The organism is Arenibacter nanhaiticus (assembly GCF_900141935.1).
GTDB lineage: Bacteria > Bacteroidota > Bacteroidia > Flavobacteriales > Flavobacteriaceae > Arenibacter > Arenibacter nanhaiticus.
On record NZ_FQYX01000008.1, the window covers coordinates 57,672 to 115,342 of the forward strand.

At 39.1% G+C, this 57,671-nt stretch carries 42 protein-coding genes and 2 tRNA genes (2 of these 44 cut by a window edge); 31 read left to right on the forward strand and 13 right to left on the reverse strand.

Going from position 1 to position 57,671, the window contains the following annotated elements; genetic code table 11:
- Window positions 1–591, forward strand: partial view of an NAD(P)/FAD-dependent oxidoreductase gene (locus tag BUA16_RS06910; protein WP_072764022.1) — the 3' portion only. 465 nt of this gene lie to the left of the window's left edge; 591 of the gene's 1,056 nt are visible here — the last part of the coding sequence; its start codon lies off the left edge, out of view; the stop codon is at window positions 589–591.
- Here BUA16_RS06910 and BUA16_RS06915 read toward each other — a convergent pair.
- Window positions 581–970, reverse strand: coding sequence for a DUF983 domain-containing protein (locus tag BUA16_RS06915; RefSeq protein WP_072764023.1), 390 nt, complete (start codon window positions 968–970; stop codon window positions 581–583). The genes BUA16_RS06910 and BUA16_RS06915 overlap by 11 nt on opposite strands.
- A 63-nt stretch (window positions 971–1,033) precedes the next feature.
- On the opposite strand from BUA16_RS06915, the gene BUA16_RS06920 reads away from it, so the two are divergent.
- The 3 genes from BUA16_RS06920 to BUA16_RS06930 all read left to right on the forward strand — a co-directional run bounded on the left by BUA16_RS06920 (window position 1,034) and on the right by BUA16_RS06930 (window position 4,339).
- Window positions 1,034–2,947: an ABC-F family ATP-binding cassette domain-containing protein gene (locus tag BUA16_RS06920; RefSeq protein WP_072764088.1), complete on the forward strand. Its 1,914-nt coding sequence runs from the start codon at window positions 1,034–1,036 to the stop codon at window positions 2,945–2,947.
- Between the two features lie 297 nt (window positions 2,948–3,244).
- On the forward strand, window positions 3,245–4,150 hold the full coding sequence (locus BUA16_RS06925) for a leucine-rich repeat domain-containing protein (RefSeq protein ID WP_084668445.1): 906 nt from the start codon (window positions 3,245–3,247) through the stop codon (window positions 4,148–4,150).
- A 6-nt stretch (window positions 4,151–4,156) separates the two neighbouring features.
- The gene (locus tag BUA16_RS06930; protein ID WP_072764025.1) at window positions 4,157–4,339 is read left to right on the forward strand and encodes a CPXCG motif-containing cysteine-rich protein; all 183 of its coding nucleotides are present in this window, start codon (window positions 4,157–4,159) and stop codon (window positions 4,337–4,339) included.
- Window positions 4,340–4,620: 281 nt separating this feature from the next.
- On the opposite strand, the gene BUA16_RS06935 is transcribed toward BUA16_RS06930, so the two are convergent.
- A complete protein-coding gene (locus tag BUA16_RS06935; protein ID WP_072764026.1) occupies window positions 4,621–7,341 on the reverse strand; it encodes a M16 family metallopeptidase in 2,721 nt (906 codons plus the stop codon).
- Window positions 7,342–7,598: 257 nt separating this feature from the next.
- On the opposite strand from BUA16_RS06935, the gene BUA16_RS06940 reads away from it, so the two are divergent.
- The 4 genes from BUA16_RS06940 to BUA16_RS06955 all read left to right on the forward strand — a co-directional run bounded on the left by BUA16_RS06940 (window position 7,599) and on the right by BUA16_RS06955 (window position 11,511).
- Window positions 7,599–8,528, forward strand: a complete 930-nt coding sequence (locus BUA16_RS06940; RefSeq protein WP_245795529.1) for a formylglycine-generating enzyme family protein — start codon at window positions 7,599–7,601, stop codon at window positions 8,526–8,528.
- Between the two features lie 119 nt (window positions 8,529–8,647).
- Window positions 8,648–9,199 (forward strand): YceI family protein, encoded by a 552-nt coding sequence (locus BUA16_RS06945; RefSeq protein WP_072764028.1) that lies wholly within the window; start codon window positions 8,648–8,650, stop codon window positions 9,197–9,199.
- Window positions 9,200–9,330: 131 nt separating this feature from the next.
- Window positions 9,331–10,317: an FAD:protein FMN transferase gene (locus BUA16_RS06950; RefSeq protein WP_072764029.1), complete on the forward strand. Its 987-nt coding sequence runs from the start codon at window positions 9,331–9,333 to the stop codon at window positions 10,315–10,317.
- 9 nt (window positions 10,318–10,326) lie between these two features.
- Entirely contained in the window at window positions 10,327–11,511 is a 1,185-nt protein-coding gene (locus tag BUA16_RS06955; protein WP_072764030.1) for a M20 metallopeptidase family protein, read from the forward strand.
- A 146-nt stretch (window positions 11,512–11,657) separates the two neighbouring features.
- Here the strand turns inward: BUA16_RS06955 and BUA16_RS06960 are convergent, their stop codons facing one another.
- Window positions 11,658–12,128 carry a hypothetical protein gene (locus BUA16_RS06960; protein ID WP_072764031.1) on the reverse strand — a complete coding sequence of 157 codons (471 nt, stop codon included), beginning with the start codon at window positions 12,126–12,128 and terminating at the stop codon, window positions 11,658–11,660.
- Window positions 12,129–12,677: 549 nt separating this feature from the next.
- Here BUA16_RS06960 and BUA16_RS06970 point away from each other — a divergent pair.
- The 8 genes from BUA16_RS06970 to istB all read left to right on the forward strand — a co-directional run bounded on the left by BUA16_RS06970 (window position 12,678) and on the right by istB (window position 21,998).
- Window positions 12,678–15,980 carry an amidohydrolase family protein gene (locus BUA16_RS06970; RefSeq protein WP_072764033.1) on the forward strand — a complete coding sequence of 1,101 codons (3,303 nt, stop codon included), beginning with the start codon at window positions 12,678–12,680 and terminating at the stop codon, window positions 15,978–15,980.
- Window positions 15,981–16,309: 329 nt separating this feature from the next.
- Window positions 16,310–17,563, forward strand: coding sequence for a mechanosensitive ion channel family protein (locus tag BUA16_RS06975; RefSeq protein ID WP_072764034.1), 1,254 nt, complete (start codon window positions 16,310–16,312; stop codon window positions 17,561–17,563).
- Between the two features lie 58 nt (window positions 17,564–17,621).
- Window positions 17,622–17,694, forward strand: a tRNA-Met gene (locus BUA16_RS06980).
- Between the two features lie 613 nt (window positions 17,695–18,307).
- On the forward strand, window positions 18,308–19,885 hold the full coding sequence (locus BUA16_RS19150; protein WP_072764036.1) for a DUF1186 domain-containing protein: 1,578 nt from the start codon (window positions 18,308–18,310) through the stop codon (window positions 19,883–19,885).
- Window positions 19,886–20,260: 375 nt separating this feature from the next.
- Window positions 20,261–20,575 carry a sigma factor-like helix-turn-helix DNA-binding protein gene (locus BUA16_RS06995; RefSeq protein WP_178338852.1) on the forward strand — a complete coding sequence of 105 codons (315 nt, stop codon included), beginning with the start codon at window positions 20,261–20,263 and terminating at the stop codon, window positions 20,573–20,575.
- Window positions 20,559–20,903 (forward strand): Mu transposase domain-containing protein, encoded by a 345-nt coding sequence (locus BUA16_RS07000; protein ID WP_072764038.1) that lies wholly within the window; start codon window positions 20,559–20,561, stop codon window positions 20,901–20,903. The genes BUA16_RS06995 and BUA16_RS07000 overlap by 17 nt, the downstream gene beginning before the upstream one ends.
- Before the next feature lie 66 nt (window positions 20,904–20,969).
- Entirely contained in the window at window positions 20,970–21,272 is a 303-nt protein-coding gene (locus BUA16_RS07005) for a hypothetical protein (RefSeq protein WP_072764039.1), read from the forward strand.
- A 33-nt stretch (window positions 21,273–21,305) separates the two neighbouring features.
- Window positions 21,306–21,998 carry an IS21-like element helper ATPase IstB gene (istB, locus tag BUA16_RS07010; protein ID WP_317045388.1) on the forward strand — a complete coding sequence of 231 codons (693 nt, stop codon included), beginning with the start codon at window positions 21,306–21,308 and terminating at the stop codon, window positions 21,996–21,998.
- 85 nt (window positions 21,999–22,083) lie between these two features.
- Here istB and BUA16_RS19060 read toward each other — a convergent pair whose 3' ends face one another.
- Window positions 22,084–22,203: a transposase gene (locus tag BUA16_RS19060; RefSeq protein ID WP_262482955.1), complete on the reverse strand. Its 120-nt coding sequence runs from the start codon at window positions 22,201–22,203 to the stop codon at window positions 22,084–22,086.
- 399 nt (window positions 22,204–22,602) lie between these two features.
- Between BUA16_RS19060 and BUA16_RS07020 the strand changes: the two genes are divergently transcribed.
- From BUA16_RS07020 to BUA16_RS07070, 10 genes are all read left to right on the forward strand, one after another.
- Complete coding sequence (locus BUA16_RS07020) at window positions 22,603–23,211, forward strand: RNA polymerase sigma-70 factor (RefSeq protein ID WP_072764041.1); 609 nt, start codon at window positions 22,603–22,605, stop codon at window positions 23,209–23,211.
- A 348-nt stretch (window positions 23,212–23,559) separates the two neighbouring features.
- Window positions 23,560–24,708, forward strand: coding sequence for a FecR family protein (locus tag BUA16_RS07025; protein ID WP_072764042.1), 1,149 nt, complete (start codon window positions 23,560–23,562; stop codon window positions 24,706–24,708).
- Between the two features lie 152 nt (window positions 24,709–24,860).
- Entirely contained in the window at window positions 24,861–28,343 is a 3,483-nt protein-coding gene (locus BUA16_RS07030; protein WP_072764043.1) for a TonB-dependent receptor, read from the forward strand.
- Between the two features lie 19 nt (window positions 28,344–28,362).
- Window positions 28,363–30,180 (forward strand): RagB/SusD family nutrient uptake outer membrane protein, encoded by a 1,818-nt coding sequence (locus tag BUA16_RS07035; RefSeq protein ID WP_072764044.1) that lies wholly within the window; start codon window positions 28,363–28,365, stop codon window positions 30,178–30,180.
- 11 nt (window positions 30,181–30,191) lie between these two features.
- Window positions 30,192–31,835, forward strand: coding sequence for a LamG domain-containing protein (locus BUA16_RS07040; RefSeq protein WP_178338853.1), 1,644 nt, complete (start codon window positions 30,192–30,194; stop codon window positions 31,833–31,835).
- 217 nt (window positions 31,836–32,052) lie between these two features.
- On the forward strand, window positions 32,053–33,726 hold the full coding sequence (locus BUA16_RS07045; protein ID WP_072764046.1) for an alkaline phosphatase family protein: 1,674 nt from the start codon (window positions 32,053–32,055) through the stop codon (window positions 33,724–33,726).
- A 75-nt stretch (window positions 33,727–33,801) separates the two neighbouring features.
- Window positions 33,802–36,288, forward strand: coding sequence for an outer membrane protein assembly factor BamB family protein (locus BUA16_RS07050; RefSeq protein WP_072764047.1), 2,487 nt, complete (start codon window positions 33,802–33,804; stop codon window positions 36,286–36,288).
- The gene (locus BUA16_RS07055; RefSeq protein ID WP_072764048.1) at window positions 36,288–37,232 is read left to right on the forward strand and encodes an alkaline phosphatase family protein; all 945 of its coding nucleotides are present in this window, start codon (window positions 36,288–36,290) and stop codon (window positions 37,230–37,232) included. The genes BUA16_RS07050 and BUA16_RS07055 overlap by 1 nt, the downstream gene beginning before the upstream one ends.
- Window positions 37,233–37,388: 156 nt before the next feature.
- The gene (locus tag BUA16_RS07060; protein ID WP_178338854.1) at window positions 37,389–38,285 is read left to right on the forward strand and encodes an endonuclease/exonuclease/phosphatase family protein; all 897 of its coding nucleotides are present in this window, start codon (window positions 37,389–37,391) and stop codon (window positions 38,283–38,285) included.
- Between the two features lie 584 nt (window positions 38,286–38,869).
- The gene (locus tag BUA16_RS07070; RefSeq protein ID WP_072764051.1) at window positions 38,870–40,213 is read left to right on the forward strand and encodes a tyrosine-type recombinase/integrase; all 1,344 of its coding nucleotides are present in this window, start codon (window positions 38,870–38,872) and stop codon (window positions 40,211–40,213) included.
- Between the two features lie 136 nt (window positions 40,214–40,349).
- Here the strand turns inward: BUA16_RS07070 and BUA16_RS07075 are convergent, their stop codons facing one another.
- The 8 genes from BUA16_RS07075 to hsdR form a co-directional block, all read right to left on the reverse strand.
- Window positions 40,350–40,808: a hypothetical protein gene (locus BUA16_RS07075; protein WP_072764052.1), complete on the reverse strand. Its 459-nt coding sequence runs from the start codon at window positions 40,806–40,808 to the stop codon at window positions 40,350–40,352.
- Complete coding sequence (locus BUA16_RS07080; RefSeq protein WP_178338855.1) at window positions 40,809–41,321, reverse strand: helix-turn-helix transcriptional regulator; 513 nt, start codon at window positions 41,319–41,321, stop codon at window positions 40,809–40,811.
- Window positions 41,322–41,331: 10 nt separating this feature from the next.
- On the reverse strand, window positions 41,332–41,895 hold the full coding sequence (locus tag BUA16_RS07085) for a hypothetical protein (protein WP_072764054.1): 564 nt from the start codon (window positions 41,893–41,895) through the stop codon (window positions 41,332–41,334).
- A gap of 127 nt (window positions 41,896–42,022) precedes the next feature.
- On the reverse strand, window positions 42,023–43,030 hold the full coding sequence (locus BUA16_RS07090) for a hypothetical protein (RefSeq protein WP_072764055.1): 1,008 nt from the start codon (window positions 43,028–43,030) through the stop codon (window positions 42,023–42,025).
- Window positions 43,027–44,973, reverse strand: a complete 1,947-nt coding sequence (locus BUA16_RS07095) for an AAA family ATPase (protein ID WP_072764056.1) — start codon at window positions 44,971–44,973, stop codon at window positions 43,027–43,029. Before BUA16_RS07095 ends, BUA16_RS07090 begins: the two co-directional genes overlap by 4 nt.
- Window positions 44,974–45,038: 65 nt before the next feature.
- Window positions 45,039–46,364: a restriction endonuclease subunit S gene (locus BUA16_RS07100; protein ID WP_072764057.1), complete on the reverse strand. Its 1,326-nt coding sequence runs from the start codon at window positions 46,362–46,364 to the stop codon at window positions 45,039–45,041.
- Complete coding sequence (locus BUA16_RS07105; RefSeq protein ID WP_072764058.1) at window positions 46,364–47,824, reverse strand: class I SAM-dependent DNA methyltransferase; 1,461 nt, start codon at window positions 47,822–47,824, stop codon at window positions 46,364–46,366. Before BUA16_RS07105 ends, BUA16_RS07100 begins: the two co-directional genes overlap by 1 nt.
- 21 nt (window positions 47,825–47,845) lie before the next feature.
- A complete protein-coding gene (gene hsdR / locus BUA16_RS07110; RefSeq protein WP_072764059.1) occupies window positions 47,846–51,061 on the reverse strand; it encodes a type I restriction-modification system endonuclease in 3,216 nt (1,071 codons plus the stop codon).
- A gap of 661 nt (window positions 51,062–51,722) precedes the next feature.
- On the opposite strand from hsdR, the gene mobC reads away from it, so the two are divergent.
- The 4 genes from mobC to BUA16_RS07130 all read left to right on the forward strand — a co-directional run bounded on the left by mobC (window position 51,723) and on the right by BUA16_RS07130 (window position 56,757).
- Entirely contained in the window at window positions 51,723–52,109 is a 387-nt protein-coding gene (gene mobC / locus BUA16_RS07115; RefSeq protein ID WP_072764060.1) for a plasmid mobilization relaxosome protein MobC, read from the forward strand.
- On the forward strand, window positions 52,109–54,394 hold the full coding sequence (locus BUA16_RS07120) for a relaxase/mobilization nuclease domain-containing protein (protein ID WP_072764061.1): 2,286 nt from the start codon (window positions 52,109–52,111) through the stop codon (window positions 54,392–54,394). Before mobC ends, BUA16_RS07120 begins: the two co-directional genes overlap by 1 nt.
- A gap of 186 nt (window positions 54,395–54,580) precedes the next feature.
- The gene (locus tag BUA16_RS07125) at window positions 54,581–55,552 is read left to right on the forward strand and encodes a nucleoid-associated protein (RefSeq protein ID WP_072764062.1); all 972 of its coding nucleotides are present in this window, start codon (window positions 54,581–54,583) and stop codon (window positions 55,550–55,552) included.
- Window positions 55,553–55,554: 2 nt separating this feature from the next.
- The gene (locus tag BUA16_RS07130; RefSeq protein WP_072764063.1) at window positions 55,555–56,757 is read left to right on the forward strand and encodes a hypothetical protein; all 1,203 of its coding nucleotides are present in this window, start codon (window positions 55,555–55,557) and stop codon (window positions 56,755–56,757) included.
- Between the two features lie 85 nt (window positions 56,758–56,842).
- On the opposite strand, the gene BUA16_RS07135 is transcribed toward BUA16_RS07130, so the two are convergent.
- Window positions 56,843–56,915: transfer RNA gene (locus BUA16_RS07135), tRNA-Met, on the reverse strand.
- A 185-nt stretch (window positions 56,916–57,100) separates the two neighbouring features.
- Here BUA16_RS07135 and BUA16_RS07140 point away from each other — a divergent pair.
- Window positions 57,101–57,671, forward strand: partial view of a Na+/H+ antiporter NhaC family protein gene (locus BUA16_RS07140; RefSeq protein ID WP_072764064.1) — the start only. 911 nt of this gene lie beyond the right edge of the window; the window shows 571 of its 1,482 coding nt (coding positions 1–571); it begins with the start codon at window positions 57,101–57,103; its stop codon lies off the right edge, out of view.

Here is a 57,671-nt window from a genome sequence, read left to right on the forward strand (position 1 = left end):
TCCAATAGGTTCTTACAAGAAACCTTTTCTTTTGATGCCCTCGAAATACAGGACGACAGTGTAACCTACAACGGTAAAAAGGCCAAATATTTGGTGTTTGCAACCGGATTCGGGCTTCATCACAATCCGTATTTTAACTATTTGCCCCTCAATGGTACCAAAGGAGAGTTGTTAACGATAAAGGCTCCTAAATTGAAGGAGGAAAATGTTATTAAATCTTCGGTTTTTGTCATCCCTATGGGAGATGATCTGTATAGAGTGGGCGCTACTTACAAGTGGAAGGACAAAACCAATACCCCAACAGAAGCATCTAGACGAGAGCTGATAGAAAAGTTAAATACCTTTTTAAAATGCGACTACGAAGTAGTAGGCCAGGAAGCTGGAATACGGCCTACCGTTGGCGATAGGCGCCCGTTAGTGGGCAGCCATCCGGTTCATAGAAATTTGTTCGTTCTTAACGGCCTGGGGACTCGTGGTATAATGATTGGTCCTACAGCGGCTAAAAAACTATATGGTTATATAGAAAATAATACCCCTTTAGATGCTGAAATAGATATTGCCCGGTTTACAAAAAAGCACTTTAAGAAGTAGTTTTAGTAGCTTTTGGATCGTAACTTATAAAGAAATTGATCCAAATGTTACGGGAGACACGTATAATAATAGGCATGAACACGAAAAGGGTGCCCAATATCGCGTAAAAAGATTGCAATAGCGTGGTGTCAAAAAATACAAAGGAAATAATAAAGGCAGCAACGGAAAAGGCAACACCTACCCCATAACTAACATACATGGCCCCAAAAAAGAACGAAGGTTCTATTTTGTATTTTGTTTGGCATTGGGTACAACGCTCGTGCATTTTAAATATATTAAGCATGTTATAAGGGTTTTTATCCTTATACATGCTTTCTTCGTGGCACTTAGGACAAGTTCCTGTTAAAATGCTGTAGAGTTTGCTTCCTTTTTTTAACATTTGCAAAAGTTTTTTCAAAAATACGTTATTGAAAAGCTATTTAATAATACAATATTACAAATTATGCTGAATATCCATAACCTCTCTGTTTCTTTTGGTGGAGAATACTTGTTTGAAGAAATCTCTTTCCGATTGCTGAGCGGTGATAGAGTTGGACTTATTGGAAAAAATGGGGCAGGGAAGTCTACCCTATTAAAAATATTGTCCAAAGATATGCCTATCGACTCTGGAACAATAGCCTCTGATAAGGATATTAAAATGGGCTTCTTACGCCAGGATGTCGATTTTGAATTGGGAAGAACTGTTTTGGAAGAGGCCTACCAGGCTTTCGAAGAATTAAAAAGCCTAGAGTTGCGTCTAGATGATATCAACCATCAATTGGCAGAACGAACCGATTATGAAAGTGAAGCCTATAATCAGCTAATTATTGATCTTAACGATGTAACCCATCACTACGAAATACTCGGCGGTTACAATTACCAGGGAGAAACCGAGAAAGTGCTGTTGGGACTTGGGTTTAGACGAGAGGATTTTGATAAAAAAACAGAAACCTTTTCGGGAGGATGGCGAATGAGGATAGAGTTGGCAAAGCTGTTGTTACAAAGCAACGATGTGCTGCTTTTAGATGAGCCTACCAACCACTTGGATATTGAGTCAATCGTATGGTTAGAAAACTATCTTAAAGGCTATACAGGAGGGGTAATGATCGTTTCCCACGATAAAATGTTCCTGGACAACGTTACCAACCGTACCATTGAGATTTCTTTGGGTAGAATCTACGATTACAATAAACCCTATTCCCAATATCTGGTGCTTAGAAACGAAATTAAACAGCAACAATTAAGTGCCCAGAAAAATCAGGCCAAGGAAATACAACAGGCAGAGCGACTGATCGAAAAATTTAGGGCCAAGTCTACGAAGGCCTCAATGGCGCAGTCCCTTATAAAGAAGCTCGATAAGATAGAACGTATCGAAGTCGATGAGGACGATAACAGTGTGATGAATTTGAGATTTCAAGTTTCGGTAACTCCAGGAAAGGTGGTGACCGAAATAGAAAATTTATCTAAAAGCTATGGAGACAAACATGTTCTTCAAGGAATAGATCTTCTTATTGAAAGAGATTCTAAGACCGCCTTTGTCGGGCAGAACGGACAAGGAAAATCAACCTTGGCCAAAATAATGGTCGGAGAACTAGAGCACCAAGGACATTTAAAATTAGGGCATAACGTGCAAATAGGATATTTTGCCCAGAATCAGGCAGAATATTTGGATGGTAACAAAACTATATTGGATACCATGATCGATGCCGCCAATGAAAAGAATAGGAGCAAGGTAAGAGATATCCTGGGATCATTCTTATTTAGGGGCGATGATGTAGAGAAATACGTAAAAGTACTTTCGGGAGGGGAAAGAAACCGTTTGGCCCTGGCCAAAATGTTGTTGCAGCCCTTTAACGTATTGGTAATGGATGAACCTACCAACCACCTCGATATCAAATCGAAGAATGTACTGAAACAAGCCCTGCAGAATTTTGAAGGGACCCTGATATTGGTGTCTCACGATAGGGATTTTTTACAAGGCTTAACCAATAAGGTATACGAGTTTAAAGACGGTAAGATAAAAGAGTATTTAGGGGATGTTAATTTTTACTTGGAGCAACGAAAGGTCGAAGACTTTAGGGCTATAGAAAAAAAGCAGACGATCACCATTAAAAAGGAAAAGCCCCAAGAGAAACAATTAAGTTTTGAAGAGCAGAAGAAACTTAAAGCTCTTAAGAATAAGCTGAGTAATATTGAAAGTGACATAGCAAAGCTAGAAAAACAGATCGCAGATTTAGACGATGACCTGCTGAAGGATTATGACGCTACGATGGCGAAACCTGATTTTTTCGAGAATTACGAGAAGAAAAAAAGAAATTTAGAAGCCCTAATGGCCGAGTGGGAAGAGTTGACCATGGAGCTAGAAGAGGTTTCTTAGGTTAAATTCGCCAATTAGTGTTTTGTGGTTTTACCACAGGTTTTAAGGGTTTCACCACAATTATCATAGGGCAAAGGGTTGGTTGTCGAGTATTTTTGCTGTTTATCTATGAATAAACGAGGTTTGTGGTGTAAATACTTCTTGTCTAGTGCCTTATTAAGTAAGTGCCATAAAAAGCAAAGAAATGAAATGAGCATGGCCGGAAACTGGTTGCAAATATGAATTCAGTTATGTGAATGATATGCTTGTACTGAGCGCAGCCGAAGTATGACCTTTAAAACCAATAAATATCAACATATGAAATCAGTTTGCCACAAACTCGCCCCCAAGTTTATAATGACTCTTCTTATATGTTTATTGGCATGTCACAGCTTTGTAGAGGCGCAAGTATCTAAAAAGGAAAAAAACGCCTTAATAGCCCTTTTTGAGAACACCAAAGGCGAAAGCTGGGTCCATGGCTGGGACTTAAATACGGATGTCGCATCTTGGCACGGGGTTCGTGTTCAAAACAACAAAGTAGTGGGGGTAGACCTTTTTAGAAATAACCTTAGTGGTAGCTTGCCGCAGCAGATAGGAGATCTAAAACATTTGGAAGAGCTTAATTTGGCCTTTAATAATTTAAAGGGCGAATTGCCAAAAAGCATAGGGAAACTAAGAAAACTACAGCTCTTAAAAATAGAGATGAACCAAATAAATGGACCTATCCCTACGGAAATAGGTCATATGGGGTCTTTGGAGAAATTTATCGCATTCAATAATTTTTTTTCAGGCGAAATTCCAGAAAGTATAGGGAGCCTTTCTAATTTACAAGAGCTTAATTTATCTAGTAACGATCTCGTCGGTCAAATACCAAATGGCATCGGAGCATTGGTAAAATTAGAACGTTTGGGGCTTTTTCAAAATAGGTTAAACGGGGCTATCCCTAAACAGTTGGGAAATTTAGGGCAACTAAAGGAACTGGTACTTGCAAACAATGATCTTGGGGGTGCCATACCAAGGGAATTTGGACAGTTGGCAAATTTAGAAGTCCTTCAAATTCAGAATAACAATATTTTTTCATTCGATAATATCCTACACTTAAATACTACCAAGCTGTTGGTCTTGGATTATGATAGAGAGAAAGCCGATAGCCGGTTTAAGGAATTTGAGATCGATAAGACAAGAATGGCCGATACTAAATTTGAAGATGAAAATATAGACTAAAAAACAATGTACGAACACTATTTTCAATGTCCGTATTGCTGGGAAGAGATTTCCTTTTTGTTAGATCCTTCTATCGCCAAACAATCGTATGTAGAAGACTGTGAAGTGTGTTGCAATCCTATCGCTGTCAACCTCAGTTTTGATCAAGGAGAGCTTATGTATTTTTCAGCTGTAAATTTGGAACGGTAAAAAAAATTGATTTGGCCCTATAAAAATCGACTACCACAAACGAGATAGGCGGTCTTTATAGGGCTAAATCAATAAAAATTCGGGATGTAGTAATGAATATGTTTATTTTCTAAATATCCCTAAGTATTGGCCTACTAATTTGGGCGTTCCCTCCTTCGTCGGGCGGGCCCTTGGCTATATCCCTTGCTTTGCTGCGGGGATGCCGCCGCGGTCCCTAACGCATCATTGTGTTCCATTAAGGCAACCTTCCATTTGAAGGTGAATCGAGCGTGCCAAGGTTTCTATGGCGCTTGAAAGTCCCCTGCATTGATCACTGTCCAATTTTCAAAAGCTTGTATGTATTTTTGAATCACCTTATTAACATCGGAAACGGTTAATTCGCTAATTTTCCTTTCCAATAATTTTTGAAATTCTATTCCTCGGTTATAAAAGATGTTATTATTAATGATACTGGCCAGTTCTCCGTCTTTAGCCCTAGATACATTTTCTTCCTGTATCCATCCATTAACGGCATTTTTAAGCTCTTCCTCGGTGATGCCTTCATTTATAAAGCGATCAATTTCTTCTTTAAAGCCAAGTTGCACCTTGTCGTAATTGGCAGGGGCATATATAGCGTATAAATACATGGCAGAATTTTCATCCTCCATATTAGAATCGGTTTGGAGCCCTGCGCCGGCCCCATAACTAACACCATCTTTTTGACGTAATCGCTCGGCTATTCTCGAGTTTAGGAATCCGCCTCCTAATATGGTCGCGGCAATGTTTAGCGCTGGATAATCTTGGTGAACATCGCTTATTTTTATACGTAAACGACCAAGGGTCATGGCATTCTTTTTGTCCGGGGTGATTATATTTTCATTAATGGCTATAGTGGGGAAATGGGGGTCTTTTAAGCGTTCGTAAGGGTGTTTCCCTTTAAAACCGCTAAATTCCTTTTCCATAAAATTCTTTACTTCTTGGGCCTGCATAGTGCCAATACCGACCATAATGGCCCTTCCTAAACCATAAAATTCTGAATAAAATTTTTGTATTGCCGCTATGGTTGTTTCTTTGATGGCGGCTTTTTCTTCTTCTACGGTCATGCTGTATAGGGGGTGGCCCTTTGCAAATCGGTTTTCTATTTGTGACATGCGTTTGGAGGCCAAGAATTGCGGTTCGCTGCTATTCATTTCTAAATAGGCCAACTGTTCTGTTTTTAATTTTTCCAATTCCTTGGGCTCAAAGGCCGGACTTTTTAACATTTCTGCCATTAGGGCCATGGAGGCCATTAGGTTTTCCTCGGTAGATACTACATTTACGTAGGTGTTTCCATTGTTGGCCCTAAAGCTTATAGATGATTTTAGCTTGCTGAGTTGATCCTCAATTTCCTGCCTTGTTTTGTTTTTAGTGCCCTTGTTGAGCATACTGGCCGTTAAAGACGGCAACACCCCCTTGTTAGAAAGGGAAACGGCATTGCCGTTGCGAATACTAAAATTTACCCTGACCGTATTTCCTCGGTTGCTTTTTTCAATGATCCCGTATTCAATACCATTGGGTAAGGTTCCAAGGGCTAGCCTTTTTTGTATCGCATCATAGGCAACGTCAAACGACTCCCCAGTGCCCATATCTTCTCGGCCTTGGTAATTGGAGACAAGAGAATCTAGGTTTTCGGTATGGGCAATGCTAACCCGCTCCGGATGTTTGCTAGGAATAAATCTTCCGATGGTCCTATTGGTAGGAATAAAATATTTTTGAGCAACCTCATTGATCATTTCCAAACTCATATTTTCTATCCTGTCCCTATGGATGAAATTAAGTCGCCAATCGCCGGCTCCAATAAATTCGCTCATATAGGTGCCTAGGTAAGCCGAATTTCGGCTAATTTGATCGATGCGTTTTAGCAGGTTGGCCTTGGCTCTGTCCAATTCTTGTTGGGTGATGGGGATAGCCCTTATGCCATCTAAAGTGCTTTTTAGGATTTTTTCGGCCTCATTGGCATTTTTATCCGAAGGAATATCTACATTGATATAAAGAAAGCCTGGTTCCTTGGTAAAAGGAGAGAAGGCCCAAACAGAAGATGCTTTTTGGGTTTCGACCAATGCTTTGTACAAACGGCCCGAGGGTTCGTCCGAAAGGATGTTCTCTATTATAGAAATGGCGGCATAATCTTCATGGGAACCAGCCGGAGTATGATACAAGGCCGAGGCAATTTGTAAGTCCCCGACCCTGCTAATATGAACGGTTTTTTCCCCGTCCTGTGGAGGTTCTTCCGTGTAGGAATCCCTTAAAGGGATTGAGGGGCTTTCAATTTTTCCAAATTTTTCCTCAATCAAGGAGAGGGTTTTGCGCTCATCGAATTTCCCCGTAACCATTAGGACCGCATTATCTGGTCGATAAAATTTCTTATAAAATGCTTTTAGGTTTTCAATGGGTACCCGCTCTATATCCGAACGGTTGCCTATGGTAGAATTTCCATAGTTGTGCCATACGAAAGCAGTATTGATCACTTTCTCCATAAGTACCCGGGTAGGGTTGTTTTCGCCGCTCTCGAATTCATTTCTCACGACACTGAATTCGGAGTCAAGATCTTTTTTTGCGATAAAGGAATTCACCATTCTATCGGCCTCTAAGTCCAGTGCCCATTCCAGATTGTCATCCGTTGCGTTAAAGGATTCAAAGTAATTGGTTCTGTCGTACCAAGTAGTGCCATTGGGGCGAGCTCCACGAGCGCTTAATTCTTTGGGGATGTCAGGATGCTTCGGCGTGCCCTTAAAAACCATATGCTCTAAAAGATGGGCCATGCCTTTTTCCCCATACCCCTCATGACGAGAACCGACCAAATAGGTGATGTTTACGGTAATTGTCTGGGAAGAATTGTCGGGAAATAATAACACCTTCAGTCCATTATCCATCCTATACTCGGTTATGCCTTCTACAGAAGCTATTTTTTTTAGTTGTCCATAACCAACAAGACAATTAAAAAATATCCCTATTAGAAAAATTGCTAAGAAATTGGTTTTCATCGTGGTGCAGTTTTATGGTTTATTCAATATTACAAAAAATATGAACAATTTTTAAGGAATATATCTCACTAACTTTTAAATAATTAAAGTAAAATGTAGCTTATTCTTATTTTTTTTCAAATAATAGTAATAATTTTATTGATTGACGTTAATTGATCAAACCTATGCTTAAAATCAACCCCAGCTTACGAAATTCTTCTTTGTTTTTTGTTCCAGTTATTTTTATGTCCCTACAATCCTGTAAAACACAAAAAACTGTGGTTCAGAATAGTCCGAATATACTAGCAGCCAAGGAAGAGTTTACAGAAAATATTCCAGCCACGGATATTTCCTTTGATATGGTATTGATCCCCGAAGGAAGTTTTATGATGGGGAGCCCAGCATCCGAGCCCAATAGGAAGGCTGATGAAGGTCCAGTAAAGGAAGTGACCCTTGATGCCTTTTGGATGGGGAAATATGAACTAACCTGGGATGTTTTTGAGCTCTTTTATAAACAAAATAGAGAGTTGTTTCAGGAAATGGATAAGGGCAAACTGGCAGATTTGGATGCTATCACCAGACCCAGTCCTCCTTATGAGGACCCCTCTTATGGAATGGGGAAGGCAGGGTATCCGGCCGTTAGTATGTCTGCTTACTCGGCCTTGGTGTTCTGTAAGTGGTTAAGTTCTGTAACGGGCACTTTTTACCGTTTGCCAACAGAGGCAGAATGGGAATATGCGGCCAAAGCAGGGACTAATACCGCTTATTCCTTTGGGGACGATATTTCCAAAATAGACGATTATGCGGTTTATTATAAAAATGCCAATAATCAATATGCCAAGGTAGGTACCAAATTGCCGAACCCTTGGGGCTTGTATGATATGCATGGCAATGTCGCCGAATGGACCTTGGACGAATACAAGGAAAATGCCTATGCTATGACAAAAGCAAATAATCCGTGGGTACAACCTACCGTAATTCACCCGAGAGTAATCAGAGGAGGGTCATGGGACGATGATGCTGAGGTATTGCGTTCTTCAAGAAGAGTAGCATCGAGCTTGAAATTACAGAAGCGAGATCCGCAAATTCCTAAAAGCTTTTGGTGGAATACCGATTCTAATTTTATCGGATTTAGATTGGTTAGTCCAAAAGTACAGCCTAGCCCAGAAGAACAAAAGAAATTTTGGCAGACGGTATTGGATGAATAAAAATGATTCCTAAACGGCCTAGGATGGGATTTTGGCCTAAGAACCATTGAAAATTTAAAATAAACAACCACGGAACTACTCTCCTAAAGGGAATGTAGACTTCCTTAAACAATAAATTCATGAAAAACATATTGTTGTTGCTTCTTTTGTTAACAGTGGTTTTTATGAGCCAAGCACAAGAAACGTATTCCTTATCCCCAAAAAGTGTGATCACCATTAATGGTAGCTCGACAGTAAGCGATTGGATGGTGGAGGCCAATGCCATGAAGGGTGCAATTCAAAACAAAGAAAATCTTATCAAGGATCTTAGCTTAGAGGTAACAGTAGAAAAGATCCATAGCGAACGTGGGGCGTCTATGGATAAAAAGCTCCATAGCGCCCTAAAAATGGAAGAACATCCCCAGGTGACGTTTAAATTAAAGGCGCTAACAGAAAAGGGTGCCTCAGCTTCCAAGGGTACGATAAAAGGCTTGCTTACCATTGCAGGGGTGACCAAGGATGTTGTCCTTAGCTGTGAAATCCGCAAAGTAGACAAGGAGTATTTTATAAAAGGGAATAAAGAAATAAATTTATTGGACTATAATATAGAGCCGCCAACAGCCATGTTCGGCCAAATAGTGGTTGGTGAAAAGGTAAGCGTAAATTTCGATTTGAGGTATGCTAAGGATTAATTTTATTGTGTAAAATAACGATCTAGTAGCTCCAATTTAATAGGTAGTATAAAAGAGCGATTATTGAGGCTATTCTGGATTATTAGGAATTAAAAAAACAAAACCCATTGAAATAGGAGGGTGTGAAAAAAATGAATTACGTCATTTTGTGTTTTCTTCTTTGGTTTGGGGTAGCAAATTCGCAATCGAGATTTGAATATTCCCACCAACAGATGGGTACGCAAATTAGATTGGTTTTCTATGCCGAAATTCAACAGAACCCCGATTCCATAGCACAATTGGTTTTTAAAAGGATCGATGAACTGAACGGTGTTTTGAGTAATTATTTGCCCGACAGCGACCTGACAAGACTGAGTAAAACGTCAAAAACAAATGTGTCCGTTCATGACGACTTGTTCAAGATATTACAGCTATCCGTACATTATAGTCAAAAGACCCATGGCGCATTCGATATCACTCTAGGGCCTTTAATAGCGCTTTGGAAGGAGACCAAAAAAACAAAAGTGTTGCCGACAACAGAACAGATACAACTGGCCTTGGAGAAAACTGGCTATCACAATATTCAATTTCCATCACTAAATGTGGTAAGCATTCAAGGAGACGCCAAGCAATTAGATTTGGGCGGGATCGGAAAAGGGTATGCTGCCGATGAAGCGATCAAACTTTTACAAGAAAACGGAATCTCATCGGCAATGGTAGACATGGGAGGCGATATTAGGGTCAGTGATCCACCGGTCGATAAAGATTATTGGATAGTAGGTTTTGGCTATTATAACAAGGAAGGAAAGGAAATAATACAAAAGATCAAATTAAAGAACAGGGCAATAGCCACTTCTGGCGATTTGTATCAATATGTATGGATAGATGGAAAACGCTACTCCCATATCATAGATCCAAAAACCGGAATGGCGTTGAGTAATAATATACAAGTTACCACCATAGCTCCCAATGGAAGCATGGCCGACGCCTATGCCTCGGCTTTCAGTGTAGGAGGACAAGATAAGGCTGGTTTTATAGAAAATCGGAATACAGCAGTGGAGTTTTTTATGGTTTCCGATGTTCCGGGGAATTATCAACAGCTGAATTCTGTTGGTTTTGAGGACTTTTTACTTAATTAGTAATGGAAAATGGGATTAAAGGAGAACATAAAACAATTGGCAAAGGAGTATGCGAACGACTATGTAGCGGTGAGGCGGTATTTGCATAGCCGTCCCGAGCTTTCCTTTAAGGAGTATAAAACAGGGGCTTTTGTGAAAACACAATTGTTGGCAATAGGAATAGATGCTATTGAAACCGTTGCGGGAACCGGACTATTGGCAAGTATAGAAGGGAAAAAGAATGGGAAAACAATACTCCTAAGGGCCGATATGGATGCCCTTCCTATTCATGAAAAAAATAAGGTGTCCTATGCTTCCCAAAATGAAGGGGTGATGCATGCCTGTGGCCATGATGTCCATATGACTTCCTTGCTGCTAACGGCAAGAATCTTATTTGAATTGCGAACAGAATTTTCAGGAACTATAAAATTATTGTTTCAGCCCGGGGAAGAATTGATGCCCGGAGGAGCGACCTTGGTCATGAAAGAACCTGCCTATAAGGCCTTGGGAGAGGTCGCTCATGTAGGGCAGCACGTTATGCCTAGTTTGCCAGTTGGAACGGTAGGTTTTAGGGGGGGGCAGTTTATGGCAAGCATGGACGAAATATACCTTACCGTAAAAGGCAAGGGCGGCCATGCAGCGGTACCCGAAGAATGTATAGATCCTATTCTTATAGCTTCGCATATTATCGTGGCGGCCCAACAGCTGGTCAGTAGAATGGCTTCGCCCAAAACAGCAAGTGTATTGTCTTTTGGGAAAATTATTGGAGATGGTGCCAATAACGTTATCCCCGATGAGGTAACTATTGAAGGTACTTTTAGAACCTTTGACGAAAACTGGCGGACAGAGGCCATTGAGAAATTAACCAAATTGGTAACGGCAATTGCCGATGGAATGGGAGGGGAGTGTATCGTAGCTATTCCCAAAGGATATCCTCATCTGCGGAACGATATGGCCTTAACCGAAACAATGAAAAACAGTGCCAAAGGGTACTTGGGAGCATCTCAGGTGGTGGATCTAGCACCATGGATGGCCGCAGAAGATTTTGCCTTTTACACACAAAAAAGTCAAGGCTGCTTTTATTTGTTGGGGGTTGGGAATGAAAACAAAGGGATTACTTCCGGATTGCACACGCCTACTTTTGATATAGACGAAGCAGCCTTGGAAATAGGAGGGGGATTAATGGCCTGGTTGGCCGTTGAAGCGCTCTTATAAAACCATTCTATCCGATTTAAAATACTGTTGTATAAAAAAAAAGAGGCATCCATTTGTGGATACCTCTTTGATAAGTGTTGTTGGGAATCTTCAGCCCTTGGGTAGGTCAATGCCCGTACTCAGTGTCAAATTCCCGAAACCATGATTTAGAATTGGTATCTAATACCCAAAGCAATATCTAAATCCAGATCATCTGAATAACTATTATTAAAACCAAGTTCTGGTCTCATATCCAAGGACAATATAAGGGGGAAATCAAAATTGTATTCAATTCCAATATCACCTGCAATAAGTGCAAACGTACCATCCCCGTTCGGAGAATCGTAAGAACCTAGTCCGGCACCAGCACCAACAAACCAGTTAAAGCCACCTTCAATATTCATCACCCACTGGTACAACCCTACAAGTTTAAAGGCATCTACATTGTTAGAATCCCTCCAACCTAGATCAAATTCCAATCTGTTATTTTCGGAAAGCAACCTTTGGTATGAGATTTCCCCTCCAAAACCGTCATTATCCCCAATTCTAAGTCCCAAGGCATTGTTGGAAATAGCTTGGGCATTAGCGCCGATAGCAGTTAAAGTGAACACAGTAAATAAAACTAATAATTTTTTCATGGTTCTTAAATTTTATGATTAATGCTGGTAAAGGTACTGTATAATCGATAGGTTTTAAAAAATTAGGATTATTTTATAATATCAATAAAAATAGGGGGTAGGCCCTGTATTTATGGTTTAGCGTCAATAAGATTCTATCTAAAAAAACGTGTAACGAAGTTATTCATACTGACAGGTTCATATATCTATTAGTTTTTGATATACCCCTTTGGGCGTTCCCTCCTTCCTCGGGCGGGCCCTTGGCTATATCCCTTGCGCTGCTGCGGGGATGCCGCCGCGGTCCCTAACGCGGGATTATATAAAAATGTATGTGCTAAACCTTGGTGATCGTCCATTTTGTTGTTACAAGTCCATAGGTTGTAAAGTACAAAACCCTGAACCATAACTAAGGTGTCCATGGCTGTTATGGTAAATTAAACAAAACAAGTAATTGTGGAATTTTAGCGGGCCAAACCAAAACATTGTAGGGCAAAACTCAATAAGAAAAACGCATATTATGTTTCTATTAAGTACATTTGGAAATTCTATAATTAACGACTCATTAGAACAATGAAAAACAGTATCCTTTTTGCACTGATCTTACTTAATTGTCTAACCTCCTATTCCCAAGATAAAGAGGAAGCCAAGAAAGAAAGTTGGGAGGTATCCACTCCAGCGCTTCCTTACAAAAATGTTTCCATCACTTCGGACGAGGGTTCTTGGATGAGCCTCGATGTAAGTCCAGATGGCACTCAAATAGTATTTGATATGCTTGGTGACATCTATACGATTCCTATCACTGGTGGTGACGCCACACTGATCAGAGGAGGACATGCCTTTGAGGTACAACCTAGATTTAGTCCAGATGGCAAAAGCATTAGTTTTACCAGCGATGCCGGTGGGGGAGACAATATATGGGTCATGAATACCGATGGTACCGATGCAAAGCAGATAACCAATGAAGATTTTAGATTGGTAAACAATGCGGTATGGTCCGTTGATGGGAACTATATTTTCTGTCGTAAACATTTTACGGCAACACGTTCCCTGGGAGCAGGTGAAATTTGGATGTACCATAAATCTGGTGGAAAGGGAATTCAGCTTACCAAAAAGAAAAACGATCAGCAAGATGCTGGCGAACCTTGGGCATCACCCGACGGCAAGTACGTATACTTCAGCGAAGACGTGTACCCAGGAGGTTTTTTTCAATATAACAAGGACCCTAACAGCCAAATCTATGTCATTAATAGATATAATCTAGAAAATGGCAAAATTGAAAGGGTTACCGGTGGTCCTGGAGGTGCTATACGTCCGGTGATTTCACATGACGGAAAGCTAATGGCTTTTGTTAAAAGAGTAAGAGAAAAAACGGTACTTTACCTACACGATCTCGACTCAGGAAAGGAATGGCCTTTATACGATCAACTTAGTAAAGACCAGCAGGAAGCATGGGCCATCTTTGGGCCGTTCACGGGATTCAATTTCACCCCAGATGATCAACACATTATTATCTGGGCGCAGGGGAAAATCAAAAAAATCGATATTGATTCCTTGGAGATTGAGGAGATTCCTTTTTCCGCTTCGGCAGAACACAAAATTGTAAATGCCCTAAAATTTAAAAACGACCCTTCCCCGGAAACCTTTAATCCAAAGGCCATACGCCACGCGGTAACCTCTCCGGATGGTAAGACCTTGATTTTTAACGCGGCTGGGTATTTATGGAAAAAGACACTTCCAAAGGGTGAGCCAGTACGCCTTAGCTCGGGCACGGATCTTGAATTTGAACCCTCATTCTCTAAAGACGGAAAATACCTGGTTTATGTGACATGGAACGATGAAAATATGGGGGCTATACAGAGGTTGAATCTAAGCTCATCCAAAAACAAACCTGAGCAATTAACTACTGAGAAAGCCATATACAGAGAGCCTTCATTTTCACCAAAGGACATTAATCGCATTGTGTACCGAGAAGAGGAAGGAAACGGAAACCAGGGGTATGTAAACACCAAAGAACCCGGTATTTATATGTTAGATGTCGTTAAGACCAAAAAATCTGGTATCAAGGCCACCAAGAAATTGATTATAAAAGAAGGTCAATTTCCCACTTTTAACAAGGATGCAGATAGAATATATTACCAAACTGGGGGGTATCTTTTTGGAGATTTGACCAAAACCCTGAAAACGGTAAACCTCGATGGGAAAGAACCAAGAGAATTGGTAAAATCTAAATACGCACAAAGAATTATTCCAAGTCCAGACGATAACTGGGTGGCCTTTACCAATTTATACAAAGTTTATATTGCGGCCCTTCCCATGACAGGGAATACCATTGAATTGGACGGAAACGCGACTAATGTTCCTGTGGCCCAAGTAGCACGTGATGCCGGAATTAATTTGCATTGGTCTGACGATAGCACCCAATTGAATTGGACCCTAGGTGATGCATACTTTAGTGCCGACATAAACCAAAGATTTCTCTTTTTGGAAGGTGCTCCAGAGTCCATACCCCACTTAGATACCCTAGGCATTAAGATAGGTCTAACGCTACCTACGGATAAACCAAAAGGGATTATAGCTTTTACGGGAGCAAGAATCATTACCATGGATGATGATAAGGTCATAGAAAATGGGACCCTGCTGATCAAGGACAACAAAATTATGGACCTTGGTGCCAAGAATGTCGTTAGCATCCCTAACGATGCTAAGGTCATTGATGTACGTGGCAAAACAATTATGCCCGGATTAATAGATGTACACGCACACCTTGGACATTTCAGATTCGGGATAAGTCCACAAAAACATTGGCAATATTATACCAATTTGGCCTATGGTGTTACCACGACTCATGATCCTTCGGCAAACACTGAAATGGTGTTTTCACAATCTGAAATGGTTCGAGCCGGAAATATGGTGGGCCCAAGGATCTTTTCTACAGGGATTATACTGTATGGAGCAGAGGGAGATTTTAAGGCCACTATCAATAATTTGGACGATGCACGTTCGGCCATTCACAGAACAAAGGCTTTTGGAGCATTTTCTGTAAAGAGTTACAACCAGCCAAGAAGGGATCAAAGGCAGCAAATTATAAAAGCAGCCCACGAAAAGGAGATAGCGGTGGTTCCGGAGGGAGGCTCCACATTCTTTCACAATTTGTCCATGATTTTGGACGGACATACCGGAATAGAACACAATATACCCGTGGCCACTGTGCATAAAGATGTTGCCCAATTATGGGCTGCCAGCCAAACCGGATACACCCCTACCTTGATCGTTAATTATGGCGGATTGAACGGGGAAAACTACTGGTACCAGACTACCGATGTATGGGAAGATGAAAAACTTTTAAAGTATACCCCTAGAAGCATCATTGATGCTCGTTCTAGGCATCGAACCATGGCACCGATAAAAGAATATGAAAACGGCCATATCCTAGTTTCAAAAAGTGTCAAGAAATTGGCAGATGCTGGGGTTAAGGTAAACTTGGGCGCTCACGGACAAATACAGGGCCTTGGAGCACATTGGGAACTTTGGATGCTGGCTCAAGGAGGAATGACCAATATGGAAGCTTTAAAAGCCGCTACCATAAATGGAGCCAATTACTTGGGAATGGACGATTATTTGGGCTCGCTAGAGAAAGGAAAGCTGGCAGATTTGATCGTTTTGGAAAAAAATCCTCTCGAAAAGATTGAAAATTCCAATTCCGTAATCTACACTATGATTAACGGTAGGCTATACGATACGCAAACCATGAACGAGGTGGGGAATTATGAGAAAGTAAGAGGTGCCTTTTATTGGGAAATGAACGACTATGCTCCTGCTTTTGACTGGCATGGCGAAACCCGTACAGGCTGCTCTTGTGAATCGGGTCATTAAGAAAAGAACTGTAATACTGTTCGCCTTACAAAGAAAAAGCTTCAAGGAAACTTGAGGCTTTTTTTATAGTCCTAAGCTAGAGAGATTATTATAAGAACCGGATTTTAAATTCATACATTCCTAAGAACTTATGGGCCAGGTTTTCGAGGTTTTTCAATAAGGAAAAAGTGAGCTTTATGAGAGCTTCAGGGAGTATTGGAATCAGTTTTTGGTTGAAATAAAAACTAAAATAAGATGTTGAGTTTATATTCCAATCTTTTGCTGTCCTAACGTTGCTTTTTCATTTTCGAAACGATAATTTTGTTTCTAATTACCTTAACCCTTTTACAATGACTGAGCAAAAAAATCAATTTTTTATTGATTATCTAACTAGTATGGGAGTTTCCCAAAGCCTCGCCGAATATCTGAATCTTTTCGGGCTCTTTATACTTACCGTTCTGCTGGCCTTTTTATTGGACCTCCTAATTTGGAAAGTTCTGAGAATAATAACTGTCAGAATAGCTCGAAAATCGAAGACAAATTTTGATAATTTCCTAGTTACTAACCGAGTACCAAGGTATTTTGCTCATATTATTCCATTGTTATTGGTTTGGGAGGCACTACCTTTTATCTTCCTTAATTTTTCTTATTTAGGAAGTATAGGTTCAAAACTTACCCTAGTCATTGGGGTCATATTAACACTTCAAATCATCAGTAGTCTCTTACGAAGTGTCAATGATTACCTAAAGACCTTGGAGCGGTTTAAAGACAAGCCCATTAACAGTTATATTCAGGTATTCATGATATTTGCTTGGATAGCAGGTATCCTAACGGTCTTCGCTATAGTAACAGGGACCAGCATTTGGAAGTTTTTTACCGCTCTTGGTGCTGCTTCAGCTGTTATTCTATTGATTTTTAAAGATTCTATCCTGGGTTTGGTAGCCAGTATACAGGTGAGTATTAATGATATGTTACGCATTGGGGACTGGATTACCTTTGATAAATATGGGGCAGATGGAAATGTTACGGAAATAAATCTAGCCACTGTTAAGGTTCAAAATTTTGACAAGACCATTACCACCATTCCTACGTATGCCTTAATCTCGGATTCCTTTAAAAACTGGAGAGGCATGGAACAATCTGCCGGTAGACGTATTAAACGTTCCCTTATCATAAAACAAAATAGCATTAAATTTTTAAATTCTGAAGAGGTAGAATCTCTAAAGAGAGTTCAGATCATTCAACGATATATTACCGATAGAAACGATAAGATAAATAGTTATAATACGGAAAATAATAGGGATAAGTCTTTGGTCATCAATGGTCGTAATCTTACCAATATAGGTGTTTTTAGAAAATATGTAGAAACTTATTTGGAAAACCATTCGGCCATCAATAAAAAAATGACTCTTATGGTAAGACAATTGAGTCCGACCCCTCAGGGAATCCCCATAGAGATCTATGCTTTTAGCAGTGATAAACGCTGGGAAAACTACGAATATATTATTGCAGATATTTTTGACCATCTCTTGGCTGCCGTTCCTTATTTTGATCTCGAGGTCTATGAACTTCCCAGCACTTTTTCGATACAAAAAGAAAAATAATTTTTTTTGCCTTTAGTTAGGTGTATGTGAAAAAGAGTTGTACTTTTGCAGCATATATCGCGGGATAGAGCAGTAGGTAGCTCGTCGGGCTCATAACCCGAAGGTCACTGGTTCGAGTCCAGTTCCCGCTACAAAGGAAACCAGCTAGCAATAGCTGGTTTTTTCGTTTTACGCAAAAGCAATGCGCGCATTCGCTTTGGAGGGAAACAAAAAACGGGCGCAAAGCGACCATGGTTTTCTTTGTAAAGCCACCCCCCAAGGCCCTTTCCGCAGTACAACGAAGGAAAGAATCCAGTTCCCGATACTAGTAAAGACAAGGGTTTCAAGAGATTGAGGCCCTTTTTTTATTTCTTACCTAAAACATTCCTAAAACATTTTTCGGGGTTTCTCGGGATCTAACTTAAAAGTTGTGCCTTGTAACAATTTCAGGAAGTATTTTTATATCGGGATATTGGGCAAACAATATCTTACTTCTCTCGGATTGGTTTTGCGTCCAGTTGTTAGGTGATTTATAAAGCAGGTACCTACTTCTGGCCAAGAGCTGTTTTCTGGTGTCCCCGTTGCTGAATTCTTTTGGGATCAAGAACAATTGTTGTGTTTATGCAAAAGTCATGGTTAGATTCTTAATAAATAACAAACAGACCTTTCTTGATTTATGTTTATAAAAATCTAAATTTGACTATTATTTTCAAGATAACTTATAGTTGCTTGGTAAAGAACAAGTCATATAATTAGACAAATAAGATGAGTATTATAAAAATTGGTTATAACATTACCACCGATCCAACCTTTTTAGACAAACAAAATGCCATTACGCTTGAGTTATCGCGTAAGTTGGAACGATTTCACAAGTTAGCAGTAGAAGGTAAAAGATCAAGCGTGCAAAAATTGTTGGATGCCATTGACCAATATCCTGATAATCCGCAGTTGAAAAACTATTTATCTGTCTTATACGGTCTGTTGAACGAAACTGAGAAGATGTATGACACGAATAAGTGGATTATTGCAGAACATCCTAATTATTTATTTGGAAAATTAAACCTGGCACACGAGTATTACTTTAAACAAGAATACGATAAAATGCCCGAGATATTAGGTAGTGCAATGGAGTTAAAAGCGCTATATCCAGACCGTGATACCTTTCATTTAAACGAGGTAATTTCATTTTATAAATGTGCCACCCTTTATTTTACCGCCATAGGTGATATTGAGCAAGCGGAAATTCGATACGATATTATGCAAGAACTGGCACCTGATTCTGAAGATACCGAAACGGCGAGGTTACAAATTTTTGCAGCCACAATGAAAGCAGGCCATGAGCGTTTTGAAAAGGAGCAAAAAACTAGAATATCGGTAAAAACAAGATCACAAAAAATTACAAGCACCAATAAAGCTCCAAATTTCATTCATGAAGAAATAGATTGGCTTTATAGCCATGGACTATACATTGGAGAGGAGAAACTTAACAAAATACTCTCTCTCCCCAAGGACAGTCTTATTAATGACCTAGAGTTGGTTTTACTAGATAGTATTGTTCGCTATGGCTATTTTAAAAAGTTGGATGAAGAAAACGGATGGGACGAGGAAAAGATGAATTTTGTTGTCCATGCTGTTTATCTACTAGGCGAACTTGAGGCAGCAGAATGCTTGGAAACCATTTTTGATGTTCTAAGCCAGTCCGATGCATATTTCGATCTTTTTTTAGGTGACTTTCTCACTTCGGCCATTTGGGAGCCTATCTACAAAATAGCCATCAATGACCTGGAAGCATGTAAAGAATTCATGTATACACCCGGGTTGGACACCTATGCCCGCACTACCATCACGGATGTATTGGAACAGCTTGCCTTACACCATCCCGAAAGGCGCGAGGAGGTTTTGACCTGGTATAGGGATGTCATACAATTTTTCTTGGACAGCAGCCTAGAGGATAATGTAATTGACAGCGATGTAATAGCGCTGTTGATATGCAATGTAATCGACATCCATGGTGCTGAGCTATTGCCAGAGATAGAACAGTTATTTGAACGGGGGTTAGTGTCTCAGGGTATTTGCGGGGCCTGGAAAGAAGTAAAGGAAGCCTTTGAGCACCCTGACACCTATGATAAAGTTAAAGAAATACTACCCATGGCAGACCGTTACGACATCATAACCTCTACTTGGGCCAGCTACAGGGACGAATTGAGCAGCCCGCCAGCAGATTTCTTCGATTTCTCAACCTCCTCACAAATGCCCGTGAGAGCGGAAGCGAAAATTGGACGAAATGATTCCTGCCCCTGCGGCAGTGGGAAAAAGTATAAAAAATGTTGTTTGAACAAATAAATAATAAAGCTGTGAGGGGGTAGTAGAATTCTCCTCTCCTTTAGTTTGCACAATGGCAAAACACACTAATTAGGCTCATATCAAAACTTGTCAAAGGGCTTACAAAGTCAGCATGTATAACCGCCTTTCGGGGCGGTTTTAGGTTTTGCATTCAGATGAGTCTATCACCATCCAACTAACCTGTTCGGTTTGTTAAGCTGCTAGAAAGCACACGCTTTTCATCAAACTGATGTACTGGCGCTCAAGATTTTTTTTTTTTGTCCCAAAGTGTTATATGTATATATTAATATAAAACTACCCCACATTTCAATCTAAAAGTATACCACTTATTACCAACTTGAACATCCAACTATAGATGTTCATAAAATGATAAGCATGTATACTAAACAGGAAATTGTAATAAAGAGCCACCGTGAAGGCAAAAGTCAACGAGCCATTAGCAGAGAGCTTGGTATCAGTAGAAAAACGGTAAAGAAATACATTGTCGAATTTGAAGACCGATTGGCATCGGGTTCGTCTACCCAGGATGTAATCTCGGGTTTTTTATCAGAGGCCCCGGTTTATAACGGAAAGAGGGGTTCAAAGCTAAAACTCACTGAGGAAGTACAGCGGGCCATCGACGAGGTATTGGCTTCCAATGAAGAGAAAAAGGCAGCAGGGGCTTGGAAAGCAGATGCTCAAAAAGTGTGATATTTTTTCCCTGCTACAAGAACAGGCCAACGCTTGGCTATCCCATACCATAGCAACCCTTAACAACACCAAGCAACAACTTACGGGAAAGACCTCCAATGAACTATTGGACGATGAAAAGGGTGCTCTGGGAGCGGCGCCGGAGAGATTGCTCTGTTACGAGCAGGTTCCGCTCCGGGTAGATAAATACGCCACGGTAAGCTACAAGACCAACCGGTATTCGGTACCGGACCATTTGGTAGGTGCTTTTGTAGATGCCAAGATCATGAGCCACAACCTATGGTTCTATCATGATAACCGCAAGGTAGCGATGCACCAACGAAGGTAACGGAGCCACCAATGGATCATTAAGATCGATCATTATCTGGATATCTTTAAACGCAAGCCCGGAGCCATGGCGGGGAGCATGGCCTTGGCCAGTTCCGGATATTTGAAACAACTCTGCCAAGCCCATTTCATGGGGGAATCGCGCAACTTTATCGACCTACAGAGTTATTGCCGGCAGCATACCGTCACCGATGAAAAGCTTGAACAGGTAGTAAAACAACTTGCTCAAAACCCTATAAATAAGATTACCACGGAAAAGATAAAAGCATTGCTGGGAAATAAGCAGCAACCGCCTCAAATGCCGGCGTGGACCCATACCACTGCCATGGCCAAATCACAATTACAAGAATTATCCGCACTAATAAATTAGAAAACCATTGAAAAAACGATCAACGAACGTATTGTGGACTACAGCAGGGAATTGCGGTTGCCCGCATTTAGGAGGGACTTCAGCGTGTTGGCCAAAGAAGCTGCCATTGAGCGTATGGACTATGAAGGACGCTTGGAAAACCGTAAAAAATCCCAGATTAGAAAGGCCAATTTCCCTTCAAAAATGTATTTGAACGAGCTCAAGCGCGAGCAGTTACCTCCCAACGCCATGGAGAAGCTCCCCTTATTGGAACGCTTGGATTTTATCGAATCCGGGCAAAATATAATATTGGCCGGCAACCCTGGCACGGGCAAGACCCATATTGCCGTAGGTCTTGGCCTGAAGGCTTGTTTACAGGGGTACAAGGTACTGTTTACCACGGTGCACAAACTGTTGACCCAGATCAGGGAATCACATTCCCAGCGCACCTTAAAGGTAATCGAGGCCCGCTTTGAGAAATACGATCTGGTGATCTGTGATGAATTTGGATATGTCTCCTTTGACAAGGAGGGATCCGAACTATTGTTCAACCACCTCTCCCTGAGGGCCGGACGTAGATCGACCATCATCACTACCAATTTGGGCTTTGAACGTTGGGAAGAGATCTTCGGGGATCCTGTGCTGACGGCTGCCCTGGCAGACCGGTTGACCCATAGGGCATATCTCATAAATATGAATGGGGAGTCCTATCGATTAAAAGAAACCAAAGAAATGATGAGCAAATGAAAAAAGAAAAAAATGGTACCAGGTCCCCGCCGTACTTCTGTTCCAAGGGATATCCCTTGGAACAGAAGTACCATTGTTAATTAATTTAAAATGGTATACTTTTCAGTTGAAATAAACAAACGGCCTCCGATGCCGGCTTTTGCACATGGAACCTGTCCCTTACCGGTGTCGCCTTTGGGAAGCATTTGCTAGCGATGGTCTTTATGGAGTTTTTCTTGTTTTTTTATTTAGGCTCCAGGAACCAACTTTCGAGGAACATGAAACTTTTCTTTTTAAACGTTTAGAACGCTATTGATGGAAATAGATCTCGGCACTGAAATGGGAATCAGGATTATTCTTTTTACACCCGAAAGTGAGGTGGCCTTAACAAAACACTTTTATCATTAGATAACAATTTAGCAATGTTTAATTGTTAATAAAATTAACTGTTTCTCAAACCTATTAAGTTTTTTTGTCAAATATTTTAAATTCTCCTGCTGTTCAATATTTATGGGGGAATGTGGTGAATATGTTGTAGAAGAACACTTTGATACTGTTAAGGAGTTATTTAAAATAAAAAAAATAAGTGTATCTTTTGAAAATCAATCATTAATTGTTACTCAATATGGATAGAATAGAATTAAATTCGGAGAAGCAAAGGTTTATCTCTTTTAAGTCTGGAGATAGGCATGCATTTGAATTTTATTTTGAATTTTATTTTGGAAAGATTACTGGTTTTTGTACGCAGTTCTTGGGCGATGAGGACGAAGCCCAAAACGTGGCCCAAGAGGCATTTATAAAGTTATGGTTAAATAGAGGGAAGATAGAAAAAATGAGCGGTGTAAAATCTTTTTTATATACGTCCGCCAAAACCCAATGTTTGGATGTTTTAAGACACCAGGCAGTCAAAAATAGATATAAGAGCTTTAAATTGAATGAGTGTGAAATTGCGTTCAACAGGGAAGTATTGAGCTCTATGAATTTTGATGATGTTTCGTTTGCGGAATTAGAGGCCTTAGTGGAAAAAACTATTTTAAAATTACCTCGAAAATGTAAGGACGTATTCCTCAAGAGCCGTTACGAGAATAAAAAAAATCGCGAAATAGCAGAAGAATTGAATGTTTCTGTTAAAGCCGTGGAAGCAAATATTACAAGGGCGCTAAAATATTTGCGGGTAGAACTTTCTGATTATATTGTGTTCCTGATATTCGTAATATTTGATTTTTTTATTTAAGCTTTCAGTACCGTTTAGAACTTGATGTTATTTGATTCAGCAATGCTATTTTTAAGAATTCAATTTAAATTCTCCTTTTTCTAATTTAAGCGTGTAGTGCAGTTTTGCCTTTTTTCGAAAGGCTACAGTATACTTTAATAATTTGGTTATAATTTGAGCCAAATCTCCCTTACGCAAATAGTTATATTCCCTATCAGCTTTTCTGTATAGGTATATTCTTTCATGATGGCCAATCGGAACTTTCTGTCTCTGATCTTAATTCTATTTTACAAGTTTCATAAAATAAAATGCCAATACCATGTAGGGTAAAATCCATTTTACACGTACCTAGGGTATAAACACATTTAAATGGACCAATCGGCTATAGAGAAATATTTATCCGGGGAGGCCTCGGAAGAAGAAATTGAAAAACTTTTTCAATGGATAAAGTCCGACCCAAAACATAAAGAAATGTTTTATGACCTTAAAAAAGTTTGGGCCATTAGATCTGAGATGAGTAAAAATAAAGGAGTCGCATGGCGGTTTGTGGAAAAAGGAATAGCAAAACGGCAACGCAGGGTTCAGTTTCAGCATATTCTTAAATATGCAGCTCTTTTTGTAGGTATTCTTGGAGGGGCATATTATTTTTTGACCTTTACTGGTGAAGGGGACAACTTATTGCCGGCTACAGAAGATGCTATTACGCTAGAAACAGGAAATGGAAATATAGAGGTAATCAAAGGGAACGGAAACAAGACCCTTTTAGATACTAATGGTGAAGTTGTTGGAGAACAAAGGGGTGATACATTAAACTATTTCCTTAAAGCAAACCAAGGGAAAATTTCAAAGGCAAAGGCTAAGAATTTGGTCTTTAACGAACTTAATGTGCCCTATGGCAAAAAAATTCAAGTTTTGCTCGCGGATGGTACCCTTGTTTATCTCAATGCTGGGAGTTCTTTGAAATTTCCGGTAAATTTTATTCAAGGAAGGGAAAGAAAAGTGTTTTTAACAGGAGAAGCATTTTTTGAGGTGGCCAAAGGCAAAGACCCATTTGTTGTGAGTTCCGATAATGTTAATGTTAGAGCATTGGGCACGGCGTTTAATGTAAGCTCCTATCCGGAAGACGAAAGTGTTAATACTGTTTTGGTAGAAGGGTCGGTTGGTGTGTACCAATCCAAGGAGCATTTTACCCTGGAACATTCAACTATTTTAAAGCCTAGCCATATGGCAACATGGAATAAGGTTGAAAATAAGATTTCAATTAAAAAGGTTGAAGTAGATAGCTATACTTCTTGGGTTTCAGGACGAATGGTGTTTCGCAATACGCCATTTAAAGTTATACGTAAAAAATTGGAAAGGCATTATAATATTCAAATTATCAACGAAAATAAGCTTCTGGACGAGAAAAGGTATAATGCCGTTTTTGATGAGGAGACCATTGAGGAGGTAATGGAAATATTGGACGAGAGTGACAATGTTAAATATGTAATAGAAAACAAGAAATTAATAATAAAATAAACTTTAATCCAGTGTACACATAAAATGAAGAGAAACAAAACTTGACAAGAAGACTATTTAATCATTGAAAAACCGGGAAACGCTTGCAACATTCCCCGGCTAAATTAAATAGTTAAAAAACTAAATTTTTAACAAAAACATCAAACAAAGGTATGAAAAAACTACTTAATAAAGTATGCCATCCTATTGGTATTCCTAAACTTAGCTTAAAGGTGAAACTTACAACGACATTATTTTTGCTTGTATTAATGCAGATTCATGCAAACTCGTATTCGCAGGACACTAAAATATCCTTAAAACTTAATAATGTCAGTGTTCAAAGTGTCTTGGATGAAATTGAATCTCAAACAGAATTTAAATTTTTCCTCAACACGGATTTTCTGGATTTGTCGCAAAAAGTATCGGTAAACGAAAAGGAAAAGCGAATTTCCACTATTTTGGATAAGATACTTACAAGAACCAATATAGTTTATAAGGTGGTTGGTAAGCATATTGTTTTAAAGCCTGATCCTTCAAAATTAATTACTCCTAAAACACCAAATAATTCAAAGCAAACCACAGCAATAGTCCAGAATATTGTCTCTGGTACTGTAACCGATATGGAGGGCAATCCACTACCTGGGGTTAGTATCATCGTTGTTGGTACCACTAAAGGGGTGCAATCGGATTTTGACGGAAATTATTCGATTGAAGTCTCAAGAAATGATGTCATTGCCTTTTCGTATTTAGGAATGAAGACCCAAAGTTTTAAAATTGGAGACTCCAACACTATAAATGTGATACTGGAAGACGATGTGTCAACCCTTGAGGAAGTAGTTCTTGTGGGGTATGGAACTAGTAAGGTGGCAAAAGTATCTGGAGCTGTAAGCACGGTAAGTACCAAAAATCTTGAAAACAGGGTTATTCGAAATGTTGGAGAAGCACTGCAAGGTACTGCAGCCAATTTGAATGTTACTATTGCAGATGGACGTGCTACTTCTGTGCCTAATATAAATATAAGGGGATTTGAATCTATTAATGGTGGGTCGCCTTTAATTATTATTGATGGTGTATCGTCTACCGCTGCAAACCTAGCAAGATTGAACCCTGCCGATATAGAGGCTATATCTGTGTTAAAAGATGCTTCTACGGCAGCAATTTATGGTGCAAGAGCCTCCTTTGGTGTGCTTATGGTAAAAACCAAAGAAGGTAAGGGAAAAATGAAAATTGATTATTCTGAGAGTTTAGCCCTTAGAGCTCCAACGTTTTTACCAGAGGTAGAATTAAATCCGGAAATTGTGCTTAGGGCTAAACACACAGCAGCTTTTCCGTATTATAATTTATACACCGATGAGGAATTTAATTATGCTGCGCAAGTTTGGGAGGGACAAGCACCTGCGGTATCATTAGACCCAAAAAACCAAAGAACTTGGCGGTATTTTGGTTCAACAGACTGGTTTGATGAGGCGTATGCTAAAAATGCATTGTCAATTAATCGCAATCTATCTATTTCGGGGAAAGAAGATAGGATTTCATATTTTTTCTCGTTAGGATCTTTACGTGAAGATGGCGCTATAAAACAAGGAACCGATAAGTTTAAAAGATATAACTTAAGAAGTAAACTAACTTTTGATGTAACGGATTGGTTAACTGTTTCGAATAATACGTCTTGGGAAAGTACAAAGTATAATGAGCCTTCAGGATATAGTAGAGATAGGTATTTTCATGAACTAAACAGAACACCTACAACTGAGGTAGTATATAATCCAGATGGATCTTATACTCGAGCTGGAGCCAGATTAATAGGGATTACTAAAGAAGGTGGGCGCAGAGAAGAAATTGATAATGTTTTTACTGCACAACTTGCGGGAGAGCTTTCGCTAATTAAAGATATATGGAAAGTAAATGCAGATTATACCGTAAGAAAGGGCTATGAAAATTTATCTAATTTTAGAAAGGGAGTACCTTATAAAAATGGACCAAATGAGCCGATACAAATTGAGTATGGACAATCTCAGACGACATTTACATCGCGCTCTAATGATGATTATGTTTACAAGTCTATCAACCTATATACTACCTTAACCAAAGATTTAGGCAAACATTATATAGGAGGTACTTTAGGATATAACCAAGAGGAGAATGTTTTTGAAGCTTTTAGCGCATCAAGAGAGCAATTGATTTCTGAGGATTTTCCTTCACTTGATCTTGCAACGGGTGATGCCTTTGTAGGAGATAGTTTTTCAGATTGGGCTGTAAGAGGCGCTTTTGGACGCTTGGAGTACGATTACGACGGTAAATATATTATAAACCTTACTGGGCGATATGACGGTACCTCTCGTTTCCCTAAGGCAGATAGGTTTGTGTTCAATCCATCTTTTTCTATGGCATGGAGGATTGATAAAGAGGGGTTTATGCAAAACCAATCGACAATCAATTTATTAAAGCCCCGTTTCTCTTGGGGTAGCTTAGGAAATCAGAGTTCGGATACCGTAGGTAATTACCCCTATATTTCAACCTTGGGTATAGGGCGAACAAGTAAACTTTTAGATGGGGCAGAGAGAGATGCCATATACCAACCGCCTCTTGTGTCAAGTACTTTAACTTGGGAAACTGTAGAAACAAAAAACCTTGGGTTGGACATTGAATTGTTTAATGGTAAAATATTTGGTCAATTTGATATTTACGAGCGCTTAACACTAGATATGTTAACGGCGTCTAAGGAATTGCCCGCAATTCTTGGGACTAGTGAACCTAGAGCGAATGCGGCAGATTTAAAAAATAGAGGCTGGGGAGTAACCTTAACCTGGAATGAGAGTATTAAACTGGGGGGAGACGACCTTTGGCTGAGTTTAACAGGAAATTTATCTGATTCCCGCACTTGGATTACAAAATTTGATAACCCTAGTGCTAATATTAATAACTGGTATGTTGGAGGAGAAGTTGGTCAAATATGGGGATTAACCTCAGATGGCTTTTTTACCTCTCCGGAAGATGTTCAAAACCATGCGTATCAAGACCATAGAGCATCGGACGAAATACGTTATTTTGCTGTAGGCGATGTGAAATGGAAAGACTTAGATGGCGATGGTATTATAAACTTTGGTTCTCAACGCGTTGGTGATACTGGAGATTGGAGCATTATAGGAAATAGTGCAGATCGATACAGATATGGTATTGGGTTTAATGCCAATTGGAAAAATTTTGATTTTAGAATCTTTGGTCAGGGTGTTGGGAAAAAAGATTATTATCCTAGTGCTGGCAGCCATTATTTTTGGGGGATATATGCCCAACCATGGGCAAATCCATCGAAGCATATTTTAGACAATGTGTGGACACCAGAAAATCCAAATGCACATTTTCCGCGTCTAAAGCCTTATGCAGCAGAAGATTATTCAGAGCTGGGGATACCCCAAACGAGGTATTTGGTAGATGCCAGTTATTTTAGAGTTAAAAATATATCGTTTGGCTATTCTTTACCGAAAAATTTATTGGACAAGATCAATGTGAGATCGCTGCGTCTATTCTTTTCCGGAGAAAACTTATTTACGTTTTCAGATATCATAAAGTTTGGAATGGATCCCGAGTCTTTAGGTGGACAAGGCGGGTATCCCCAACAAAAGAAATTTGCAATCGGGGTGAATTTAGGTATATAAAACATTAACAATTTAGATTATGAAGAAAATTTTAATATTAATGCTAATGCTGGGCTTGTTGCTTTCATGTAATGATGATTTTTTGGAAAGGTATCCAGAAAATAGTATTAGTAAAGAAGCCTTCTTTAACACGGCTACAGATTTAGAATTATATACTAACGGTTTTTACGGCGGTATTGGATCTTCTTATGATGACATAGGAACAGATAATATTTCTACAAGAGAAGCTAAGGATGCGACATGGGATTTACTACGTGCTGCTGTAAGCGATTTAACCCAAGATGGATGGAGTAAAGATAGTTGGAGTGCCTTAAGAAGTATAAACTTTTTTTTGGAAAACTCTAACGCCCCTAATGCTACCGAAGCTGAGGTCAAGCATTATCAGGCCATTGCTAAATTCTTTAGGGCTCAGTTTTATATAGATAAAGTAAATACATTTAGTGATGTGCCTTGGCTTAATAAGGCGCTTGATGTTACTGATGAAGAATACCTGTATGCACCAAAAGACACACGAGGGCTTGTTGTGGACTCTATTATCAAAGATATGAAGTTTGCAGTAGACCACCTTTCGTTGTCTAATGGTAGTAAAACAAGGGTATCTAAATGGGCAGCATTAGCTAGTTTGGCAAGGTTTTCTTTGCATGAGGGCACTTTTAGGAAATATGGGATGAAGAATGCTGCCGAAGCGGCTTATTTAACTAGCAAAAGTGCCTCTGAATATACTTATTTGCTGGAAATAGCAAGAGATGCATCGCAACAATTAATGGATGAAGGTGGGTTCTCCCTTCATGGTGATTATACTGAATTGTTTACAAGTAACAGTTTGGAAGGCAATTCTGAAATTATCCTGTACGATGACTATGAAAACGACAAAAGGGAACACAATGCCTTTACACGCTTAGAGTGGCAATACGGTACAAGTCAAAATCTATTGGATACCTACCTGAAGCTAGATGGAACTCCCTATACACTGGAAGAATTAAAAACACTTGAGTTTAGGGATTCATTTTCTAATAGAGACCCGCGTGCGGCTCAAACAATTAATAGCCCAGGTTGGAGGATGCCCGGCAGCGAAAGTGATTATGTTGGTAAATTGCCTTTTGGGGGCCTTGGACAAGTTAAGTTTACACCTCTTGATGAAGATGGATGGTCTTGGGGAGCTAGTTATAACGACCTGCCTATTTTCCGATATGCGGAAGTTTTATTAATTAATGCGGAAGCACATTCAGAATTAGGCACATTAACAAATACAATATTAGATAATACCGTTAATGCTATTCGTTCAAGAGCTGGTATAACTGGAAATTTAACAACCAGTGCTCCAGTAGATCCTTTATTAGATGCAAGATACCCAAACATTGATGTCGCTAATAAGGGAGCTGCTTTAGAAATTAGAAGGGAACGAAGGGTAGAACTGGCTTGTGAGGGTAGACGTTATGCCGATATTATACGTTGGCACGTTGGTGACGCCATTTTTACAACCGATGGAAAACCAGAAAACCTGCAAAGAGGTATGTATGTGCCAAAAATGACCGTTCAACCAGATGGGGCAACATACACGTTAATTGAAGTTACGGGTGATAATGAACCAGACGTTATTGTAGCTGCCACTGCTGGAGATTTAGCGACAGCAAGCAATAGCCACCCAGGATTGAGCCAGATATCTTTAGACGAAAATATAGCATTAACCAATGGTGATGAAGGTCATATTATATTTGACAGGGAAGTGGATGTACCTGGTACATTTGTTGAGCCAAAATATTATTACAGACCCATACCGCAGTCCGCAGTTCTGCTCAATGAAAATTTGGTGCAACATGAATTATGGTCAAATTAAAAAATAAAGTTATGAGATTTAATTTAAAATATATATTCACAGTATTGCTTGCTTCTGTTTTCTTCTATGGTTGTGATGGTGATGTAGCCGTGGAGTCAATGGAGTTTAGTGATAGTAGTTTTAAAGAGGTTAAAATGTTTCTGCGTGAGATCAAGGACAATAGAACAACTCTAAAGGATCTAACGGTTTCCTGTACAATTGATAAGGCAATACAAACGGTTAATGTTGAAATAAAGCATTCCGCAGATATTACACAGTTATATTCCCAGGTTACATTAGAGCGCGGAGCATCCGTTACGTCAATAGCTGGCGCACCAGCCATAGGTACTGTTGGCGATTTTACAACACCCCACAGGTATTTGATTGAAACTCCAGATGGCGAAGCTTTGGAATGGACAATAACGGTCGTTTTAGCAGATCCGCCACCGCCAGTTGAAGGACCTTCAGGTTTCGAATTGGTTAAAAGGGACGGAACAAACAAACACATACCTTTTGCTACGTTCCCAACAGCTGGTAGCGAAGCAAATGATTTGGGAAATGCACTTTTAGGGTTTAATTATAATGGAAGTGATCAATATTCCTCTGTAGATGGTGATGAACTTAATTTTAGAGGTACTCAAGACTTCTCGATATCGTTCTGGGTAAAAACTACAGCTACTAATTCTGATCCATCTATGGTTGGAGATAAAGATTGGGGTAGCGGCTCTAACCCTGGTTTTGTATTCGCCTATACAGGTGGAGATTGGAAGTTAAATGCTGGCGGTGGCGGTAGAGTTGATTTATCGGGCAATGTCATTAACGATGGCAATTGGCATAATATAGCGGCAACTTTTGATAGGGATGGTGTAGTGACTTTATACGAAGATGGTGTTAACATAGGGGAAGCTGATATTTCGGGACTAACGGATATGACCAGTGGTAACCCTATAAATATAGCCCAAGATGGAACGGGAAGTTATGGTAGTTTCTTTGAAGGTTCTGTAGCTAATGTGAAGCTTTTTGATTATGTGTTGACAAAAACAGAAGTTTATAACTTGGGGACAACAGGAGCAGCATTAATAAGCTCTTCTGGAGCCAATCAATATCTAGCAGTTACCCAAAATGGAGGTTCTAAGTTTAACGACTTTGGTAGTGGTTATTTAGGATATAGTTATGATGATTCTGGGGACCAGTATACCACCATCGAAGATGGAGGTGCTTTAGATTTTAGATTTGAGGGAGACTTTTCAGTGGCATGTTGGGTGAAAACTACCGCAGACAATAGTGATCCCGCAATAATAGGAGATAAAAACTGGGGAAGTGGATCTAATGCAGGGTTTGTTTTTGCTTATTTAGGAAGTAATTGGAAATTGAATGCCGGTGATGGCGCTAATAGGATGGACATTACAGGGAATGATATTAATGATGGAGAATGGCATTTACTAGTTGCTACTTTTGATAGGGACGGTAGTGCTACCCTATATCAGGACGGGGCATCGGTTGGTACTGAGGATATGTCTGGGTTTGGTAGTATGAATGGTGGTTACCCTATTAATATAGCACAAGACGGAACGGGGTCTTATGGCTCTAAGTTTATTGAAGGCAGTGTTTCGAACACTATGATTTTCGATTATGTATTATCTGCACATGAAGTTCTTAAGCTCTTCGAAGAATAAATACTTAAAAATAAAAAAATAAAAGTGGTTTGTTAGTTGTTAAGGCAGGTCGTTCCATCATTGAGGACGGCTTGTCTTTTATTCAATGGATTTGAATCGATCCAAATAAAATATCTTGTGAAGATTGAATGCAGATCATAATAAACAGGCTTGAAATTTTAAACAATAGGAGCAATTATGAAATCTAAGGTAAATTATTATAATAGCGATACATACTATGTATAGAGTTGGTATTTTAAAAAAAATTTTCTTACCGGTGGTGGTCTCCGTCACTTTATTTACAAGTTGTAAAAAAGAAGGAGGGGGCCTCGATGGTATAGAACACGTTTTGGTGATCGGGATAGATGCCTTAAGTCCCAATGGTATAGCAAATTCACATACCCCAAATATAGATGCCCTTATACGGGAAGGGGCTTACACCATGAATGCAAGAGGGGTATTGCCTACAAGCTCAGGGCCAAATTGGGCCTCGGTGTTGATGGGGGCAGGCCCGGAACAACATGGGATAACAGGGAACGATTCCGATCCCCTGGAACCTGAACTACCTCCCTTGGTAAGCGCAGATGGCACTAAAAAGCTGTTCCCTACTATTTTTAAGGTGATCCGGAAGGCCGAACCTCATGCCGAACTGGGAACCGTTCACCAATGGGATGGTGTTGGGATTTACTATGAACCAGAACATTTGGACTATGCAAGGAGTACCGAAACATTAAAGGAAACGGCAGCGTTGGCTGCTCAGTACATTGAGGAAAAAAGGCCCCGTTATTTTTTTGTCCATTTTGATGATGTGGACCAGGCCGGTCATTCCTTTGGCCATGGATCAGAAACATATTATAAGGCAGTGGCCGAAGTTGACACCTATGTCGGGGAAGTCCTTCAAGCCTTGGAACGGACCGGAATGGCCAGTAAAACCTTGGTAATTCTTACGGCCGATCATGGAGGTATCGGGAATGGTCACGGGGGCAATACCCCAGAGGAATTGACCATACCTTTTATTATGAGGGGGCCTGGGGTTAAAAGAAACTACCAAATAATAGAATCTGTCAATACCGTAGATAATTCCCCTACTGTGGCTTTTGCCCTGGGGGTTCCGGTTCCCGAAGCTTGGGTAGGTTGGCCTGTGAGGAGCGCTTTTGAAGGTTACGACGAACCCGCGGAAATATATGGGACAAAAAGTTTTATCAAAGCGCCACGGATATACCCCGTCGGGAAACATTTTAATCCCTCGGGAGGGTTGTATATTTCAGAAAAACCCTTACTTAAAATGGATGTGCCTACCGATGGTACTCAAATACGCTACACTTTGGATGGTAGTGCCCCCCATTCAGGAGCCAATATATACACCGCTCCCTTTGAGTTAGACAGCTCGGTAGTGGTGAAGGCTAGCAAGTTTAAAGGGGATAAGGAGGTAAGTAATATTCAGACAGCCTATTTTAGGGTATTGGACAATCCGGAGGGACGCGGGATTTTGGCCAAGTATTATTATGGGAAAAATTTAGAAAAATTGCCAAACTTTGATAGTTTGTCACAGGTAGGCAAAACCTTTACTACCTATGAAATTACCTCTGAAGGCCTTACCTTTCCAAATGGCGTTGATCAGTTGGCTATGGTTTTTACTACCTATTTTGAGGTGGAAGTTCCAGGTGAATACACCTTTTTTGTTTCTTCGGATGACGGAAGCAAACTTTTTGTGAACAATTTTGAAGTGGTCAACAATGACGGTAACCATGGTGTTAGGGAAGAAAAGGGAAGTGTAGAGCTCAAAAAAGGCAGGCACAAAATTGAGGTACAATGGTACAATAGTGGTGGTGGATACGGTCTGTACACTTTCTTTAAGGGGCCCAATATCCCAAAGCAGGTGCTTTCATCCGATCGTCTGTACCTTAAATAGCCGGTTGTTTTAATCGGAAGTAGCCCCCGTTGGCCTAAGTTACTAATGCTAATTAATATAATTATATCAAATTTCATGAAGCCTTTAAAAGATTTAAAATTACTTTCTTTCGGAATATTGTTTCTAGGGATCAATTTTCTGGGAAATGCTCAACTAAAAGGAAATGTTTTTCTCGATAAGAACAACAACGGAATAAAGGATGCCTCTGAAGAGGGCGTCCAAAACGCGGTAGTTTCGGACGGTTACCATGTTGTTAGGACCGATTCCAATGGTGGCTTTTTGTTGCCGGGATGGAAGAAGCAACGCTTTGTAACATGGTACCCCAGTGCTGGGCATAAAGGAGAAACAAGGTTTATAGCTATTTCTCCTGAAATAAGTTCCTATGATTTTGCGGTTCGGACAAAGGAGAATAAAGAGACTACAAAATTTGTTCAAATCTCCGATACCGAAACGTTTGAATATGGGGATTGGGTAGATAATCTAAAAAAATACATAAGGGTACACAAGCCAGATTTTGTGGTCCATACTGGGGATATCTGTTACAGATCTGGAATGGATTGGCATGCCAAGAATTTAACAGAGAAGGAATTGGGAGTGCCTATATACTATTGCCTGGGAAATCATGACCTGATAAAGGGCGATTATGGGGAGCAGTTTTTTGAGGAGAAATTTGGCCCTGCCTGGTATGCCTTCGAAGAAGGGAATACACTATTTGTAATTACACCCATGATGGGAGGGGATTTCCCCCCAGGATTTGACCACGAGGATATTGGAGGTTGGCTTCAGAACTTATTGATGGCCTATGATAAAGAGCAACCAAAAATGTTTTTCAACCATGATCTACTTACCAATGGAGACAGTTTTGTTTTTAATAAGAACAAAAAAGAGTCCATTGTTTTGGAGGACTATAATTTGAAAGCATGGTTATATGGACATTGGCATATCAACATGGTGAAAACGCATGGTAAATCGGGCGTAGTATCCTATAGCACTGCTACTTTGGCCAAGGGAGGCATAGATCATTCACCATCGAGTTTTAGGGTAGTGGATGTGGACAAAAAGGGCAACCCCAAATCCCAACTGATATGGAGCCATTTGGAAAGGGAAATCCAAATTGTGAGCCCCCAGAAGAACAAACTAACATTAAATGCGGATGGAAACATAGAAGTGTCCGTCAATGTGTACGATAGCGGTGCGGTGGTAGACAGTGTGCGCTATAGTATTTGGGGAAAGGAAGGATTTAATTGGGAATCTTCCCTGGACGCTACCAATTGGAGATCCATGACCAAAACATCGGATTGGAACTGGAGAGGGACCGTTTCACCTGGGGAGGAAAAGGAATTTCTTTTGGTGATCGACGCATTCCTGCGCAGCGGGGAAATACTGCACAGAAAAGAAAAATTTAACCTAGATGGTAACAGCGGTACAAATGGATCCAAGGCCGAATGGTTCAATTTAGCAGGTAACAAGGAACATCATCCCGTAGTGGATATGGACCAAAGAACGCCATATACCATGAAGTGGACGGCCAACGTGGGGAGCAATATTTACATGAGCTCACCGGTAGTAAAAGGTAATTATGTCTTATCGGCAGGATTTGACGATAGTAATGCCGAAAATTGCTTTATAGTTTGTTGGGATGCCACCTCTGGGAACGAGAAGTGGCGATTTAAGACCAAGAACGGGGTTAAAAACCAAATGGTCATCGCGAAAGAAAAAGTAATCGCTACCGATATGATCGGAAATACCTACGCTATTGATATTGCCTCGGGAAAATTGGTTTGGGAGCGAGATCTTAAATACAATAGGGCTCCGGGCTTTATCACGGGGCTGGTTACTGACGGGAAAATTGTATATACCGGATTTGCCGAATCACTTTCGGCTTTGGACGCAGATTCTGGAAAAACCCTATGGCGCAATACTGCATGGAGCGGTGGGGAAGGCACTACCCCAACCATGACTATCGCGGGGGATATGCTCATAGCTTCCCGGCATTGGGGAGCAATATATGCCCATAACAGATATACCGGTGAACTTATGTGGTCCAGGGACGATGATGGACTCCGTTATAGGGATGGGGTGCTGAGCTACAGGGACAATTATCTTTGGGTGGCCGAACAGGATAAATTTCATAAACTGGACCCCAAAACCGGAAAGACAGTCCATAGTTTTATCACGGGCATGCAACATACAGGTACTTCGGCCCCTATAGTGTTGAAGGACAAGGCCATTCTTTCTGGATCCCATCCAGGTATAGCCTCGTTTGACTTACATTCAGGAAAAAAGGATTGGGAATTTCAAGTAGATCCCGCCTTATTCTATACGCCTTCCTATTTTTCAGACCAACAACAGAGTTTGGAAACCACTCCCATTTTGGTGGGTGAAAACTTAATATTTGGCGCTATGGACGGCAATGTATATGTTATAAAGGCAGATACAGGGCAATTGTTATGGAAAACTAACCTAGGAGTACCTGTGATTACCTCCGCAGCAATTACTGCTGACGGATTTTATGTATGCGATTTCGCAGGAAATATTTATTTTTTTAAAGCAGACCAATAATGAAAAGAATTTTTAAAAGTTTACTAAGCCTGTTTATCCTACTACAGGGAATCTCAAATTTTGCTCAAACCAATACCCAACTTAGAAGAGGGAAGGTTCTAAAGGAAAAACCCACTACGGTATTTTTAATAGGAATAGATGGTTTGAGTGTAGACGGATTAACAAAAGCAAACACCCCTACAATGGATATGTTTGTAAAAAAGGGAGCTAGTTCCTTAAAAGCAAGAGGTGTTATGCCTACTAGTAGTGGGCCCAATTGGGGTTCCATGCTTTTAGGTGCTGGCCCTGAACAACACGGTATAACCAGTAATGGATGGCGTGTTAACGACTATAGTATTGAAGCCACTATTAAAGATGGGGACGGATTTTTTCCTTCGGTTTTTGATATGATTAAAAAAGAGGATTCAAATGCTAAACTAGGCGTGTTTCACGAATGGGGCACCATTAGGGATTTATTCAATACCAAAGTTTTGCATCATATAGAAAAAACCGGGGAGATGAATGAATCTTTGGATAAGGCATTTGCCTATTTCAAAAAGGAACGTCCCAAATTTGTGTTTGTCCACCTAGATGCTGTTGACGGTGCCGGTCATAAATTTGGTCATGGTTCAGCCGAATATTATCAAGAAATTGGACGGATAGATAATGCCCTAGGTTCGTTTTATGAAAAGCTCAATGCACTCAACAAAGAAGAAGGTACAAGTGTAAATATATTGGTAACGTCTGACCACGGTGGTGTTGGTACCAGTCACGGTGGTAGTACCATGGAAGAAATAATCATTCCATGGATATTGGTGGGGCCAAATGTAAAGAGAGGACATTCCATTGAGCAACCGATCAATACCTATGATACGCCCGCGACAATTTTGCGGCTCTTGGATGCAGATAGGCACATTCCAATACAATGGACAGGAAAACCTGTTCTAGAAGCCATTAAAAACTAGAATTCGAGCTAGCGCTGGAATACAATTCCGAAACATTTTTAACGGTGGAATTATGGGGCAAGACCAAGCTAGAGAACGGACAAGGAACACCTGTCAAAGGAAGTTTAGCTCTGGCTATGCAGTCTTTTTAACCGTTTATCAGCTAAAATGAAACAGATGATATCAAGATTTATTTTATTGTTATTTGTTTTGACAGTGACAGTGAAGGGTATTGGACAGGAGAATTTACGTGTTTTAACATTCAATATTTGGGACCCTGCCGATATCCCATTTTGGGAGAAACACGCCCATGGCTATCCTGTAGATCAATTAATACATTACCTAACGGAGGATAATGCAGATGTTCTTTTGTTGCAAGAGGTATCTTTGGAAAAACCACCGCATCAGCAATCATATGAAATTATTAAAAAACATCTTTCCTCAAAAGGGTATCTATATTCAGCTTTTTACAAACCTAATGGAACTACTGGTTATGCGCCAAATTCGGATAACAGTGGATATCCTTTAGCCGTTTTTAGTAGATTTCCAATTGAAGAAACCTTTGCCACCCAAGAAACAAAGGAAAAGAAAATGAGCAAAGGGGTTTTAGGTATTAAAATTAGGGTGAAAGCAAAATCATTGTATATTTTTAATACGCACTTATCAATAGGCAATCATACTACCGATGATGAAATTAGTAAAGTAGCATTGCCATTTATCAATAAAGTAACGGGAGATGATATGGTTATTTTTGCTGGTGATTTTAACAGCCCACCTGCTTCAGAATACCCAAATACGTCAAAAAGGATTGGCGATTATACCTATAGTTCACAAACCACACAGTTTCTATTGGATGCCCATTTTAATGATGCATGGGCAATTCTCCCAAAAGGGAATAAAAAGGGCAATGGGATTAGCTGTCCAGGGCAAGACGATTATATTAAACGTGTTGACCAGATCTATTTTAGAGGTAAAGGTCTAAAACCCACATTGGCTTTTGCAAAACACAATCTTTGGGATACTATTAACTTGGTAGATCATAATGGGGTGGTGGTCAATTTTGTCCTAGATTAATTTTATGCTCTAAAAATCAACAAATACTCAAAGCAAAACAAAGGTTAATCAAGGGCCTAAAAAATACGGGAAAGCCATCGGGTTTTATTGCCTTCATGACAATTCTATTTGGCGAAAAAATGGTTCTGAAATTGTGGAGTAATTTCCGATTTCGCTAATAGACATAAAAAAGCCTCAAGGAAACTTGAGGCTTTTCTTAGTAGCGGGAACTGGATTCTTTCCTTCGTTGCACTGCGGAAAGGGCCTTGGGGGTGGCTTTACAAAGAAAACCATGGTCGCTTTGCGCCCGTTTTTTGTTTCCCTCCAAAGCGAATGCGCGCATTGCTTTTGCGTAAAACGAAAAAACCAGCTATTGCTAGCTGGTTTCATTTGTAGCGGGAACTGGACTCGAACCAGTGACCTTCGGGTTATGAGCTCGATATATAATGGTTTCATATGGCTTTGAAAACAGTTAAATAGCTGTTATGCAGGGTTTTACAAAAATCTAGGAACCATATAAAACCAAGTAAAACCTCAAAATGTTTTAAGTATGTTTTAGGTAAAAAAATTTTGATGTCGTATCTTTAACTAACCAATAAGTCAAAATGGCATCGATAAAGATAGTGCTTTGGAAACATGATCAAAAAAAGGATAGTACTTTCCCTTTGGCTGTTCGCATTACCCAAAATCGAAAAACCCGATACATTTTTACAGGTAAGTATATTTTAGAAGAGCATTGGAATAATGATCTCTGTAGAGTAAAAAAGTCTTGTCCAAACTCCGCTAGGCTAAACAACTTTCTACTGAAGAAACTTTTGGAAGTTGACAATATTGCTTTGGAGGCAGAAGGATCTAAAAACTTCATCTCCAGTAGCGACATAAAAAATAGGGCAAAGCATAAGGGTAGAGCGATTTCCTTTTTCCAATTCGGAGCTCAACGGGTGTTAAACAAGTATCAAGCTGGGGTATTTTCGGTTTGTAAATCCGATCTTTCAATCTTATTTAACCTACGGGAATTTTTGAAATGGAATAAATTTGAAGATCGGGAAACTGTTGTAAACGGGATTAAGGAGCGTAGACGTAAACGTGTGGGAAGATCTAGAAAACCTGGATACTCTTTTGTAGATGAAGTAAGGCGTCAATTTGAGAAGGATACCACGCTGTATTTTGAGGATATAAAAGAGTCCTTTTTGACCAATTACAAAATTTTTTGTATTTCATATTTAAATCAGAAAACCAGAACCGTAACGAATCAGCTTGTATTTATACGTACTCTTTTTAATGCTGCTATTAAGGAAGGAATAGTGGACGCCAAATACTATCCGTTTGCGGGAGAGAAGGAGCGTATTCGAATTAAGTCTGGCCATAAGATTGGTTTAAATAGAGAGGAAATTGGGCGTTTGGAAAATGTGCAACTGGAGGAGGAATCTGCTATGTGGCATACGCGGAATGTCTGGTTGTTCTCTTATTATTTTGCGGGTATACGAATATCGGATGTGTTGCAAATGAAATGGTCCGATCTTAAGGACGGTAGACTATATTATGTTATGAACAAGAACGAAAAGCCTTTGAGTTTAAAGATTCCGGATAAGGCAAAGGTAATATTGGATATGTATAAGTCTTCCCAACTATCCCATGAGGACTATATTTTTCCCTATCTAAAGAAGGCAAATACAGCTAGTAAACGAGATATATTTGTGAAATCACGGAATGCCACCAAAACTCTCAATAAGTGCTTGAAGCAAATAGCTGAAAAATGCGGAATTAAAAAGAATCTTTCCAACCACATTGCGCGTCATTCTTTTGGGAATATCGCGGGTGACGCCATTTCGCCTCTGATGTTACAAAAGTTATACCGCCATAGCGATTTACAGACTACCATTAATTATCAGGCTAACTTTATCCATAGGGATGCGGATGATGCCTTGGATGCAGTTTTGAATTCTTAGAATTACTATTAGGCATCTTAAAGAGCCTGGGTTTTATTGAAGTGTCTTATATGCAATTAGCGCTTAGTTTAAATCTCTTCGATTGAAATAACTACATAGATAATTCTTTGAATAGGTGTTTCTATCTTAAATAGGCTTATTCCTCCTTAACCATACCTTCTGAGGTGAAAGTAACGTCATGGTTTATTACTTCGGCTACATTCACAGTTGGTAGAATATAAGTATTGTAAATGGTTCCCTCGGTTTTTGCGTGCAAGGCACCCCTTGCAGCACCAATAGTTAGCACCACGAAATGCGTGATTAATTTTTGTGGAAATATTATAGAATTATCACTATTCTCAGACAACTGTTTCCAGCCCTTAGCATCGATTTCGAAATGACCCTGTATGCCAATTTTTAAAAAGGGGGCATCTTTTTTTTTGAGGAAATCAAATTGTACCTCAACAATTAAAATTCGATTTGCTTCATCCAAAGCGAATCCAATATTGGTTTGAAGATCTAAAGCTCCGGTAGTTCTATACGCTTTATCATTTGTTGCAAATTGTACGGTTTTCAACCCTACAAATGCAAAACCTAAACTATTATAATCTGCCATTTATCCAGTTGGTCTTAAATTATCATCTGCTACGACGGTCATATTAAATTCTTTGCTGGGTACACTGCGTGTATTTGTGAAAGATTTTTTAACCACAACGTTGCTGGCCAATCCCTTCCTGGAAGTCTTGGGTGATCTAATGAGTTTTGATTTTTCAAGCCATTCAATCAGTTGTGCATGATTTCTTTGGTCTCTTTCAGGATCTATGAGGTCTATGCTAATGAACTTCGTACCAAGTGCCTGTTCAATGTTAGAAATACTTTCTAAGGTGAAATTGACTTGCCCTTTCACGATCTTACTCACTTGGGCTGCGCTTATCCCCATTTCTTTGGCAAGACGTGCCTGTGTCCATCCTTTTTGATCTAAAAGTGTTAGCACATTTAAGGCAATTACGGCACTGTTCTTTTTCCACGAACGGTCGGCCTTTCTCTTTCGATGGGCATTAGCCCAATTAGAGGTAGGATTATTGGAGATGGACTTCGTGAACTTATCTTTGTTGTAATTGTTCGCCATACTGTTCTTTTTATGAGTGTTGTTCAATATCATCTACATCTAGAATGCCCTGTTCTATGAGATACTGTTGTGTGTTTTTTAATTTCTGTAATTCTTGGTCAAGTAGCTTATCTTCTTGCATAGTTCTTACTAGCTTAATGCCGCCTCCTGTTATTATAAAGGTGTTGTAATCTAGTCTAATTGCATAAAGCCTTAGCCAGCCATCTTTAATTTTAATACCGTATGCTTTGCATTGTTCATAAGGTTGTAAAAGATTTTTGTCCCTTTCGTGTAACGGTTGAAACATTTGGGATAGGTTGTCCGTAGGGTCGGTAAAACCTTTTTCTGCTATCTCATACAATTGATCAAATAGTGTGTTGGCATCGTTAATTGTTTTAAGCACAGCTTCATGGACTGTATATTTCGAATAAATACCTTTAGAAAGGTCGTTCCTACGTTTAGTAAAAAACTTAAGAAGATATTCAGGGTCATTCCAGATTTCTTCTAGGTATTCAAGTTCATCCACACCATCTTTTCGTATCAAAATGGTGCAAATTCCTTGATTTTGCTCTGTAAATGTAGGTAATATTTTCAATATAGTTAACCTATAAGTTTATTTTGTGGTGAAATTAACAAAAATAGAGGTATAGGTTATCTTTATATATCGTCAGTTATTAACATAACAATCAACATTTCTAACCCAGCCCATCCTCCGCCACATGTCAAAAGGATTCAATTCTATTCGTAGCACTTATTAGTTCATCAACAATATCCTTTTTGAATTTACTAAAAGGCCTTTTGTGATAATTCTTCACATCTATTTCGATACCAAAAAGCAAGCGATATTTATCCGATTTAGTTACATCTAATCCATTAAATGTTTTGTGTAAAAGAGTATTCAAATAATTATCGGAATATTTGTAACGCAAGTCAATCAAATCTTGAAGTTCTTTTTTTGAATGGCCTTTATATAAAAGTTTTGTTTCCAATATATCTATTGTGTTTTGTGCCTTTAAACTTGAATGGTCTATACTTTTGCATATAACCTCATATTCGTTAGGTGATTTAGCGAAGTAGCTAAATCGAAAAGAATTTGAAATTTCATTGTCAACATATGGATGAAAGTGGTTATCTAAACTCAAAGTAGCGGTTGATTTAATTGAGCTATTGCATATACCACAAGAAGGAATCAAATTGTAAAACGATAAAGCTAGTAATGGGTGTTCACTTTTGGCAAACCAATGATCAAATTGAGGAACCATTGCTTTATTCCCATTAGGTTTTCGCATCACCATTGTGTACTGTCGGTTACAATAAGTGCACGTATGAATATTAAGCCATTCAGCCAAACGATAATTTAAGGTATTATAGAAAAAGTCTTCATAACCAGATTTGACAAAAAGCTTTTCACATTCATTCTTGAATTTCTCTTTAGTGTAACCAAATCTAATGAACATTTGACATAAGATATCTTCCTTAAAAATTAATTCACGTGGCTTTGAACAAATTATAGCATGGATGTTTCTATCAGTGAATAATCTAACAAAGTTTGGATTCAAATCATTTTTAATCTGAAATTGCCTAGAACAGACCTTACAGCTTGTTTGCCCACAATTATGACCGTCAGGGTTGGTTTTCGAAGTTTTTCCTTTGAGTTTTATTTTCAACCAACAAATTACTTCTTCACTATAGCGACTTAAAGCTTTCTTCTGTTCTCCTAGGTAAATCATGACTTCTCAAAATTAATATCAAGACCATATTGTTGAGCTATATCTAATAAATGCTGTTTTTTCCTTTCTTGGTCCAGTTCATCTTTGAATACTTCAAAGTACATATCCTCTAACTTGGTACGTAAGATGGGTTCATCAACTAAACTGATTATCCTTTTATGATATTCTTTTTTTTCAATGTTTCGATTTTTCTCTCGAAGCCAATTAATTGTATTTTGAATTTTGTCTCTCGCGAAGTCACCCATAAGCGAGTCTTCCAGAAAAAAGGATTCCGCTAACAAGTCCGTAAGATTAGCCCCAAAGGAGTGTTTTGGCCTTTGTGAGTCTGAATCTGATAGTATTGTTCTTGAGGAGCTATTAGATGATTTATCAATATATACTATGTTGGTCGAAGGCAAATCACTTAAGGTTAAAGCATCATGAGTTGTAAAAATAATTTGAACCTTAGCTTCTAATCTTTGAAACAATTTAGCTGAAAACTCAATTAATGTTTTAACGAAATGTCTTTTCCAAATAGGGTGAAAACCTAAATCTGCTTCATCTAATAATAAGAGATACTGCTTGTATTTTCTTTCCGTTGGCATTTCTGATATCACGTTAATATCAAAATATTCGTGAATCCTACTAAATAGATTTAACATCGCAGTTTCTCCTGAACTTAAATTTCTGGATGATGGCTCGAAATTGATATAGTTTGGAATTTGGTTAACCGTTCTATATTCAATATTGTCATTTGAATCGATAATGGCATAATATTTACCTAAACTATTAATCAGTTTACGTTCTAACTCATACAATTCGTCTACCTTTTCAGTCTCAAGAAATATTGATTTTAGACTCCAATCGAAAAAAAATGATCCTTTTTGATTACTATTATATTCGATATTGTCTATATAATCAAACAGAAAAGTTAATAGCTTTAACAACTCCTCATCAGGTAAATTTTTATTTTCCCCTTTGGAATAATAATAATAATCTTTAAACCATATTTTAAAAAGATCAAATGCTACACTGCTTTTGAGAACTTCGTCTAAATTATTGCTATCTAAGCTCTCAAAATGACCTTCTCTTAGATAGGTGTTTTCAATTTCCATTAACCTTATTAGGATACAAAAAACATCCATCAAAATGTAATTTTTAAGCATGTTTTTCTGAAGAATGAATTGATCCTTGTCAGTATCTCTCTTCGAATTTCTAATGTCATTAGCTTCCATCTTTATCTTTGTATAAAGACCTTTCAAAAAAGGACGAAAATCTGATGGTGTATTCTCGAAATAGACCTCGTACTCGTCGGCATCGATTCTATATCTAGTAAATGTTATTCTATGTAGATTGTCATCTGGAAAATCAAAGATTTCCTTTATAGGACTTGCTAGGTCTGACACCTTTAAATTCCTTATCCTCTTATAGTTAGCTTGTTTAAGTACTTCTTTTGGGATTACAAATCCAGAAGGTGGGGATAAAAAAGAAAGGGTTTCCAAGTCCTTTCCCAGAATACTATCAAAGCTAAGGTCGACCCCACTCAATGTGGGTTTAAAATCTAAAAAAGGACTATAATAAATAGTATTTACATCAACTTCAGTATTTTCAAAAGGAAAAGGTATTTCCAAGCTTTTATCTGTTCTCATGAAATTATGGAAGACTGCAAGTTCACCGTCTTCGAAAATAATAACGTGATTACTATTATTTCTATTAATGCTTTCTACTATTTCATACATTAAAGAGGTTTTGCCAACACCATTGGTGCCAACGATTGTAGATACATTTAAGAGTGTGCCGGAATCATCGAAAAAATCCTTAATGAACCGATTATTAGGCCTTCTCTTGATACTTAATACATTATAGTTTTCGTGAACATCGTAAATATATTTTCCACCAAAATTTAGAACAAAAGGATTTTCGAATAAATAGTTTTCATTTATATATATTGCTGCTAATTTCATCAATATTTTTTTACATTATTTGCCAAATCTAGGTGCCCTAAATTGCTATTTTTATAGTGTTTTAGTTACTTAACTTTACTTAATTTCTTCAACCCCTCAATCTCCCTCAACAACTCCCTAGCATCCCCATCACTTTCCAATTGCTCCACCAACTCCCCTTTAAAAGCTTTATGTAATATAGCTTGTGGCAATGTATCTATTTTAGCTTTTAAGGATTTGTATTGTTGTTCTATGGCATCTGCTTTAGCTAAGAGATTTTCGACCAAAATCACTATTTTAGACTGCTCTTCGATTGGTGGCATATAGAGCATCATCTTTTTTAAATCTTTATAGTAAAGAGTTTTAACAGTGGTACCTTTCCCTTTATGAACTAAGTAACTACTTGATGACATGAAGGCATACATTAGATACAGGTTATTTAGTTTTTCGCCGCAAATCCAGTTCGCAAAATGTTGAGTTGTGGCCATCTCACTTCCCATAATTGTGGTGTATCCAACTGAAATATCCCTAGAAAAACATACAGTTCCTTTCGGTAGTAAACGTGCGCTTGAATTCTCTATTCCCAAAGCTGTTGGCTTAAATTTAGTATCAATAATTATTTTACCATGTGCAGCCCTAATATCTTGTAAACTAATCCAAGGAATATCTCCATTTTCCCAGTATTCTGGAACACTTTTTCTAGGAGTATGTCCAGATTCTAATTTTGCAATTTCATTTAGATTAATCCATTTCCAACTTATAATCGAATTTTCGGAAGTTTCTCCAATCATTATTGGTGATTCTACTTTGACAGTAGAACTTCCGCGCCACTCCTCCGTCAACTTCCCCGTCACCGCCTGCGTCAATACCTGCTGTCTAAAATCCTTTAATAATTCAGGAATACGCTCCATGCTTTTTTTCATGGTTGCAATTTGGGCCATTAGCGTATCGACTTTAGCCACAATACGGTCTTGTTCGAGGCGGGGTGGGAGGGGTAATGGGATTGATTTTAAATTTCTTTGATTCAATTTTAACCTAGTCGTACCACCAACATAACCTTCATAATTAAACTGGTTGAGAAAGTGTAAAAGGAACTTGTTGGATGTAATAAACGTTTTTGCTCTAAGAACATGGGCATGATTATTCACCCATGACTTTCCATTAATGAGATAGGCGACATCTTTTCCTTTATCAAAAAACGGAGCGCCATCTTCACCAAGAAGAACTAATTCCTCGTCGAAAATATAATCATCAATATTTCCAGCAATTCCTGTAGCTCCGTAGTATGGAATTTTACCTTGCCTTTTAGCTCTTTCCTTTGCGTTAATTGGCTTCCGAATATTATCTAAAATATCAATACACGTTTCAATATCAGAAATAATCCAGTTTATTGGTAATTTTGTTTTCCTCATTATCCCAACTCTTTTATCATCGCCTGCAACTGCTGGGTAATGGTTTCTAATTCTGTTAAAGCTTCTTTTGCAATATCAATGGGCTCGCTCAGATCGTCTCCGTTGCTGACACTATCATCCGCAATTAGACCTAAATCAAGTGAATCGCTTTTCCTTGCAATAGTTTCCCTGTCAATATATTGCCAACGTTCATTAACTATCTTTTTTCGAGCCGTCTCGTCAATAGTGCCATCAAATTCTTTAGCCAAAGTTTCGGGCTTGACTCCTCCCGTATAGGCCTCAATAAAATCAGTAAAGGCAGCACGGGTAAAGGGGGTACGCTTGCCATAACTGGGTACGTTGGTTCGCATATCATAAAACCACACTCCCTTAGTATTTTTGGTTTCTGTAGTGCCTCTGGTAAAAAACAGAACATTGGTTTTTACCCCAGCGGCATAGAATATACCGGTAGGAAGCCTTAGAATAGTATGGACATTACATTTGTCCATCAAGTCACGCCGGATCTTTTGTCCGTCGCCATCTTCAAAAAGCACGTTGTCTGGCAATACTACCGCAGCCCTTGCCTTTCCGTCCTTCTTTAAACTTCTATATATATGCTGTAAAAAGTTTAGCTGTTTGTTACTGGTAGGGTAAGTGAAGTCGTCCCTGGTTGGGCGTTCTCCTCCTTTTTTGGTCCCAAAAGGCGGATTGGCCAATACACCGTCAAAGCCATTGAGACCTTTGCCCATTTCAGTGAGGGTATCCCCTAGAATAATCTCACTCTCCATACCGTGTAAACGGGCATTCATCAGCGCCAAACGGTGGGCATCCCCTACCAATTCTACCCCGCTAAAGGCCTTTTCTACCTGGAATTTTCGATCCTTTTCACTTAAATCGAAATAGTTGTCGTACTTGGTGCGTAAATGTTCATCGGCTGAAATCATAAAGCCGAAGGTACCTGCTGCGGGATCGTTCCAACGTTCTCCTAGTTTTGGAGACATAAGCTCTACCATTATGTTGATCAAAGGCCTGGGCGTAAAGTATTGTCCGGCACCACTTTTCTTTTCGCCGGCATTCTTTTCCAATAGGCTTTCATAGATATCGCCCATGACATCACGGTCCGTCTCCTCATACCAATCCAGGTCATCAATGGCCTGCACCAAGGTGTTGAAGTTTACGGGTTTGCGTAGACTGGTGGAAGCGTTGGCATAGATTTCCTTAATGCTAGCGCTCGTGGTTTCATTACTTACTTCTGCCAAGAAGCTACGATACCGTTGAAAGGATTCGGTGTTATCTGTTTCCTCTACAAAGGAACGCCATCTATAATGTTCCGGAATATGTTGCTCAAAATCTCTTACCTCACTTAGTTTAAGGAAAAGGATATAGGTCAGTTCGTTTAAATACTGGTGATAGGTAACCCCATCATCTCGCAATACATTACAAAGGTTCCAAAGTTTATTTGCTATTTCGTCTGCACTCATATTTGGTTTACATTTCTTTTGTTAGGCAACATATAAATTCTCATTGATGGTCTTTAACACATCATCCAACTGTTGCTCAAATTGTTTATTTATTCTGTTGTAACCGCCTTCACTTTTAAAGGGCTCTTTGTCTAGATCATCCTTGGTCAATATGGTTTCGGCCAAAAGTTGTTTTTGAAAACGGTCCAACCACTTTTGTTGAATTTTGTTCCATGGTTTCATGGTGTTTACTTTGTCAAAAGCACGGTTTACGCGATTTTCATGGCTCACCAAATCGATATCCAACGCCAAGGTGCGAATGTAAGCAATTATATCTGCCGCTATGTCTTGATTTTTTACATCTCGCCATGCGGCATTAAGGGTTTTAGCGTTGTAACCTTCCTGATCTAATAATAACCGTAATTCTTTAAGTGATTGTCTATCGAGAGTACTGGGGCTAGAAACGATCACCTTTAGGGCGGCTATTTTGTTCTGATTTTCCTTAAGGAAATTCTTGAAGTTCTCAATGTAATCTTCAGGTTTTTTGGCATTCCCATAATCTCTTTCTGTTGCCAAATATTCATCGGCATGGTCCGAGACTAATTGATGCTTTGGCCTATATACTTTCTTATCTAGGTAGTTCCATAGCCCCTTAAATTCTTTTATGATCGCTTTTACTTCTTCTGCGCTGGCATTTTTAATAGTTTGTATTACTTCTTTGGGCTCTTTACCACCGGCCATATAGATAAATTCCTCAAGACTGTCTTCTTCAATTTTTTTTCGCTTCCGTTGTAATTTTGCAATCAATTGTTCCCCTTGGGTTTTTATACGTTCGTCAGAGGAGATGTCATCCAGTTCATTTACCAATTGGGTGAAAGTTGTTTTAGGATTGCTGACAGGTTTCATCTGGGTGTAGTCTTGCAAGGCCTCATGTACTCGGACCGCATCAAATATTTTAAATTCCTCTTTGTCAATTTCTGGGCACAAACGGGTTGCACGCCCAATCATTTGTTCATATAAAATTCGGCTCCCAACACGTCGTAAAAAAACTAGATTACAAATTTTGGGAACATCAATACCAGTGGTCAATAGATCTACCGTGACTGCAATGTTGGGATACTTCTCGTTTTTATATTCTTTGGTTAATTGTTCGGGGTCATAGGCTGCACCAGTAATTTTTTGAATGGCCTTTTGAGGTACATCCAAACCAATGTTGTAAAACTCTTCAAATAGCATGTCTACAATCATATCGGCATGTGAATCACGGACCGCAAATATTAAAGTTTTTTCCTCGCTATCCGGGTCTAGGTGTTTCACAAGTTGTTGTATTACCTTTCGGTTGAACTCTGGGGTGATCACCAACTTATTAAACTGTTCTATCTCAATCAAAAGATCGTCTTCTAATTCCGCCAGTTCCTCAATTTTATTGGTTTCTGGATTAAACACCTTGGGACGCTCCCCTTTTTTCCATAAGATGCCTTCCTCACTTAATCGTGTTTTAATACGATAAGGAGGCTCATGGTCCGAAAGGAATCCGTCAATAACTGCTTGCCGATAAGAATAGGAGAACACTGGTTTGCCAAATATCTCGGTAGTATGCAAGGCGGGCGTAGCCGTAAGACCAATAATGTATGCATTAAAATATTCGATAACCTTTTTATATTGACTTACATAATCATCCTGATTTTTAAATTCCAAATCCTCTTCATCCAATTCCTTATCTAGATTGTATCCACGATGGGCCTCATCAATAATGATACAGTCATAGGTGTCTATAGAAAGACCTTTATTCTCACCATAGAATAATCGCTTGACCATACTTTGTACGGTAGCAAAATGCAAACGGGTCTCGGAGTCAGGAATAAGCGTTTTTACATACTCCATTTGGTAAACTTCGGAAAAGGTATTGATACCTTCTACCTTATTATCCTGATAACTACCAAAAGCCTGTAGTGCAAGAAGTTTTCTATCCGTAAGAAATAGTATTCTCTTAAATCTATTCGATTTTATGAGTCGGTAGGAAAGCCCAATAACGGTCCTAGTCTTTCCTGTTCCTGTGGCCATTACCAATAAAGAACGATTATTATCGAAATTGGTGGTTATGTTTTTTTCTACATTTTTGATAGCTTCTATCTGGTAATCCCTTAGGCCAAGAACATTACTATCTTGTAAATAGTCATAATCACTTTTTTCGAGCTTTTCATTTTCTGCTTCTATATCACGCTCGTAGAGGTCCACCAATCCTTTGGGAGAGAACCAACCTCTAAGAGGTTTAGCGTGACTTCGCTCCTTTCGTATATCTAAGAACCAAATACCACTTTTTGTTTTTATTTGCTCTAGGAAGTCACGGCCGTTGGTAGAGAATAAAAAGGGTACTTTATAACCTGACCACTCTCCTAGGGTTCCAAAATCCTCCGTTTCAACTATACGTTTAGCATAGATATTGGATTGTCTTAAGTCGGTAGAAATATCGTTGGCGTATTTTTTGGCTTCAATAATTCCGTATAGGGTTGTGCCTATAAATAAGGCATAGTCTGCCCATTTACCATCGCAGGGCCATTCGGCAATGGCCATATTTCTTCCTTTTTGGGGTAGTGTTTTGTTCTTTTTATAGTTTAATGCGAGTGTATCGCACTCCCAACCTGCTTCCTTTAGTTTTGGATCGATTAGGGTAAGACGAGTGTCCTCTTCGGTAAGGTCAAGATTCCGTGCTCTATTGTCACTTCGTTTCTTTCTGGATGCTACTTCCTCTTTACTGCTGTTTAAAGCTGCAATCTTGTTTTTATAATCGGTCAGTTCCTGAGAGAGTTTTTCGAGCTTTTCAGAAAGAGCATCCGATGCCGTATCTTGCTTTTCGGGAAGGATATAGGAAGAATTTTCAATATAGTCTTGCTCGTAGGTTTCATAAAACCATTTCGCTAACTGAAAGCATTTTTTAAGTATAAAGTGGGCTTCCTGAAAAGAGCCTATCCCATCGTGGCTAGCCTTATTGCCCGACTTCCTTATGGTATGTAGAATACTTGAAATAATATCCGGGGCGACATTTGCATTGGATAATCGATAAATCCTCTCATTCTGGGAACCTAAAAACTCACCTAACGCTTCAAATTCCCATACCAGTTGACTGAGTTTTTCTGAAAATAATCGAGACTTGGTCAATGACGAACTTGGATCAATATATATCAGTTTTTCCGAAAGTTCACTTATTGCAAATAAGTTGGGATAATTTTCTTCTAGAAAGTAAAAATTAGATTGCATTCTTGGCTGGTTGTTTACTATGTTGTAGGTAATGTATGGCAATATACAGATTATTTTGCATCAATAATTTATCTAATATGTAGAATAAATTGCCAAAATGTGTTTATGAAATAGTTGTCTATTTGACAGAAACTGGGTAGTTTGCGTTGTTTCGAATTATGTGGTATGTAATTAATCACTACTTATCAATCTACAATAAAAGTAATATGACTGGACAAGGATCTTTTCCAAGCCCCTGCGGCAGTCGGGCCAATCTTACGAACCTATTCTTTCCCCTATCCACATTTCTCCCAATCCGCCAGGGAAGGATCTCGTCCGAAGTCTTTCCCGACACCCTCGGGGCCGCACAAAAGCACAAGGGGAGAAAAATCCCTTGCCCTTTTTCTCCCTAGCTATGAAATCTAGCCTATTTAATATGTTCTTTACCATTTTTTTCAAATGAATTAAAGACCATTATAAACCAGGGCTGCTCTTTATTGGTTCTTAAATATTTTGACTTGTAAGATATTGTAAATAAGTCTTTTAAAATGTGTTTTGCTTCTTTATATTTATATATCATTATCCGTTTTTAACGGATAGCAAGTTATGTTTTGCGCAACGCAAAACTCCTACTTCTAACGAAGTGAAAGGCTGCCTTCGGCAGTAAAAAACAAGAAAAATAATGACAACTGGCAACATCGGCAGGAAACGGTTGGGAGAGAGCAAGCGTGTGCATGCGATCACGCTCCGGTTCAATACCGAGGAGTTGGAGAAAGTGAAGGCGCTTTTACGGTCCTATCAGGTCGACTTTCATAAAAGAGGTACGGTGGGCCCTTTTTTGAGAAGCCTCATTCTGAACAAGGAGGTAGAAAAAACGGCAGGACTACCTCTTAGTAAGCCTATAGTTAATTATCAACTGAATAAAATAGGGACCAACCTCAATCAATTGGTGAAAGTGGCCCATTACAAGAACCGTCGGAGCCCCAATGCAAGCCTTGTAAACGAAATGAAAAGGGCCAATGAACTGGTCCATACATTGAATAGAATTATTGATAATACCAACCGATAATGATCGCACGACTCCTATATCGATACAAAGTGCAAGGCGTACTGAAGTACGTCCTCGGGAAACCGGAATCTACCATCCTCGGCTTCCACAATACCTATTCCGATACGGATACCAATCTTAAGGTCTTCGAACAGGTACTCGTCTTTCTGGGCTTCCGCCATGCCTCCGAAAAGCGTTACGTACATGCCACCTTAAACCTTCCCCGAGGCGAACACCTGGACGATACTACCTTTTTGGCTCTGTCCAAAGCCTATATGGAGTATATGGGCTATGGGGAGCAGCCTTTTATTGTGGTGCGGCATCACGATACCGAACACGAGCACGTGCACATTGTTTCCAGTACCATCAGGGAGGACTGTAGCCAGATCAACCTTTCCTTTGACTATAGAAGGAGCATGGCCGCCCAGAAATACCTGGAGAAAGAGTTTGGGCTTTCCCCCTCTCCAAATAAAAGGACGGTCCGAGAGCTTCCCAAACTGGAAACGCCCCAGTTTAATCCCCAAGAAAGTAACGGGGTGCGCTACTATATGCAGGACATCCTGAACAATACCCTGCAAAAACATAAGGTGCGGAGTTTTGAACAGCTTGCCAAACTACTGGAAAAGTACCATATTCAGCTGAAGGTGGTGGAGCGTTCCAATAGGGTAGGGGTGGCTTATGGCATTGCGACCAAGGAAGGGTACCGATCCCGTTTTATTGGGGGCTATACCGTACACCCCCAGTTCTCCGGTCCCAAACTCCAACAAGTCTTCGAGCGTAACAAGCAATCGGCCTTACTGCCCATGGTAAAAAAGCGTTTGGAAAAACAAATAAAAACTACCTATAAACTATTTAAGACCCTCCGTCCCAATCACCTCCCCGAAATCTTAGGCTCCCATCAAAAGCTCGATTGTAGGCTAAACTACAATGATCAGGGAGAGGTGGTGGATTTTACCATCCATGATAAAACGGGCTATGTGCTGCGCAGCGATGAGATTGGGAGCGACCTTGGTATCCATGCGAACCCCGACTTGTTCCAAACCGAACACACCCAAATGTATATGAATAGCAGGCAATTGGAATTGGAGTTCCAACGCTGCATACGGGAAGTCTACCAGAAGACCTATAGGGAACTGAGGTACAAGCCCCTGTTCTCGGAGCATATCCTAAAAACGCCCCTAGATGTTTTGGTTAGGGAAATGATGAAATCAGAGCGTTTTCTCTTCCTTAAAAAATACTTGCATACCGATGATCAAACCTTATGGAAGGTAATCGCCTCCCACTTCTATCCTTTTGGTGAGAAGCTTTATATTTCCGCCATTAATAAGGAAAAGCAGGAATTGCAAAAGAAGGCCGATCTTATTCAGCGGGCCAGGGATCAACTGTTCCAACGTGCCCTGGACCAAAGAGAGGTCCTTGGTGCGCTTGTACAAAGTTTGGGTGTACGATACAATGAGGGAATACTGACTTATGCGAATTCCAAGTTCCACCAAGAGCCATTGGATCTAGGCAGTACCCTACTGCAGACGAGTGTAAACTCGTATACCCCTCCTAGTTTTGCACGCGAAAATGAAAAGTTGCTGGAAGGGCTGCTGCATGACAAATCCGCCAAAGAGATTAGACCAAGTCCCACCGCCCTATTTCTACCTATGGTATTTCCGAAGCTCTATCACGCTATGGCCCCAACCTTTAGGGAGCGTTTCGATACCATGGCCCTACAGGCTTACCATCGGTATGCTGTACGGATGCAGGCGCCCTTTGTGAAATCCCCAAGGGACTATATTGCCTTTTTCAATGCCAGGGGCTTTTATTTTGAGGAGCAGAGTGGACAACTCTGGATAGGCTCCATGTACTCCAAACATTCGGTAACGATCGCCCTTTCAACGAAAATGCAGGACTATCTACAATCATCCCCTGAGCTGCCCAGTGCCATGGCCGCCCAGCCGATCATCCTGAACAATATGATAGCCAAAGGACAGGACAATTTAAAAAACCTTTGGATGGGGCACTTAATGGAACGCGGACTTTATAAACAGGTGGCCTATAGTTACCTATTGGAAGATGTATTGCCCAATTTGCCGCCCGAACTCGTAGAGCACCATTTGGCAAACGGATTCAAGGAGGCCTTGGTGGCCGTTGCCACGGAGCGAGACCGTAGAGCGCAGACCAACACACTCCAGGCAGGTTATAACGCCCTGGATACCCTTATGGGCCCTATCACCTCCCAAGAGGAAGAAGCCTATAACGGGTTTAAGGACGAGTTTACGGATTATTCGAAGTACAGTGATTGGGGCATATCGCTTTAAGGTTTGGAGAAAGTGCTGGGTTTCGGAGTCAGTCAACTATGGGTTCATTATTATATATAGGGGGGAGAGAAGAAGGGTTCTTTTTTTTAACTTACTGTTATTTGAAATTAAAAATTGTAGGATATTTCATATTTTTATATTTTTTCTGTTTTCTGAAGTGATCTTATACAACCAAACCAAATATCCATGCTTTTAAAAAATATTGTAATACACCAAATTATTAAGGAACAATTTGGTAAACCTTCTTTAAAAACCTCTGATGCTTTATTACCAGTGAACGATGACACAAAGGAATTTGTAGAAAAGATTATCAAAAGTTATGCAGCAAAAAATCCTACATACGGCATTTTTGAGGAAGATCAAGTTATATATCCATTTCAAGGTTTAGTAAAAAGGTATCTTAATGATAATCAGTTTTATGATTTTTCATTAACAGCGATGGATATTTTAGAAAAAGAAATTGATAAGTCCACAACTACTGGAGGTTATGTTGTGTTTATCGATTACACCGACAAGAAGTCAGACTTTTTAATCACAATAATGCTTGATAACTCTACAAGTTTTTCAGTAAATGATACCAATCTGACCTTGAAAAAATTGAAAAGTCTGGATATCGATAAACTGGCGCGGGCAAACCGTGTGAATATTACAAAATGGCAAAATGATGATCCACAATATTTATCCTTTATTAAAGGTACTCGGGGAATTTCAATTTATTTTCAAAAATTTATTGGTAGTACCGATTTAACCTCCTCAAAAGAGAATACTGAAAAACTGAAACTTGCTATGGCAAATTATATGACGGAAAAGAAATTTAAGAGAGAGCAAGTTCGAGAGGTTTATAGTAAAGTAAATGATTACTCGGTAAAGAAGTATGACCACGACGAGGATTTGGAGATTAAAGCTATTTCAGTGCTTATAAATGATATGGAGCCCGAGGACTTCATGGATTACTTAAAACAGAATGAGGATTTAGAAGTAAGTGGAGCATTTAGGGTTACTCAAAAAAGTCATATTAAGTTTTTGACAAAAGAAATTATTAAGGAGAAAGGATACACCTTAGAATTTGACAGGAAATTGAGAGGTACAAAAATTCGGAAGGTCGGAAATACTATAGTAATAAAAGATATTCCTGCGGATATTTTGAGAAATTTTTAATTATGGAATTAAAAGATTTCATAAAAATAAGACAAGACTTAAAGAATGAGCGGTTAGAGGATTTTCATATCGTAGGGGATATCATTAATTTATCTAAAGAACAAATTTCCCTTCTTCAAAACCTTGAAGAAAGTATTTACGAAATAAAGGATAAAGCTGGGAAAATTTATGGATGTGAACAACTAGATCAACTTTTATACAACGATATTTCGGTAGAGTTGGCTAGTGGGGAGTTTCCTAATTATTTTGAGTCATTTTCCGAACTTATCGAAAAGCACCCCTATTCTTTTGATTTATCAGATTTTTATATACATCAAGGAAATATCACAAAATATGAAGACGATCATGCTCTGATGAACTCTTACAGAAATGTGTTAGAATTAATTGCATTTTTAAAAAAAATAGCTGATAACAAAAATGAAACTGCTTCAGGACTAGAGCTTTATTTTCATAAAATAGGCGAGAGTCTCATTTTGCCAATATCCTATACCGTCAAAGATTTGAATAAATCTACAGTTGAAGATGTACAAAATTTCATTAAACAATTTTCAAATGAATTACATAGTGAGGATAGGAAAAAATTATTCGTAAATGATTTGGTCGATTTCTATTCACGTAAAAGAAGGGACTTCTCCATAATTCTGGAGGAGTTTAAACAAATTAAGGATAATTACTTTCACAGTTTAGATGCATATTTGGAAGGGTTTTCATTTGATAAAATTAAGACTTCATCAGTAATTTATTTTCAAGAAATTTCAGATAAAATACACGATGCAATAAGAAAAGTCTCCAGCTATTTATTTGCAATACCTGTATCATTTTTATTTCTTGCTAGTAGGCTCGATTTTGAAGCCCCCTCATTAGCAAAGAATTTTATGTTGCTTGTTTTAGGGTATTTGTTTTTTATTCTTTTAAGAAAAATATTTTTTAAAAATATAAAAGAGTCACTAGATTCAATTGATAAAGAGATAGTTAGGTTTCAGGCGAAAATAGAAAATGTAAGTGAACTGAATGAAATTAAAAATGAGCTTGAAAAGGATATTAAGGGTGAACTGCTTTCAAATCAATACGAAAAATTGAAATTATTGAAAAGGATCACATGTTCGATTATTGTTGCTTTAACTGTTGTGGTGTTTTACATTCATTGGTCTGTCTTAGAGAAATCTATTATCTCCCTATGTGAGACAATTATTATTTTCTTTTAATTAAAATAAACAAAATGTTTTAGGAATGTTTTAGGTAGGAAATAAAAAAAGGGCTTCAATCTCTTGAAACCCTTGTTTTTACTAGTAGCGGGAACTGGACTCGAACCAGTGACCTTCGGGTTATGAGCCCGACGAGCTACCTACTGCTCTATCCCGCGATATATGCTGCAAAGGTACGCCCTTTTATCATTCTGCCAAATATTAAACCATTAAAATTTAAAATATTTTTTAGAAGCTTGCGCTGAGTTTTAAAAATGAGGATGTTGTAGTCTAGTTTCTAAAATCTTTCTATTTTGTACCCTTTATTGATGACTAACCTGCAATTTTAATTCGCCCCTTATTTATGGACACCTACGGTTTTCTTTCCATTTTACCACCAGTAATAGCTATTGTATTGGCCCTCAGGACTAAACAGGTGTATATAGCCCTGCTTTTTGGGATCTGGATTTCTTGGGTGATCATCAACGATTGGAATTTTTTGACCGGGACCCTTGCAGCGTTAGAAGGTCTGGTAAATGTATTTAAATCGGCCGGAAATACAAGAACCATCATGTTTAGTGCCCTAGTAGGAGCCCTGTTGCTGTTTATTCAGTATTCTAAGGGAGTAGAAGGGTTTGTGAACGAATTAAACAAGCTTATCGCCTATTTTGAAAAAAAACAAAGTGGATATAGTAGGGTAGTGGTACAACTTTTAGCCATGTTTACAGGTATTCTATTATTCGTAGAAACGAGTATAAGCTCCCTCACAGTAGGTACCTTATATCGTCCTATCTTTGATAAGTTGAAAATTCCAAGGGAAAAATTGGCCTATATCGCCGATTCTAGTTCTGCGCCATCTTCTATTTTAATCCCTTTTAATGCCTGGGGTGCATTTATTATGGGCTTACTGCTGACCCAAGGTATAGAAAATCCAT

Bases quoted from the DNA above. Each gene is read 5' to 3' on its own strand.
- BUA16_RS06915 (WP_072764023.1), bottom strand. From the start codon at position 970: ATGTTAAAAAAAGGAAGCAAACTCTACAGCATTTTAACAGGAACTTGT.
- BUA16_RS06920 (WP_072764088.1), top strand. From the start codon at position 1,034: ATGCTGAATATCCATAACCTCTCTGTTTCTTTTGGTGGAGAATACTTG.
- BUA16_RS06925 (WP_084668445.1), top strand. From the start codon at position 3,245: ATGAAATCAGTTTGCCACAAACTCGCCCCCAAGTTTATAATGACTCTT.
- BUA16_RS06930 (WP_072764025.1), top strand. From the start codon at position 4,157: ATGTACGAACACTATTTTCAATGTCCGTATTGCTGGGAAGAGATTTCC.
- BUA16_RS06935 (WP_072764026.1), bottom strand. From the start codon at position 7,341: ATGAAAACCAATTTCTTAGCAATTTTTCTAATAGGGATATTTTTTAAT.
- BUA16_RS06945 (WP_072764028.1), top strand. From the start codon at position 8,648: ATGAAAAACATATTGTTGTTGCTTCTTTTGTTAACAGTGGTTTTTATG.
- BUA16_RS06950 (WP_072764029.1), top strand. From the start codon at position 9,331: ATGAATTACGTCATTTTGTGTTTTCTTCTTTGGTTTGGGGTAGCAAAT.
- BUA16_RS06955 (WP_072764030.1), top strand. From the start codon at position 10,327: ATGGGATTAAAGGAGAACATAAAACAATTGGCAAAGGAGTATGCGAAC.
- BUA16_RS06960 (WP_072764031.1), bottom strand. From the start codon at position 12,128: ATGAAAAAATTATTAGTTTTATTTACTGTGTTCACTTTAACTGCTATC.
- BUA16_RS06970 (WP_072764033.1), top strand. From the start codon at position 12,678: ATGAAAAACAGTATCCTTTTTGCACTGATCTTACTTAATTGTCTAACC.
- BUA16_RS06975 (WP_072764034.1), top strand. From the start codon at position 16,310: ATGACTGAGCAAAAAAATCAATTTTTTATTGATTATCTAACTAGTATG.
- BUA16_RS19150 (WP_072764036.1), top strand. From the start codon at position 18,308: ATGAGTATTATAAAAATTGGTTATAACATTACCACCGATCCAACCTTT.
- BUA16_RS06995 (WP_178338852.1), top strand. From the start codon at position 20,261: ATGTATACTAAACAGGAAATTGTAATAAAGAGCCACCGTGAAGGCAAA.
- BUA16_RS07000 (WP_072764038.1), top strand. From the start codon at position 20,559: ATGCTCAAAAAGTGTGATATTTTTTCCCTGCTACAAGAACAGGCCAAC.
- BUA16_RS07005 (WP_072764039.1), top strand. From the start codon at position 20,970: ATGGCGGGGAGCATGGCCTTGGCCAGTTCCGGATATTTGAAACAACTC.
- BUA16_RS07020 (WP_072764041.1), top strand. From the start codon at position 22,603: ATGGATAGAATAGAATTAAATTCGGAGAAGCAAAGGTTTATCTCTTTT.
- BUA16_RS07025 (WP_072764042.1), top strand. From the start codon at position 23,560: ATGGACCAATCGGCTATAGAGAAATATTTATCCGGGGAGGCCTCGGAA.
- BUA16_RS07030 (WP_072764043.1), top strand. From the start codon at position 24,861: ATGAAAAAACTACTTAATAAAGTATGCCATCCTATTGGTATTCCTAAA.
- BUA16_RS07035 (WP_072764044.1), top strand. From the start codon at position 28,363: ATGAAGAAAATTTTAATATTAATGCTAATGCTGGGCTTGTTGCTTTCA.
- BUA16_RS07040 (WP_178338853.1), top strand. From the start codon at position 30,192: ATGAGATTTAATTTAAAATATATATTCACAGTATTGCTTGCTTCTGTT.
- BUA16_RS07045 (WP_072764046.1), top strand. From the start codon at position 32,053: ATGTATAGAGTTGGTATTTTAAAAAAAATTTTCTTACCGGTGGTGGTC.
- BUA16_RS07050 (WP_072764047.1), top strand. From the start codon at position 33,802: ATGAAGCCTTTAAAAGATTTAAAATTACTTTCTTTCGGAATATTGTTT.
- BUA16_RS07055 (WP_072764048.1), top strand. From the start codon at position 36,288: ATGAAAAGAATTTTTAAAAGTTTACTAAGCCTGTTTATCCTACTACAG.
- BUA16_RS07060 (WP_178338854.1), top strand. From the start codon at position 37,389: ATGATATCAAGATTTATTTTATTGTTATTTGTTTTGACAGTGACAGTG.
- BUA16_RS07070 (WP_072764051.1), top strand. From the start codon at position 38,870: ATGGCATCGATAAAGATAGTGCTTTGGAAACATGATCAAAAAAAGGAT.
- BUA16_RS07075 (WP_072764052.1), bottom strand. From the start codon at position 40,808: ATGGCAGATTATAATAGTTTAGGTTTTGCATTTGTAGGGTTGAAAACC.
- BUA16_RS07080 (WP_178338855.1), bottom strand. From the start codon at position 41,321: ATGGCGAACAATTACAACAAAGATAAGTTCACGAAGTCCATCTCCAAT.
- BUA16_RS07090 (WP_072764055.1), bottom strand. From the start codon at position 43,030: ATGATTTACCTAGGAGAACAGAAGAAAGCTTTAAGTCGCTATAGTGAA.
- BUA16_RS07095 (WP_072764056.1), bottom strand. From the start codon at position 44,973: ATGAAATTAGCAGCAATATATATAAATGAAAACTATTTATTCGAAAAT.
- BUA16_RS07100 (WP_072764057.1), bottom strand. From the start codon at position 46,364: ATGAGGAAAACAAAATTACCAATAAACTGGATTATTTCTGATATTGAA.
- BUA16_RS07105 (WP_072764058.1), bottom strand. From the start codon at position 47,824: ATGAGTGCAGACGAAATAGCAAATAAACTTTGGAACCTTTGTAATGTA.
- hsdR (WP_072764059.1), bottom strand. From the start codon at position 51,061: ATGCAATCTAATTTTTACTTTCTAGAAGAAAATTATCCCAACTTATTT.
- mobC (WP_072764060.1), top strand. From the start codon at position 51,723: ATGACAACTGGCAACATCGGCAGGAAACGGTTGGGAGAGAGCAAGCGT.
- BUA16_RS07120 (WP_072764061.1), top strand. From the start codon at position 52,109: ATGATCGCACGACTCCTATATCGATACAAAGTGCAAGGCGTACTGAAG.
- BUA16_RS07125 (WP_072764062.1), top strand. From the start codon at position 54,581: ATGCTTTTAAAAAATATTGTAATACACCAAATTATTAAGGAACAATTT.
- BUA16_RS07130 (WP_072764063.1), top strand. From the start codon at position 55,555: ATGGAATTAAAAGATTTCATAAAAATAAGACAAGACTTAAAGAATGAG.